This window comes from Brachybacterium netajii (SeqCode) (assembly GCF_054114245.1).
This window is the reverse complement of the sequence record NZ_JBSYXB010000004.1, coordinates 286,366-342,600: the sequence shown is the minus strand read 5'-3', so window position 1 is coordinate 342,600 and position 56,235 is coordinate 286,366. Positions and strand designations below refer to the sequence as shown.

48 protein-coding genes and 5 tRNA genes (2 of these 53 cut by a window edge) are annotated in these 56,235 nt (G+C 73.2%); 16 read left to right on the top strand and 37 right to left on the bottom strand.

What is annotated here, in order from left to right; genetic code table 11:
• The 4 genes from nrdE to ACXET9_RS10645 all read right to left on the bottom strand — a co-directional run.
• Positions 1-519, bottom strand: the 5' end (the start) of a protein-coding gene (nrdE, locus tag ACXET9_RS10660; protein WP_457886561.1) for a class 1b ribonucleoside-diphosphate reductase subunit alpha. The gene continues 1,614 nt to the left of window position 1, outside the view; the window shows 519 of its 2,133 coding nt (coding positions 1-519); the start codon lies at positions 517-519; its stop codon lies beyond the left edge, outside the window.
• A gap of 5 nt (positions 520-524) precedes the next feature.
• Positions 525-923 carry a class Ib ribonucleoside-diphosphate reductase assembly flavoprotein NrdI gene (gene nrdI / locus ACXET9_RS10655; protein WP_457886560.1) on the bottom strand — a complete coding sequence of 133 codons (399 nt, stop codon included), beginning with the start codon at positions 921-923 and terminating at the stop codon, positions 525-527.
• 20 nt (positions 924-943) lie between these two features.
• The gene (nrdH, locus tag ACXET9_RS10650) at positions 944-1,201 is read right to left on the bottom strand and encodes a glutaredoxin-like protein NrdH (protein WP_457886559.1); all 258 of its coding nucleotides are present in this window, start codon (positions 1,199-1,201) and stop codon (positions 944-946) included.
• A 614-nt stretch (positions 1,202-1,815) separates the two neighbouring features.
• On the bottom strand, positions 1,816-3,315 hold the full coding sequence (locus ACXET9_RS10645) for a Gfo/Idh/MocA family oxidoreductase (RefSeq protein WP_457886558.1): 1,500 nt from the start codon (positions 3,313-3,315) through the stop codon (positions 1,816-1,818).
• A 236-nt stretch (positions 3,316-3,551) separates the two neighbouring features.
• Between ACXET9_RS10645 and ACXET9_RS10640 the strand changes: the two genes are divergently transcribed.
• Both ACXET9_RS10640 and ACXET9_RS10635 read left to right on the top strand, forming a co-directional pair.
• Positions 3,552-4,229 carry a lysophospholipid acyltransferase family protein gene (locus ACXET9_RS10640; protein WP_457886557.1) on the top strand — a complete coding sequence of 226 codons (678 nt, stop codon included), beginning with the start codon at positions 3,552-3,554 and terminating at the stop codon, positions 4,227-4,229.
• A gap of 178 nt (positions 4,230-4,407) precedes the next feature.
• Positions 4,408-4,791 carry a universal stress protein gene (locus tag ACXET9_RS10635; RefSeq protein ID WP_457886556.1) on the top strand — a complete coding sequence of 128 codons (384 nt, stop codon included), beginning with the start codon at positions 4,408-4,410 and terminating at the stop codon, positions 4,789-4,791.
• A gap of 145 nt (positions 4,792-4,936) precedes the next feature.
• Here ACXET9_RS10635 and ACXET9_RS10630 read toward each other — a convergent pair whose 3' ends face one another.
• Positions 4,937-6,400: a catalase gene (locus ACXET9_RS10630; protein WP_457886555.1), complete on the bottom strand. Its 1,464-nt coding sequence runs from the start codon at positions 6,398-6,400 to the stop codon at positions 4,937-4,939.
• A gap of 133 nt (positions 6,401-6,533) precedes the next feature.
• Positions 6,534-6,971 carry a Fur family transcriptional regulator gene (locus ACXET9_RS10625; protein WP_457886554.1) on the bottom strand — a complete coding sequence of 146 codons (438 nt, stop codon included), beginning with the start codon at positions 6,969-6,971 and terminating at the stop codon, positions 6,534-6,536.
• A gap of 114 nt (positions 6,972-7,085) precedes the next feature.
• Between ACXET9_RS10625 and ACXET9_RS10620 the strand changes: the two genes are divergently transcribed.
• Both ACXET9_RS10620 and ACXET9_RS10615 read left to right on the top strand, forming a co-directional pair.
• Positions 7,086-8,516 carry a hypothetical protein gene (locus ACXET9_RS10620; RefSeq protein WP_457886553.1) on the top strand — a complete coding sequence of 477 codons (1,431 nt, stop codon included), beginning with the start codon at positions 7,086-7,088 and terminating at the stop codon, positions 8,514-8,516.
• A complete protein-coding gene (locus ACXET9_RS10615) occupies positions 8,513-9,307 on the top strand; it encodes a response regulator transcription factor (RefSeq protein ID WP_457886552.1) in 795 nt (264 codons plus the stop codon). The genes ACXET9_RS10620 and ACXET9_RS10615 overlap by 4 nt, the downstream gene beginning before the upstream one ends.
• A gap of 55 nt (positions 9,308-9,362) precedes the next feature.
• Here ACXET9_RS10615 and ACXET9_RS10610 read toward each other — a convergent pair.
• The 4 genes from ACXET9_RS10610 to ACXET9_RS10595 form a co-directional block, all read right to left on the bottom strand.
• Positions 9,363-9,435: transfer RNA gene (locus tag ACXET9_RS10610), tRNA-Thr, on the bottom strand.
• Between the two features lie 132 nt (positions 9,436-9,567).
• Positions 9,568-11,235, bottom strand: a complete 1,668-nt coding sequence (locus ACXET9_RS10605; protein WP_457886551.1) for an alpha/beta hydrolase — start codon at positions 11,233-11,235, stop codon at positions 9,568-9,570.
• Between the two features lie 154 nt (positions 11,236-11,389).
• Positions 11,390-12,124: an ABC transporter permease gene (locus ACXET9_RS10600; protein WP_457886550.1), complete on the bottom strand. Its 735-nt coding sequence runs from the start codon at positions 12,122-12,124 to the stop codon at positions 11,390-11,392.
• A 9-nt stretch (positions 12,125-12,133) separates the two neighbouring features.
• Positions 12,134-13,150 (bottom strand): ABC transporter ATP-binding protein, encoded by a 1,017-nt coding sequence (locus ACXET9_RS10595; protein WP_457886549.1) that lies wholly within the window; start codon positions 13,148-13,150, stop codon positions 12,134-12,136.
• A gap of 172 nt (positions 13,151-13,322) precedes the next feature.
• Here ACXET9_RS10595 and ACXET9_RS10590 point away from each other — a divergent pair, with 172 nt between their 5' ends.
• Positions 13,323-14,450, top strand: a complete 1,128-nt coding sequence (locus ACXET9_RS10590; protein WP_457886548.1) for a sensor histidine kinase — start codon at positions 13,323-13,325, stop codon at positions 14,448-14,450.
• The gene (locus ACXET9_RS10585; protein ID WP_457886547.1) at positions 14,432-15,124 is read left to right on the top strand and encodes a response regulator; all 693 of its coding nucleotides are present in this window, start codon (positions 14,432-14,434) and stop codon (positions 15,122-15,124) included. Before ACXET9_RS10590 ends, ACXET9_RS10585 begins: the two co-directional genes overlap by 19 nt.
• Positions 15,125-15,194: 70 nt before the next feature.
• On the opposite strand, the gene ACXET9_RS10580 is transcribed toward ACXET9_RS10585, so the two are convergent.
• The 4 genes from ACXET9_RS10580 to ACXET9_RS10565 all read right to left on the bottom strand — a co-directional run bounded on the left by ACXET9_RS10580 (position 15,195) and on the right by ACXET9_RS10565 (position 18,153).
• Complete coding sequence (locus tag ACXET9_RS10580; RefSeq protein ID WP_457886546.1) at positions 15,195-15,557, bottom strand: metallopeptidase family protein; 363 nt, start codon at positions 15,555-15,557, stop codon at positions 15,195-15,197.
• Between the two features lie 12 nt (positions 15,558-15,569).
• Positions 15,570-16,364: an NADPH-dependent F420 reductase gene (locus tag ACXET9_RS10575; RefSeq protein ID WP_457886545.1), complete on the bottom strand. Its 795-nt coding sequence runs from the start codon at positions 16,362-16,364 to the stop codon at positions 15,570-15,572.
• Positions 16,361-17,482, bottom strand: coding sequence for an LLM class flavin-dependent oxidoreductase (locus ACXET9_RS10570; protein WP_457886544.1), 1,122 nt, complete (start codon positions 17,480-17,482; stop codon positions 16,361-16,363). The genes ACXET9_RS10575 and ACXET9_RS10570 overlap by 4 nt, the downstream gene beginning before the upstream one ends.
• Before the next feature lie 65 nt (positions 17,483-17,547).
• The gene (locus tag ACXET9_RS10565; protein WP_457886543.1) at positions 17,548-18,153 is read right to left on the bottom strand and encodes a MarR family winged helix-turn-helix transcriptional regulator; all 606 of its coding nucleotides are present in this window, start codon (positions 18,151-18,153) and stop codon (positions 17,548-17,550) included.
• 90 nt (positions 18,154-18,243) lie between these two features.
• Between ACXET9_RS10565 and ACXET9_RS10560 the strand changes: the two genes are divergently transcribed.
• Positions 18,244-18,612: a DoxX family protein gene (locus tag ACXET9_RS10560; RefSeq protein WP_457886542.1), complete on the top strand. Its 369-nt coding sequence runs from the start codon at positions 18,244-18,246 to the stop codon at positions 18,610-18,612.
• A gap of 430 nt (positions 18,613-19,042) precedes the next feature.
• Here ACXET9_RS10560 and ACXET9_RS10555 read toward each other — a convergent pair.
• Together ACXET9_RS10555 and ACXET9_RS10550 are read right to left on the bottom strand one after the other, a co-directional pair.
• Positions 19,043-19,116 (bottom strand) — tRNA-Asp (locus tag ACXET9_RS10555).
• A 386-nt stretch (positions 19,117-19,502) separates the two neighbouring features.
• Positions 19,503-19,575, bottom strand: a tRNA-Glu gene (locus ACXET9_RS10550).
• A 268-nt stretch (positions 19,576-19,843) separates the two neighbouring features.
• Between ACXET9_RS10550 and ACXET9_RS10545 the strand changes: the two genes are divergently transcribed.
• A tRNA-Phe gene (locus ACXET9_RS10545) sits at positions 19,844-19,919 on the top strand.
• 184 nt (positions 19,920-20,103) lie between these two features.
• Here the strand turns inward: ACXET9_RS10545 and ACXET9_RS10540 are convergent.
• Positions 20,104-22,284: a glycoside-pentoside-hexuronide (GPH):cation symporter gene (locus ACXET9_RS10540; RefSeq protein WP_457886541.1), complete on the bottom strand. Its 2,181-nt coding sequence runs from the start codon at positions 22,282-22,284 to the stop codon at positions 20,104-20,106.
• Between the two features lie 199 nt (positions 22,285-22,483).
• Here ACXET9_RS10540 and ACXET9_RS10535 point away from each other — a divergent pair, with 199 nt between their 5' ends.
• Complete coding sequence (locus tag ACXET9_RS10535) at positions 22,484-24,205, top strand: formate--tetrahydrofolate ligase (protein WP_457886595.1); 1,722 nt, start codon at positions 22,484-22,486, stop codon at positions 24,203-24,205.
• Positions 24,206-24,277: 72 nt separating this feature from the next.
• On the opposite strand, the gene mnhG is transcribed toward ACXET9_RS10535, so the two are convergent.
• The 6 genes from mnhG to ACXET9_RS10505 are packed head-to-tail and all read right to left on the bottom strand — an operon-like array spanning position 24,278 to position 31,157.
• A complete protein-coding gene (gene mnhG, locus ACXET9_RS10530) occupies positions 24,278-24,880 on the bottom strand; it encodes a monovalent cation/H(+) antiporter subunit G (protein ID WP_457886540.1) in 603 nt (200 codons plus the stop codon).
• Entirely contained in the window at positions 24,877-25,479 is a 603-nt protein-coding gene (locus ACXET9_RS10525; RefSeq protein ID WP_457886539.1) for a monovalent cation/H+ antiporter complex subunit F, read from the bottom strand. The genes mnhG and ACXET9_RS10525 overlap by 4 nt, the downstream gene beginning before the upstream one ends.
• Complete coding sequence (locus ACXET9_RS10520) at positions 25,476-26,018, bottom strand: Na+/H+ antiporter subunit E (RefSeq protein WP_457886538.1); 543 nt, start codon at positions 26,016-26,018, stop codon at positions 25,476-25,478. Before ACXET9_RS10520 ends, ACXET9_RS10525 begins: the two co-directional genes overlap by 4 nt.
• Positions 26,015-27,571, bottom strand: coding sequence for a Na+/H+ antiporter subunit D (locus ACXET9_RS10515; protein WP_457886537.1), 1,557 nt, complete (start codon positions 27,569-27,571; stop codon positions 26,015-26,017). The genes ACXET9_RS10520 and ACXET9_RS10515 overlap by 4 nt, the downstream gene beginning before the upstream one ends.
• 3 nt (positions 27,572-27,574) lie before the next feature.
• Positions 27,575-28,243: a Na(+)/H(+) antiporter subunit C gene (locus ACXET9_RS10510; RefSeq protein ID WP_457886536.1), complete on the bottom strand. Its 669-nt coding sequence runs from the start codon at positions 28,241-28,243 to the stop codon at positions 27,575-27,577.
• Positions 28,233-31,157, bottom strand: a complete 2,925-nt coding sequence (locus ACXET9_RS10505; RefSeq protein ID WP_457886594.1) for a Na+/H+ antiporter subunit A — start codon at positions 31,155-31,157, stop codon at positions 28,233-28,235. The genes ACXET9_RS10510 and ACXET9_RS10505 overlap by 11 nt, the downstream gene beginning before the upstream one ends.
• A gap of 98 nt (positions 31,158-31,255) precedes the next feature.
• On the opposite strand from ACXET9_RS10505, the gene ACXET9_RS10500 reads away from it, so the two are divergent.
• Positions 31,256-32,599: an MFS transporter gene (locus ACXET9_RS10500; protein ID WP_457886535.1), complete on the top strand. Its 1,344-nt coding sequence runs from the start codon at positions 31,256-31,258 to the stop codon at positions 32,597-32,599.
• Positions 32,600-32,747: 148 nt separating this feature from the next.
• On the opposite strand, the gene ACXET9_RS10495 is transcribed toward ACXET9_RS10500, so the two are convergent.
• Both ACXET9_RS10495 and dcd read right to left on the bottom strand, forming a co-directional pair.
• Complete coding sequence (locus ACXET9_RS10495) at positions 32,748-33,569, bottom strand: hypothetical protein (RefSeq protein ID WP_457886534.1); 822 nt, start codon at positions 33,567-33,569, stop codon at positions 32,748-32,750.
• A complete protein-coding gene (gene dcd, locus ACXET9_RS10490; protein WP_457886533.1) occupies positions 33,566-34,162 on the bottom strand; it encodes a dCTP deaminase in 597 nt (198 codons plus the stop codon). Before dcd ends, ACXET9_RS10495 begins: the two co-directional genes overlap by 4 nt.
• Before the next feature lie 238 nt (positions 34,163-34,400).
• Here dcd and ACXET9_RS10485 point away from each other — a divergent pair.
• Positions 34,401-34,474: transfer RNA gene (locus ACXET9_RS10485), tRNA-Gly, on the top strand.
• Positions 34,475-34,557: 83 nt separating this feature from the next.
• The gene (locus ACXET9_RS10480; RefSeq protein WP_457886532.1) at positions 34,558-35,151 is read left to right on the top strand and encodes a TetR/AcrR family transcriptional regulator; all 594 of its coding nucleotides are present in this window, start codon (positions 34,558-34,560) and stop codon (positions 35,149-35,151) included.
• A 95-nt stretch (positions 35,152-35,246) separates the two neighbouring features.
• Here ACXET9_RS10480 and ACXET9_RS10475 read toward each other — a convergent pair whose 3' ends face one another.
• The 6 genes from ACXET9_RS10475 to ACXET9_RS10450 all read right to left on the bottom strand — a co-directional run bounded on the left by ACXET9_RS10475 (position 35,247) and on the right by ACXET9_RS10450 (position 44,528).
• A complete protein-coding gene (locus ACXET9_RS10475) occupies positions 35,247-37,688 on the bottom strand; it encodes a pyrophosphatase (protein WP_457886531.1) in 2,442 nt (813 codons plus the stop codon).
• Positions 37,689-37,725: 37 nt separating this feature from the next.
• Entirely contained in the window at positions 37,726-39,645 is a 1,920-nt protein-coding gene (locus ACXET9_RS10470; protein WP_457886530.1) for a thioredoxin-like domain-containing protein, read from the bottom strand.
• A 56-nt stretch (positions 39,646-39,701) separates the two neighbouring features.
• A complete protein-coding gene (locus ACXET9_RS10465) occupies positions 39,702-40,460 on the bottom strand; it encodes an HAD family hydrolase (RefSeq protein ID WP_457886529.1) in 759 nt (252 codons plus the stop codon).
• Positions 40,457-41,161, bottom strand: coding sequence for an HAD family hydrolase (locus ACXET9_RS10460; RefSeq protein ID WP_457886528.1), 705 nt, complete (start codon positions 41,159-41,161; stop codon positions 40,457-40,459). The genes ACXET9_RS10465 and ACXET9_RS10460 overlap by 4 nt, the downstream gene beginning before the upstream one ends.
• 206 nt (positions 41,162-41,367) lie before the next feature.
• Positions 41,368-42,669 (bottom strand): bifunctional o-acetylhomoserine/o-acetylserine sulfhydrylase, encoded by a 1,302-nt coding sequence (locus ACXET9_RS10455; RefSeq protein ID WP_457886527.1) that lies wholly within the window; start codon positions 42,667-42,669, stop codon positions 41,368-41,370.
• Between the two features lie 134 nt (positions 42,670-42,803).
• Complete coding sequence (locus ACXET9_RS10450) at positions 42,804-44,528, bottom strand: ABC-F family ATP-binding cassette domain-containing protein (RefSeq protein ID WP_457886526.1); 1,725 nt, start codon at positions 44,526-44,528, stop codon at positions 42,804-42,806.
• Between the two features lie 149 nt (positions 44,529-44,677).
• Between ACXET9_RS10450 and ACXET9_RS10445 the strand changes: the two genes are divergently transcribed.
• On the top strand, positions 44,678-45,652 hold the full coding sequence (locus ACXET9_RS10445) for an L-lactate dehydrogenase (protein WP_457886525.1): 975 nt from the start codon (positions 44,678-44,680) through the stop codon (positions 45,650-45,652).
• A 33-nt stretch (positions 45,653-45,685) separates the two neighbouring features.
• On the opposite strand, the gene ACXET9_RS10440 is transcribed toward ACXET9_RS10445, so the two are convergent.
• Entirely contained in the window at positions 45,686-47,305 is a 1,620-nt protein-coding gene (locus ACXET9_RS10440) for a glycoside hydrolase family 3 N-terminal domain-containing protein (protein ID WP_457886524.1), read from the bottom strand.
• A 133-nt stretch (positions 47,306-47,438) separates the two neighbouring features.
• Here ACXET9_RS10440 and ACXET9_RS10435 point away from each other — a divergent pair, with 133 nt between their 5' ends.
• The 3 genes from ACXET9_RS10435 to ACXET9_RS10425 all read left to right on the top strand — a co-directional run bounded on the left by ACXET9_RS10435 (position 47,439) and on the right by ACXET9_RS10425 (position 50,991).
• Positions 47,439-48,452 (top strand): N-acetylglucosamine kinase, encoded by a 1,014-nt coding sequence (locus ACXET9_RS10435; RefSeq protein ID WP_457886523.1) that lies wholly within the window; start codon positions 47,439-47,441, stop codon positions 48,450-48,452.
• A gap of 10 nt (positions 48,453-48,462) precedes the next feature.
• Positions 48,463-49,350 (top strand): hypothetical protein, encoded by an 888-nt coding sequence (locus ACXET9_RS10430; RefSeq protein ID WP_457886522.1) that lies wholly within the window; start codon positions 48,463-48,465, stop codon positions 49,348-49,350.
• Between the two features lie 93 nt (positions 49,351-49,443).
• Entirely contained in the window at positions 49,444-50,991 is a 1,548-nt protein-coding gene (locus tag ACXET9_RS10425) for a flavin-containing monooxygenase (protein ID WP_457886521.1), read from the top strand.
• Between the two features lie 146 nt (positions 50,992-51,137).
• Here ACXET9_RS10425 and ACXET9_RS10420 read toward each other — a convergent pair whose 3' ends face one another.
• The 5 genes from ACXET9_RS10420 to ACXET9_RS10400 all read right to left on the bottom strand — a co-directional run.
• The gene (locus ACXET9_RS10420) at positions 51,138-53,171 is read right to left on the bottom strand and encodes a cytochrome c oxidase assembly protein (protein ID WP_457886520.1); all 2,034 of its coding nucleotides are present in this window, start codon (positions 53,169-53,171) and stop codon (positions 51,138-51,140) included.
• The gene (locus ACXET9_RS10415) at positions 53,168-53,584 is read right to left on the bottom strand and encodes a fluoride efflux transporter FluC (protein ID WP_457886519.1); all 417 of its coding nucleotides are present in this window, start codon (positions 53,582-53,584) and stop codon (positions 53,168-53,170) included. The genes ACXET9_RS10420 and ACXET9_RS10415 overlap by 4 nt, the downstream gene beginning before the upstream one ends.
• Positions 53,581-54,228: a FluC/FEX family fluoride channel gene (locus ACXET9_RS10410; protein WP_457886518.1), complete on the bottom strand. Its 648-nt coding sequence runs from the start codon at positions 54,226-54,228 to the stop codon at positions 53,581-53,583. The genes ACXET9_RS10415 and ACXET9_RS10410 overlap by 4 nt, the downstream gene beginning before the upstream one ends.
• Positions 54,229-54,309: 81 nt before the next feature.
• Entirely contained in the window at positions 54,310-55,794 is a 1,485-nt protein-coding gene (locus ACXET9_RS10405) for a dihydrolipoamide acetyltransferase family protein (protein WP_457886517.1), read from the bottom strand.
• 13 nt (positions 55,795-55,807) lie between these two features.
• Positions 55,808-56,235: the 3' end of an alpha-ketoacid dehydrogenase subunit beta gene (locus ACXET9_RS10400; protein WP_457886516.1), read on the bottom strand. 565 nt of this gene lie beyond the right edge of the window; only the last 428 of its 993 coding nucleotides appear in the window; the start codon falls outside the window, past its right edge; the stop codon is at positions 55,808-55,810.

The following is a 56,235-nucleotide window of genomic DNA, read 5'->3' as shown; positions in this document are numbered from 1 at the left end:
GGACACGAGCTCGCCGCGCTGCGCCTTGCCGGCGTTGAGGAAGGTGGGCGTCGCCGGCTGGAAGCGGCCGTCGAGGATCTCCTCGACCAGGTGACGGGCGAGGTTCTCGTCACCGCGGGCGAGAGTGAGGGCGACCATGACGACGCGGTCCTCGAAGCGCTCGAGGTAGCGCTTCCCGTCGAACGTCTTGAGCGTGTACGAGGTGTAGTACTTGAACGCGCCGAGGAAGGTCGGGAAGCGGAACTTCTTCGCGAACGCCTGCTCGGAGAGCGACTCGACGAAGGAGAAGTCGTACTGATCGAGGACGGCCTTCTCGTAGTAGTTGTTCTCGACCAGGTAGTCGATCTTCTCGCGCAGCGAGTGGAAGAACACCGTGTTGGGGTTCACGTGCTGCAGGAAGTACTCGCGGGCGGCCAGACGATCCTTCTCGAACTGGATCTTCCCGTCTGCACCGTAGAGGTTCAGCATCGCGTTGAGCGCGTGATAGTCGAGCTTCTTGTTGTGCTCGACAGAGGGCATCTCCGTCAGTGTCGCCAAAACTCTTCCAATCCATCGTGGACTCGCTGGACATCACGAGGAGTGCCCAGGAGCTCGAACTTGTACATGTGCGGGACGCGGCACTTGGCGGAGATGATGTCCCCCGCCAGGCAGTACGCCTCGCCGAAGTTGGTGTTGCCACCGCTGATGACGCCGCGGATCAGTGTCCGGTTGCGTTCGTCGTTGAGGAACTTGATGACCTGCTTGGGGACGGCGCCGCGGCCGTTGCCGCCGCCGTAGGTCGGGACCATCAGGACGTACTCCTCGTCCATCACGAGGGGTTCGTCCCGGGAGTGCAGAGGGATCCTGCGGGCCGGGATGCCCAGCTTCTCGACGAAGCGATGGGTGTTCCCCGACACCGAGGAGAAGTAGACCAGCGCGGACACGCCGAGCCTCCTCCCTCGCGTCAGACGGCGGCGCTGCGGCGCTGCTCGCCGGAGACCGCCGCGATCGCCTTGATCTTGTCGGGACGGAAGCCGGACCAGTGGTCATCGGAGGTGATGACGACGGGCGCCTGCACATAGCCGAGGGCCTTCACCGCGGCGAGGGCGTCGGCATCCTCGGTGATGTCGACGACGGAGTAGTCCACGCCGGCCTTGGTGAGCGCTCGCTTGGTGGCGTCGCACTGCACGCAGAGGGGCTTCGAGTACACGGTGATGTCCACGGAGAGGGCCTTTCTCGAGCGCCGCGCCGAGGCGGCGCGAAGGAGAGGGTAGAGCGGGGTGTTCCGGTCGGCGGAGGGGACGTCGCGAGACGTCCCGGGCCGTGCCGCCAGTGTCCTGCCGCCCCCTGTCAGACCAGCTCGCGGCGCCTCCGAGGAGGCCTTCCGAGAGCCGCGGATCCGTGGGGAGCAGTGGATCGCTGCGACTCCATCAACACTACACCTAGTGGTGCCCCCGTGCCACGACCACTAGATGTACTGAGTTACAAAGGTGTCATCCACAACGCCCTGTTGACGGGATGTGGATGGATCGGGAGCACTGGGGATGAGCGGGCCGCGACGGGACGAACGCCGAGGATGCACGGCCGATGCCCTTGTGGACGGCGGATGCGCGGGGGTGCACGGACGGTGGACGGGACCGCTGGAGCACCCCTCCGCCGGGCCCGACGTGAGGCTTGTCCCGGGCGTGTCGCGTCACGTCCCCGGCGTGTCGCGCACTCCGCCCGGTATGCGCCACCGGATCACCGATCGGGCACGCAGGAGGGCGGCGGCTCCGCTCCCGCGGTGCCGCCGCCCTCCTGCACGATCCTGCCGTCGGCCGCCCCCGGCCGCGACGCTCAGCTCTTCGCCGGGTCCTCCGGCGCGGCGGCCGGCACGGACGGCTCAGCCTGCTCCACCGGATCCGTCGGCTCCGCCGGCTCGGTCTGCTCGGTCTGCTCCTCGAGGGTCCAGGCGTCGATCGGAGCGGTCGGGTTGGTCGGCTCCGGCAGCGCCTCGGCCGCGTCGACGGGCTCCGACGGCGCACCGGCCTCCGCAGCCTCGTCGGTCGCGTCGGTCGCGTCGGTCGCGTCGGTCGCGTCAGCCTCCGCCGACCCGGCGCCCGTGGCAGCCTCGTCGGCCTCCGCCGACCCGTCGGTCACCGGCGCGGCATCGGACTCCGGCGCGCTCTCCGCGTCGGTCGCAGCGTCGACCTCCGGCTCCGGCTCGGCCTCGAGGGTGCGCCCCTCGCCGACGACGATGCTCTCCAGGACGCCGTGCAGCAGCTCCACCTGCGCCTTCTCCTGGGCCGATCCGAAGACCGGGCCCTTGCCCTTCTCGACGAAGAGGTGGAAGGCCTCCCACATCGCCTCCGCGGAGCCCAGGCCCGCGACCGTCGAGGTCTCGGTGACGGTGCCGGACTTCTTCTCGCGCAGGGACAGGGTGGAGCGGCGATCGCCGTGGGAGGGGGCGTGCAGCTCGAGGAGCATGCGACGGCGGGCCGAGAGGATCTGCACCGTCTCCGAGTACTCGGGGGCGAAGGGCAGGTAATGCCACACCAGGCGGACGCGTCCGCCGGCGGCGAGCTCACCGAGGATCTCGATCGAGCCGGGGATGACGCCCTTGGGCCAGTGCCGCACCGCATGCACGTCGGCGACGGGGCCGTAGGCGCGCTCGATCACGGCCAGCTGGTGGGCGACGCCCGTGAGCAGACCCTTGACGTAGAGGTCGCGGTCGCGCTGGGAGGCGCCGTCGCCCGTGCCGGCGATGACCGCCTCCTGCAGGGCGGTGCGGCGTGCGGTGCGCTTCTCGGAGGGCAGGTCGTAGGCGGAGGTGGTGACGTGCGCGGCGCCGAACAGCGGCTGACTCGCGGGCATCAGCACCTCGTAGTCGATCATCCGCACGTCCTTCGCGGAGATCTGCTCGGCGATGCGGTCGACCGACGGGTCATGCTGCTGGGGATAGGCCATCATCAGCAGGCTGCGGCCGGTCATGCGCTCGAGGTCGGCGACCTTCGCGATCTCCTCGGCGGAGAAGCCCAGCGGGGGCTCCACGAGCACGGGGATGCCGCGGCGCAGGAGCTGGAGGAGGTCCTCGACATGGAGGCCGTCGGTGGAGAGCAGGGCGGCGTCCACGGAGATCGTGCGCGCGCGCACCGCGGCGATGAGATCCGCGACGGTCTCGAACCGCTTCTCCTCGGGCACGCCCCAGACCTCCGAGGACTCCCGGCGACGGCGCGCCGAGTGATCCACCAGCGCGGCGACGGAGAAGCGGTCCCAGCGCCGACGCAGCACCGGCAGATGCACGGCCTGGGCCATGGTTCCGGCGCCGATCACGGCGATGTTCAGGGTCTTGGGCATCGGACGAGCTCCTCGGCTGGACGAAGGGCGGCGGCGGGCGCGTGCGGTTCGTCGCGGGAGCCGGAGGCTCTCCGGCGCCGCACCGCGGCCGGCGCGACGCGCTGGGGCTGTTCTACCACACGGACCCGCGAGCGCTCGCGGGCGCCCGCGCCCCGGTCGGAGCCCGATTCCGGTGCGCACGGACCGGCCGCTCAGCGTTATCGTGGTGCCTCCCCTACCCCTGCTCCCAGGAGGACATGGTGCCCTCGGCCGTCTACATCGGCGCACGCGCCGCAGTGACCCTGCCGGTCAAGCTGGCATGGAACCCGCGTGTGACCGGGCGGGAGAACATCCCCCGCGAGGGCGGGTTCATCCTCGCCTCGAACCACCTCGCGAACGTCGACAGCTTCCTCATCCCGGTGCTCGTCGACCGTCCCGTGCACTTCATCTCCAAGGACGACTTCTGGAAGAAGGGCGGCGTCGCCGGGAAGGTCTCGAAGTGGTTCTTCGAGCAGGTGGGCGCCGTGCCGCTGGACCGCGAGGCCCTCTCCTCCGGCAAGGGCGCCCTGCAGGCCGGCCTCGAGGTGCTGCGCCGCGGCGACGGCTTCGGCATCTACCCCGAGGGCACGCGCTCCAAGGACGGCCTCCTGCACCCCGGGAAGCAGGGCGCCGCCTGGCTCGCCCTCGAGTCCGGCTGCCCGGTGATCCCCGTGGGCCTCAAGGGCACCCAGCACCTGATGGATCCCGCGTCCTTCCCGCATCGCGGTCTGATGACGATGCGCATCGGCCGCCCCGTCGACTTCGACGTCATCGACCCCTCGCTCAGCAAGGGCCGACGTCGGCGGGAGATGACCTCGCTCATCATGGACGAGATCCAGAAGCTCTCCGGGCAGCGGCGCTCCGACGTCGAGCAGCCCGACATGGGCCAGGACTGACGCGGAGCGACCGCGCTCCCGCGGCGATCCGGCCGTCCCGATCCGGCCGCTCCGGAGCGCTCGTCGGGACCGGTGCGCGGCATCGGCCGCGCGCAGACCGTAGGATCGCAGTGGGCGACGGCGAGGTTCCGCCGTCGGCCCCCGAGCAGAACCGCTGAGCGCAACGCAGGAGTGCACCATGGCTGTCGTCGTCGGATTCATCCCGACCGAGGTGGGGTTCAAGGCGCTCGATGCGGCTCGCGTCGAGGCCGAGCGCCGCGGCGGGCCGCTGATCGTCGTCAACGTCGTGCGCGACGGGGTGACGGGCGATCCGCGCCATGCCGATGACCGGCAGCTGGAGATCGCGCGCGACGCCCTGCGCGGCGCCTCCGTGCGCGTCGACCTCCGCCAGGAGCACACGGACGAGGACATCGCCGAGGTGCTGCTGAACCTCGTCGATGCGGAGCAGGCGGAGCTGCTGGTCATCGGCATCCGTCGGCAGAAGGACCTCGGCCGGCACCTCCTGGGGATCACCGTGCAGAAGCTGCTGCTGTCCGCGCGCAGCGAGGTCATGGTGGTCTGAGGCCCCGCAGTCCGAGGCGCCGCGCTCTGACGCGCCGAGCCCCCGCACGACGACGCGGCCCGCTCCCCGAGGGGAGCGGGCCGCGTCGTCGTCGCGCTGAGGCGTCGTGCCGGGGCCGGTCGTCGGACCGGCGCCGGCGGACGGATCAGGCGCCGGCGATCTCGAGGGCCTTCTTCTCGATGGCCTCGCCGACCTCCTGGTCGATGTTCTTCCAGTACTGGAAGGCGCGCGAGCGGACCGGCTCGGCGACCCCGGCGAGACCGCCGGAGACCGTGTCGATCAGGCGGGCGCGGCCGGCGTCGTCCATGACGTCGCGGACCAGGGTGTGGGCCTGGCCGAAGTCGTCGTCCTCGGCGTGGAGGGTGTAGGCGGCGCGGATCATGGCGCCGTCGGCCTCCCAGCCGTTGTCGACCGGACCCTGCTCGTTCTGGTACGCACGACCGAAGGAGTTCGGCGCGTAGACCGGCGCGTCACCGCTGTGGAAGAAGTTCATCGCGCCCTCCTTGTCGTAGGAGTTCGTCGCGACGATCGGACGGTTCACGGGCAGCTGGTTGAAGTTCGTGCCCAGACGGTTGCGCTGCGCATCCGGGTAGGAGAAGACGCGGCCCAGCAGCATCTTGTCCGGGGAGACGCCGGTGCCCGGCACGGTGTTCGAGGGGCTGAAGGCGGCCTGCTCGATCTGCGCGAAGTGGTTCACCGGGTTCTGGTTCAGCGTGAAGCGGCCCAGCGGGATGCGCGGGTAGTCCTTCTTCGGCCACACCTTCGTGAGGTCGAAGGGGTTGAAGCGGTACTCGGCGGCATCGGCGTAGGGCATGATCTGCACCTCGACGCGCCAGGACGGGAAGTCCCCGGCCTTGATGGACTCGAAGAGATCGCGACGGTGGAAGTCGCCGTCGGTCCCGGCCAGCTTGTCGGCCTCCTCGTTGGAGAGGAACTCGAGGCCCTGCTCGGTGAGGAAGTGGTACTTGACCCAGAACTGCTCGCCGGCCTCGTTGACCCACTGGTACGTGTGCGAGGAGTAGCCGTTCATGTGGCGCCAGGACTTCGGCAGACCGCGGTCGCCCATGACGTAGGCGACCTGGTGGGCGCTCTCGGGGACCGACGTCCAGAAGTCCCACTGCATGGTGTTGTCGCGCAGGCCGGAATCGGGGAGGCGCTTCTGCGAGTGGATGAAGTCGGGGAACTTGATGGGATCGCGGAGGAAGAACACCGGGGTGTTGTTCCCGACGATGTCGAAGTTGCCCTCCTGCGTGTAGAACTTCAGCGCGAAGCCGCGCACGTCGCGCCAGGTGTCGGGCGAGCCCAGCTCACCGGCGACGGTCGAGAAGCGCGCCAGCATCGGCGTCTTCACGCCCTTCTGGAAGAGCCCCGCCTTGGTGTACTGCGAGAGGTCCTCGGTGATCTCGAGCTCGCCGAAGGCGCCGGATCCCTTCGCGTGGGGGCTGCGCTCCGGGATGCGCTCGCGGTCGAAGCGGGCGAGCTTCTCGACGAGGGCCACGTCGTGCAGGAGGAGCGGGCCGTTCGCGCCCAGGCTGAGCGAATGCGCATCGCTCTGACGGGGAGCGCCGGACTCCGTGGTGGACGGGAGGGACGGATCGAACTGGGTCATGGTTCTTCTCCTCGGGTTCTTTCTGACAATGTGACAGATTCTGGAACAGATGGATGCCTGGGCGGAAGCACCAGGAAGATTCGGGGACTCCTCGACCGGGGACGGATCCTCGGGCCGACGGTCGGGGTGCGGGTCAGGCGGAGGCCGCGGCCGCCGCCTCCCGACAATCAGAGCACACGCCGCGGAAGACGATCTCGGCGATCTCGATCTCGAAGCCGTGATCATCGCTCGGGGCGAGGCAGGGCGCCTCGCCGATGACGCATGCGATGTCCTCGAGCCGCCCGCACTGCGTGCAGACGAGGTGGTGATGGTTGTCGTGACGATGGATCTCGTACCGCATGCTGCGGCCGCCGACGGCGACCCGCCGCACGATCTCCGCATCGGTCACGGCGTTGAGGATGTCGTACACCGCCTGCCGGGAGACCGCACCGAGCTTGTCCCGGACGGCCTGCGCGACGGCGTCGGCATCGGCATGAGGAAGCTCCTCGATCGCCTCGAGGACGGCGAGGCGGGGCGCGGTGACCCGCAGGCTCGCATCGCGCAGTGCCGCGGAGTGGTCGAAGCTCGTCATGGGAGACACCGTACCACCGTTTCTGGACTCGTTCCATAAAGCGGTGCGATCCAGACATGTCATGTTGCGAGAACCTCTCCCTTTCCGGCGAGCGCCGCCATTACCCTGGGCTCCGTGATCGCGTCCCCCGGCACCGCGGCCACGGTCCGAGGGCGGGCCGTGGTCCGCGCGCCGCGCCCGGACAGCCTGCCGGCGATCGCCGTGGTCACCGGTCTGCTGGCGCTCGCGACGGTCCCGACCGCCCTCGCAGAGGGGCTCTTCTCCGTCGTCGTCGCCGTGCTCCTGAGCATCGCGGCCGGGCTCTCGCTGCGGCATCCGCTGCCGGCCTGCGCCCTGATCGCCGCGGTGCTCCTGGCGACCCTGGGACACGCGCCCGGGCATCTGGGCCTGTCGATCCTCGCGAGCCCCATCGCGGTCGCCTCCGCCGCCGCCCATGGCCGGGTCCTGCTCGGCACTCTCGCCGCCGGCGCCCATCTGGCGATCGACTGCACCTCCCTGCTCCTCACCGACCTCCCCGGCGCCGACGTCGTGACCATGCTCTCCGCCGGTCTGCTGGTCGAGATCGCCGCGGTCCTCGGCGGCGCCTGGGTGCGTCAGCTCGTCCGGCAGGCCGGGCACGAGCGCGCCCGGCGCCTCACGGATCTCGCCGAGCAGCGCCGTGCGATCGCCCGCGAGCTGCACGACGCCGGCGCCCGGGCCATGACCCGCGTCGCGCTCCTCGCCGACGAGCGCACGCGCCTGGACCCCCTGGATCCCGACGACGCCCTCGCGCTGCGCCGCATCTCCGAGACCGCCCGCGAGGGTGCCGCGCAGATGCGCATCCTGCTCGACGCGCTGCGCCTCGAGGCGGAGCACGGCGGGGAGGGCGAGGACGACTGGGCCGGCACGGTCTGCGGCCTCGGCGACGACACGGCTCGCGCCGAGGTCACCACGACCGGGACGGCCGGCGGCCCCACCGCGGGCGAGCTCCTCGAGAGCATGCGCCTGCAGCTGGTCTCCGACGGCTTCTGCGCGGAGGTCTCGAACGAGGTCCGGCGCGGTGGTCGGGGCCTCCCCCTCGATCTGCTGCGCCGCTGCCTCGACGAGATCGAGGAGAACATCCGCCGCCACGGCGACCGCGGCGCTCCCGTCGCCGTGCTCCTGGACCTGCACGAGGACGACGGGCCCGCGCTCCGCGGCGCCGCCGTCGGAGCCGCCGTCGGAGCCGGAACCGGAGCGGGAGCCGGAGCCGGAGCCGTCCTCGAGCTGGCCGTGCTCAACGGCATCGCGGAGGATCCTCTCCTCCGGCTGCGCGGTCCCGTCCCGCCGCACGGGGCCGACGGCGCGGACGCCCCGCGCCGATCGCGCTGGGGTCTCGTCGGCCTGAGCGAGCGCCTCGCGCCCGTCGGCGGAGGTCTCGTCGCCGACGGCGACGGACGGACCTTCCTGACCCGGGTGAGCATCCCCGTGGCGGTCGGCCCAGCGGTCTCCGCCGCATCGAGCAGCGCCGCTTCGATCTCCGCCGCATCGAGCAGCGCGGCGCCGGCCCCCGCGGAGGCGCGATGATCTCGGTGCTGGTGTGCGACGACGATGCCTTCGTCCGCGGCGGTCTCGCCGGCTGCATCGCCGAGACCGACGACCTGGAGGTCGCCGCGAGCGTCGGCACCGCCGAGGAGGCGCTCGAGGTCCTCGCGCGTCGAGCGATCGACGTGGTGCTGATGGACCTGAACCTGCCCGGCATGGACGGCATCGAGGCCGTGCGTCGCCTGCGGGCCCGGGCGGCCGCCGACGAGGACCATGGCGACACCGACGGAACGGAGGTGCGCTCCCCCGCCGTGCTGATGCTGACCGCCTTCGGGTCCGACGACCAGGTGCGCGAGGCCCTCGCCGCCGGCGCCTGCGGATTCCTGCTGAAGACCGCCGGGCACGACGCCCTCACCGCCTCGATCCGTGCCGCGTCGCAGCGGTCCGTCACGCTGCTGAGCCCGGAGCTCGTCGGACCCGCCGTCGGCCCCTCCGTCGGGTCCTCCGTCGGGCCCGGCGCGATCTCGGGACCCGGAGGAGCGGCGTCCGGCGGGGCCGACGCCACGGGCGACGGCGCCCCCGAGGACCTCCTCGCGCGCCGTGCGGCGCTGGGCCTGAGCCGACGGGAGACGCAGGTGCTGTCGCTGGTGTGCACGGGCCTGAGCAATGCGGGGGTCGCCGCCGCGCTCGAGATCACCGATTCGACCGTGAAGACCCACGTCTCCTCGCTGCTCACGAAGCTCGACGCGGACTCGCGCCTCGATCTGGCGCTGCGGGCGTTCGGCCTCGGATTGGCGGCGCCTCCGCGGTCGGGGCGCTCGAGCGGGATGTGAGAAGCCCCCACCCGATCCAGCGGTGCTGGTGCAGGGTGGGGGCTTCGTCTCGCGGAGCCGCCTGCCGGAATCGAACCGGCGACCTATTCATTACGAGTGAATCGCTCTACCGACTGAGCTAAGGCGGCGTGCCCGTCGCGCGCGGCGGACTCGACCACTCTACGAGAGTCCAGGCCGTGGGCGCAAAGCAGGACGACGAGCGTCACGTCACACTCCGGGGTCGAGCATGAGGACGGGACGAGGACGCAGACCGGTCCGGGTCAGCAGGTGAGCCCCTCCTCCGGGGCGGTGCGGTCGACCAGATAGGCGTCGACGGCGTTCTCGACGCAGCCGCCGTTGCGGCCGTAGGCGGTGTGGCCGTAGCCGTCGGCCGTGATCAGGGTCGAGTTCTCCAGCTGCTCGTCGAGCGAGACGGACCAGGCGTACGGGGTCGCCGGATCATGCGTGGTGCCGACGACGACGATGAGGTCGCTGCCGCTCGCGGTCACCGGTGCGGGATCCCGCACGGGCTGGAAGGGGAACTGGTCGCACAGGGCCTGCGCGTAGGCGCTGAAGCCGGCGTCGGGGTACTCCTCCAACAGGCGCTGCGTCTCCTCGAGCTGCCAGTCGCGGTCGGCGACGCCGGGATGGTCGAGGCAGTTGATCGCGTTGACGGCGTACAGGGCGTTGTTCGCGTAGGTGCCGTCGTCGTTCCGGCCGTCGGCCGCATCGGCGTAGCGCAGGAGCGTGGAGCCGTCGCCGGCGACCGCGGCGTTCAGAGCGTCGAGGGCGTAGGGCCAGTTCTCGTCGGCGTACATGAAGAAGCGCATGCCGGTGACGGCGAGGGAGCCGGTCAGGGGGCGGTCCGGGTCGCCGGTGGGCAGGGGGTCCTCGGCGATGCCGTCGAGGAAGGCGGTCAGCTGCGCGGCGGCGTCCTCGCCGGTGGGGCCGTCGAAGGGGCAGCTGTCCTGCGCGAGGCAGTACTCGCCGAAGGCGACGGCGGTCTCCTGGAAGCCGGCGGCCTGCCCGGCGCCGAACTCGTTGAGGTCGATCGAGGGGTCGAGGACCCCGTCGAGGACCATGCGGCCCACCCGCTCCGGATAGGTGTCGGCGTAGAGGGAGCCGAGATAGGTGCCGTAGGAGAAGCCGAGGTAGTGCAGGGCGTCGTCGCCGAGGGCGGCCCGCAGCACATCCATGTCGCGCGCCGCGGAGAGGGAGTCGAGATACGGCAGGACGTCCCCGGAGTTCTCCTCGCAGGCATCGGCGATCCGCGCCATCCAGTCGATCGAGGTCTGCATGCCCTCGGCGGTGGTCGCGTCGTAGGTGTCGGCGCGGTACTCGTCGGTCTCCGCGTCGGAGAGGCAGCGGATGCCCGCGGAGCGCGAGACGCCGCGGGGGTCGAAGCCGATGATGTCGTAGCTGCTGCGGACGTCGGCCCCGAAGTAGAGGGCCCCGACCTGGGCGACGAAGTCGACGCCGGAGACGCCGGGCCCGCCGGGGTTCACCAGCAGCGAGCCCTCGGAGGCGCCGCCGCTCGCGGCGACCCGGAGGATCGCGATGTCCATGTCCCCCGCCGTCGGATCGTCCCACTGCACGGGGACGGTGATGCTCGCGCACTGCACGGAGGTCGTGGCGAGGGCCTGGGCCTCCTCGTCGCAGCCCGTCCACACGATGTCCTGGTCGTAGTAGGCGGCGTAGGCGGCGTCCTCGGCGGGGTCGACGTCGAGCACGGCCGCGGAGACGCCGGTCTCGGCGAGCGCCCGCTCGTCGGCCGTGCCGTCGCCGGTGCCGTCGCCGGACCCGCCGTCGGAGGCCGCGCTGTCCGAGGAGGCGGAGCCGCCGTCGGACCCGCCCTCGGAGCCGGCGATGCAGCCGGACAGCAGCAGGGCGGCGAGCGCGATCCCCGCGAGGGTTCGGTGCAGCGGACGGGATGGACGGGCGCGGCGCATGGAAGCTCCTGGGACGGCGAGAAGGCGGGCCGCGCTGTGCGCGGCCCGCCCATCCTAGGAGGCGACCGGGGAGGCGCCGGGTTCAGCCGGCGGGTCGGCCGACGGGTCGGCTGACAGGTCGGCTGACAGGTCGGCTGAGAGGTCGGCCGACGGGTCAGCCGACCTCGCGCACCGCCCAGCGGCGAGCGCCCAGCAGGCCGGGGGCGATCACCAGGATCAGCAGCGGCAGCAGCTCGAAGGCACCGGCGTCACCGGTGCCCAGCTGGGAGGCGGCGGTCTGCAGATCCAGTGCGCGCAGGATGTCGGAGACCAGGTCGGAGCCGAGCAGCATGGCGATCCCGCCGGCCGTGGAGACCACGAAGGGGATGCCGATCGCAGCGATCAGGCCGATCACCGTCGACTGGGTCAGCAGGCCCATCGCGATCGAGAACAGCACGACCGCGCCGAGGACGGCGAGCTGCGTGGTCATGACGTCGTCGAAGGTGCTGAACACGGCGCCCTCGCCCAGCAGCTCGCCGCCGATCAGCGTGGTCAGGGACGCGAGGCCGATGGACAGGGCGATCAGCACGGCGCTCATGATCAGCGCCGCGATCGCCTTCGAGGCCATGACCGCGAGGCGCGAGGGCCGCTGCTGGAGGGTGACCTGGACGGAGCGGTCGGACCACTCCCCCGCCGTGATCACCACGGCGACGACGGGGATGATCAGGGACAGGGGAAGGCTCATCAGCGCCATGGTCAGGGACACGTCCGAGAGGCCGGTGTCCAGCGCGACGGGCTGGATCAGCCCGGCCAGCACGGCGGTGCCGGCGAGCGCGAGCACGCTGATGGCGAGGGTGATGGCGGTGCCGCGGGTGTCGAGATATCCGCGGAGGTCGATGTCGGGTCGCATGATCTCTCCTCAGGCGGGGACGGAATGGGTCGGACGGGGCGCGGCAGCGGGGGCACCGGGGCCGGCGGCACCCGGGGCGGAGCCGGGAGCGCTGTCACCGCCGCTGGCGCGGTCGGCGCCGGCGGTGAGGGCGAAGAAGACCTCCTCGAGGCCGCCGCGGTCGGAGGCGCCGAGGGAGGTCAGCACGATCTGCTCGCGCAGGGCCAGGCGGCCGACGTCCTCGGGGGCGAGGCCGACCTCGACGATCCCGCCGTCGCGGACCTCATGGGCGATGCCGTCGCGGTCGAGGGCGCGCAGCAGGGCGGCGGGCTCGAGGGCGCCGACGAGGGTGCCGCCGTCGCCGGCGGAGAGCTCGTCGAGGGTGCCCTCGTGGACGAGGCGTCCGCGGGCGATGACGACCGCGCGGTCGACGGTCGCCTGCACCTCGCGCAGCTGGTGGCTCGACAGCAGCACGGTGCCGCCGGCGGCGGCGAAGTCCCGCAGCAGGCCGCGCATCCAGCGGATGCCCTCGGGGTCCAGGCCGTTGGCGGGCTCGTCGAGCACGAGCACGGCGGGGTCGCCCATGAGGGCGACGCCGATGCCGAGGCGCTGGCGCATGCCGTAGGAGTAGCCGCCGACGCGCTTGCGGGCGGCGTCGGCGAGGCCGACGGTCTCGAGGATCTCGTCGGCGCGGGCGGCGGGGACGCCGATCGCGCGGGCGGTCAGGCGGAGTGTCTCGCGGCCGGTGCGGCCCTTGGCGAGGGCGGTTGCGTCGAGCATGACGCCGATCCGTCGGGCGGGGGCGTCGAGGGCGGTGAAGGGGGTGCCGCCGACGAGCGCCTCGCCGGCGTCGGCGCGGGCGAGGCCGGTGAGGATCCGCAGGGTCGTGGACTTGCCGGCGCCGTTGGGGCCGAGGAAGCCGGTGACGGTGCCGGGCTCGCAGGTGAAGGAGAGATCCTCGACGGCGGCGCGGTCTCCGTAGCGCTTGGTCAGTCCGCGCACCTCGAGGGCGGCCGGGCTGCGGGTGGGGGTGGTCGTCGTGTCCATGCCTCCAGGCTCCTCGCAGCGCGGAGCCGTCGCATCGTCCGCGGGGGTCGCGCGGCGCCGACGATCGTCGTGCATCGCGCCTCCGCGGCCTCGCCCTGCGGCGGGGGCGGGCGGGCCGGGCGTCCCCCTTCCGACGCGGAGCGGAGGTCGTCCGGTCGATAGGCTGGCGTGCATGGAGACCCTGGGACAGCCGGTCCGTCGGACCTGGCAGGAGGCGCTCCTCGTCGTGCTCGTCGTCGGCGAGGCGGTCGCCGTCGTCCTGCTCGATCCCGGACCCCTGCTCATCCCCCGCGCGGTCCTGATCGTGCTGCTCGGCGCGACCCTCCTGCTGCGCTTCCGGTACTGGCCGTGGCTGCTGCCGCTCGTGCTCGCGCTCGACGCCGCCGCCGGGTCGCTGACGGTGCTGGTGATCGGCACCTACTGCTATGCCACCCGCTCCTCCTCCCGCATCCGGACCCTGCTGGTCGCCGCCCTCGCCGTCACCGCCGGCGCGGTCCCGCTGCTGCTGATCTCGAACACCGAGGTCACGGTGTCGGGACTGATCCTCATGGTGCTGCTGGTCGCCGCCGCGGTCGCCACCGGCATGTACTCCTCGACCCGGCGCCTGCTGCTGGCCGAGCTGCAGCAGCGCGCCGAGCAGGCCGAGTCCGGTCGCGCCTCCGCCGAGGAGCAGGCGCGCCGGGCCGAGCGCACGCGCATCGCCCGCGAGATGCATGACATCGTCGCCCACAAGATCTCGCTGGTGGCCCTGCATGCCGGGGCCCTCGAGGTGAATCCGACGCTGGAGCGCGAGCAGGTCGAGCAGTCGGCCGCGCTGATCCGGCAGACCGCGACGACGGCGCTGTCGGAGCTGCGGGAGGTGCTCGGCGTGCTGCGCGGGGACGACGAGGCGGCGCCCCTGGCCCCGCAGCCGACCTGGGAGGACGTGCGCGCCCTCGTCGCCGGGTCGAAGAGCGCGGGGATCGGCGTGGAGCTGTTCGACTTCATCGACGACCCCGTGCCCGACGCCCTCGCCCGCACCGCCTACCGGGTGGTCCAGGAGGGGCTGACGAACATCCACAAGCATGCCCGGCACACCCGGGCCCGGGTCGCCCTCATCGGCGAACCCGGAACCGACCTCGTGATCGAGGTCAGCAATGTCCTGCCCAAGGGCTTCACGACGGACCTGCCGGGCGCCCGCATGGGCCTGTCCGGCATCGAGACGCGCGTGCTGCATGCTGGGGGGACGATCTCGTCGGGACCCACCGACGATGGACGCTTCGAGGTGAAGGCGGTGATCCCGTGGCCGATGGCGAGCTGACGCGGGTCGGACTGATCGACGACGACTCCCTGGTCCGCGCCGGGCTGGCGATGATCCTGGGGGCGGACCCGGGGATCGAGATCGTGGGCGAGGGCAAGGACGGCACCGAGGCGGTGCCGCTGGTGCACAAGCATCGGCCCGACGTGCTGCTGATGGATGTGCGCATGCCGCAGATGGACGGCATCGCGGCGACCCGCGCGGTCTCCGCCCTCCCGGACGCCCCGCGGATCATCATGCTGACGACCTTCGACATGGACGAGTACGTCTTCCAGGCGCTGCAGGCCGGGGCCAGCGGCTTCCTGCTCAAGGACACCCCGCCGCAGGAGCTGGCGCGGGCGGTGCACGTGGTCGCCCACGGCGAGGCGATGCTCTCCCCCACGGTCACGCGGCGGATGCTCACGCACTTCTCCGACGCCAACCCGGGCTCCCGCAGCGACCGCCATCCGGGCCTCGAGCAGCTCACCGAGCGCGAGACGGAGGTGCTGGGCGCCGTCGGCGCGGGTCTGTCGAACGCGCAGATCGGGATGCGGCTGTTCATGAGCGAGGCGACCGTGAAGGCGCACGTCTCGAAGATCTTCGCGAAGCTCGACTGCAGCAACCGCGTGCAGATCGCGATCATCGCCCATGAGGCCGGGCTGTCGGACCTGGACTCCGACCTCGTCGACGGCGAGTGAACCGGGGCGCCGTCGACGCGTGAGCCGGGGCGCCGTCAGCGAGTGAGCCGTGACGCCGACGGCCGGGCGCTCAGCCCCAGCCGAGCTCGTGCAGGCGCGCGTCGCTGAGCCCGAACAGGTGCCCGAGCTCGTGCTTCACGGTGACGGCGATCTGCTGCACCAGGTGCTCGCGGCTGCGGCACACGCGCTGCAGCGGCCCGCGGTAGATGAAGATCCGGTCGGGCTCGGCATAGCCGGTGAACACGCTGCGCCGGTCCAGCGGGATCCCGACGTACAGGCCCAGCAGCTCATGGCCGACCTGGTGCTCCTCGGGCTCCTCCTCGACGAGGATCGCGACGTTCGAGCGGGCGATCAGCTCGGCGATCTCCTCGGGCAGGGAGTCCAGGGCGTCGTCGACGGCCTCCTCGAAGTCCTCGCGGCTGATGCGGATCATGAGCTCATCGAATCACGGGCGCCCGTGATCTCCATGGACGCCCGAGGAGGCGGAGCTCGCCTCGAGGATCCGGCGGCCGCGGTCCGTGGTCGGGAAGGCGTCGACGATCGCGCGGAGGGTCCGCCGATCGGTCGCGGCGCCGAAGGCCTCCGTGTACGGCTGCAGGCGGATGCCCTCGCGCAGGCCACCGATGACGAGGGGGTCGAAGCCCAGCTCGTCGACCAGGCGCGCGACCTCGGCGATCGGATCCGTCCCGTCGGCCGCAGTCGTCGCGTCGGCCGGAGCCGGGTCGCCGGCGATCGCGATCGCGAGGCGCTCCGGGGAGCCGGCGGGCCGGCCGCGCTCGTCGAGGTCGTGGTAGCCGATGTGGTTCAGGGCCTTGACGATGCGCGCGCCGGGAAGCGTCTCCTGGACGATCTCGCTGGTCGAGGCGGACTCGTCGGAGTACTCCGGGAGGTCCCCGTCGGTCTCGCGCCAGTAGTTCATCGTGTCGACGACGGTCTTCCCGACCAGCAGATCGGCCGGGAGCTCCCGGTGCCGCGAGAGCGGAAGGGCGAGGATCACGAGGTCGGCGGAGGCCGCCGCGGTGCGGGCGTCGACGGGCTCCGCCCCGGGGGCGAGGACGCTGACGATCAGCGCGATCCGGGACGGGTCGCCGGAGCCCGCGATGAGGACGCGGTGCCCCGCGGCCAGCGCGAGCCGCGCCAGGACAGTGCCGACCTTGCCGGCCCCGAGGATGCCGATCGTGCGCGGCGTCCGCTCGCCGTTCCCCCTGCTCTCCGCGCTTCCCACGCTCGCCGCGCTCATGCCGGGACCCCTGCTCCGGCCGTCGCCGAGGCGACGAAGGCGCTGTCGGCGAGGAGCTCCCGGACCATCGGGATCACCTGCGTGCCGTAGAGCTCGAGGGCGCTGAGGCGTACCTCGGGCCGGTTGGCGCCGGCCGCGTAGATGAAGTCGAAGCGCGAGACGCCGAGGGCGGCGATGTTGCGCGCCATCTTCTCGGCGACGGTGCGCGGGGAGCCGACGTACAGCGCGCCGTCGCGCACCTCGGCGAGGTACTCCTGCTTGCGCAGGGGCCCCCAGCCGCGCTCGCGGCCGATGGCGTCGCGGTTCGCGGCGAAGGGACCGTAGTGCTCCTCGAGCGCCTGCTCGTCGGTCGCGGCGATGTGCCCGTGGGAGTGCATGCCGACGGCCTGCGCCGTCGTCCCCAGCTGCGCGGCCGCGCGATGGTAGAGGTCGACGTAGGGGCGGAAGCGGATCGGCTCGCCGCCGATGATCGCGAGCATGAGCGGCAGCGAGTGCTGGGCCGTGCGGACGACGGACTGCGGGGAGCCGCCGACGCCGATCCACGTGGGGATGCCGTGCTCATGGGCGGTGCGGGGGAAGACCTGCGCGTCCTGCAGCGCCGGACGTCGGGTCCCGGACCAGGTCACGGGCTTCTCGTCGAGGAGCTTCACGAACAGGTCGAGCTTCTCCTCGAAGAGGACCTCGTAGTCGGCCAGGTCGTAGCCGAACAGGGGGAAGGACTCGGTGAAGGAGCCGCGGCCGAGGATCACCTCGGCGCGTCCGTTCGAGAGCGCGTCGACGGTCGCGAAGCGCTGGTAGACGCGCACCGGATCGTCGGAGCTGAGGACGGTCACCGCCGAGGACAGGCGGATCCGGTCGGTGCGGGTGGCGAGCCCGGCCAGGAGGGTCTCCGGCGAGGAGATCGAGTACTCCTTGCGGTGGTGCTCGCCGACGGCGAAGACGTCGACGCCGACCTGGTCGGCGAGGACGCCCTCCTCGAAGACGGCGCGGAGGGCCTCGGCGTCGGAGAGCCGGTGGCCCTCGGCGTCGGCGGGGACGTCGCCGAAGGTGTCCACCCCGAGGACGAGGTCCTCGGGGGCGATGGCGGGGATGCTCTGGGGTGCGGGAACCGCGGTCATGGGGTGCCTCCTCGGGCGCGTCGAGAGATGCCTCGACTATCCGCCCCGAATGATTTATCTGTCAATCACTTGTGATCCGCAGGCCCCGACGGACCCGCCGGACCGGCGGACGACGCGGCATCGGACGCGGGGACGAAGGCGGCGATGGCGCAGGCGAGGTCCGCGTCGATGGCACCGATCACCGTCTGGCCGATGGCGCGCAGCGCGGCGACCTGCTCGCCCTGCAGTCGATCCATCAGCAGCTCCCGCACATCGCCGGCATGGCCGGGGGCGGCCGCGACCACCACGGCAAACCCCGCGTCGGTGAGCGTCGCCATCGTGCGCCGCCCGACGCCCGGACTCCGCCGACGCTCCAGCAGCCCCCGCTTCTCGAGTCGCCCGGCCACATGGGACAGGCGGGAGAGGGACGAGGAGGACAGGCGCGCGAGCTCGCTCATCTGCATCGTCCGCTCGACCTGCTCGGAGAGGACCGAGAGCACCATGTACTCGAAGAACGTGAGGTCCGAGCGCGCGCGCAGTCGAGCGTCGAGCTCGGCAGGGAGCAGTGTGATCAGCGCGGTCGTCGCCATCCAGGCCCGCCTCTCCTCCTCGGAGAGCCAGCGCGGCTCCGCGGGCGGCTCGGACGTCGAGGCGGCGGTCGGGTCGGTCTGCGGGGAGTCCATGGTCGCCATCCCGCCACCCTACCTTTTCTACTTGACACTTCAAGTGAGGGGCTCTATCTTCTTGAATCGTCAAGTAGACCGGACTCGAAGGAGGATCCCATGGGGATCGCACTGTGGATCATCGCCGGACTGCTCGCCCTCGGATTCCTCGGGGCCGGCGGCATGAAGGCCAGCTCGTCGAAGGAGAAGCTCGCCGAGAACGGCATGGGGTGGGTCGAGGGCTTCCAGCCCTGGCAGGTCCGGGCCATCGGCATCCTCGAGGTGCTCGGCGCCGTCGGCCTGATCGTGCCCGGCTTCCTCTCGGGGCTCGGCTGGCTGGTGCCGACCGCCGCGACGGGCCTGCTGATCCTGATGATCGGCGCCGTCGTCGTGCACGCCCGTCGGAAGGAGGCCTTCACCCCTGCGCTGGTGCTGGGGATCCTCTCGCTGGTGATCGTCGTCGGACGCTTCGCGATCCAGCCGTTCTGATCCGCGCAGCCGACGACACCCCTCCCCCGAGGGGGGACCCTCGCCGGACGGCCATGCAGCACAGCGGCCCCGGCTTCTCGATGAGGTCGGGGCCGCTGTGCGTCGCGGGTCGTGGGCCGCCAGCGGGAATGCGTGTGCGGATCCGGGACTGATGAATGGTCAGGTCACGCCGACACCCGATCGCGCATCAACCCCAAGCTCTGTCAGCAGAGGGTGTGCGCTCGGACCGGGAACCGCGCAGGCGGGTCCAGGATGCTCGCCGACGGCGATGCGGGCAACGCCCCCGGGATCCTCAAGGAGCCCGAAGCCCAGGCCGCCATCCTCGACCACTCCCGCGGCGAGCCCCCACGATCAGCCTCGTCGCCGCGCAGAGCGGGCGCAGAACGAAGAAGCCCCCGAAGCTTTCGCTTCGGGGGCTTCTCCTGCGGGGCGACCCTGACCGGGCTTGAACCGGCGACCTCCGCCGTGACAGGGCGGCACTCTAACCAACTGAGCTACAGGGCCTTGCTTTGTCGTCCGGTCTCCCTTTCGACATGGATAACTCTACCGGACGTTCTGGGGACTCCCGACCACTTTTCGTGTGAGCCGCCTCGCACTGCTGGTGAGGGCCGTTCGAGCGCCCGCGCCGCCCCCCCCTGGAGGAGCGGGGCTGATGCGCGGGGCCGCAGGCAACGAGGAGTCCTCGGGACGAGACGAGAGGAGGGGACTGCGGAACGACCGGGGCACGGGTCGGCGTCGGAGACGCCAGGGGCGGAGGCGCCGGACCGCCGCGTGTCCGGGGCGCAGCACCGGAACGGAAGAAGGGCCCCGGCGCGATGCCGGAGCCCTTCTGTGTGGACCGCGTCCCCGCGGCATCGACAGGCGATGCCCCGGGTGCCGCACCCGCGCAGTACCCCCAACGGGATTCGAACCCGTGTCGCCGGCGTGAAAGGCCAGTGTCCTAGGCCGCTAGACGATGGGGGCAGAGCAGTGAACCGCCCGCAGGCGAGCATACCCATCCCGACGCGGTCCCCGCGATGGATTCCCGCCGAGGTGCGGCGCACGTGACACCCGTCGCGCCGACGAGCAGGCTCCCGCACCGCACTCGGCATCGCCTCTCCCCTGCCCGATGCCACCTCGAACGCGACCCGGCGTAGCACCTCGGCGTGGCCTGCCTCTCATCGGCCCTTCTCGGTTAGCGCCGCCCCGAACCTCCTGCTAGTCTTGACCCCGGTCACCGACAGGTGATCACGGCTCTGTAGCTCAGTTGGTAGAGCGTTCGACTGAAAATCGAAAGGTCACCGGATCGACGCCGGTCGGAGCCACCACCAGAGAGGCGATCTTCGGATCGCCTCTCTTTTTTCATGCATCTTTCATGCATCGAGCGCTGAGGCGGCGAGGGACCGGCCCCGAGCTCACCGGCTCGCGGCCGCCCCCGCTGACCGGTGCACGATCTCCAGCCGTCCGAGCAGGACATGACGTGTCGGACGCGGCGACGCTCCACGTGTCAGGTCACCTGCCAGCACCGCCACCGCCGTGCGCGTCATGGACGGCTGCGACGATCTCCTCGACCGCCTCATCGGCGCCCATCAGGCTGGTGTCGATGATCAGGTGGTAGCGCGTCGGCTCGGACGGGTCCCAGCCCATGAGCGTGCCCGACATGCGCGGGCGCATGCGGTCCTCGCGCACCTGCCGCTGGGCGGCGACCTCGGGGGCGAGGCCCTCGGCGGCGGCCGCCCGGGCGACGCGGTCCTCGACCTCGCCCTCGAGGCGGATGTGGACCGCTCCGATGACGTCGCCGAGGATCATCGTCGCGTCGCGGCCGACGACGACGCCTCCCTCGTCCCGGACCAGGCGCATCACCTCGTCGATGTTCTGGCGGACCATCTGCGTGGAGATCTGCGCGTCGCCCGAGGCGGCGGCGACGTTCACGTCGAGGGTCTGCCAGGAGAAGGCGTGCAGCCAGCGCAGCGTGCGGCCGGTGCGGTCGTCGGCGAGGACCCGCGGGTTCGGCGACGAGGCCCGTTCGAGGTCCTCCGAGCTGAAGCGGGTGCCGGCGAAGGGCACGCCGAGGGCCTCGGCGACGCGGCGGCCGATCTCGTCGGCGCCGGCGCCGTAGGTCTCGGTGATCGTCACCAGGGGACGGTCGGCGATCAGGCGGTGCCCGTCGTCGGCGAGGCGGAGGCAGCGCGGCGATCCGGCGGCGCCGCCATCAGAGCCACCGGAGCCGCCGGATCCGTCGGAGCCGCCGGAGCCCTCGGTGCCGGAGGCGCCTGCGCCTGCGGCGGGCCCGACGGCATCGACGGCGCTCGCGGCGCGGGCGCGACGTCGGCGCAGATCCTGGACGATGTCGCGATGCTGATCCATCGTCAGCGGGTAGGCCAGCATGATGGCCGCGGCGATCAGGCACATCACCGCCGGTGCCCAGCCGGCGGCGATCTCGATCCCCCGCAGCGCGCTCTCGGACTGGACCGCCGCGCCGGAGACGTAGCCGAAGGCGCCGATGATCGCGCCGCCGAGGGCGCCGCCGACGCCCTGGCCGGTCTTGCGCACGAAGGAGAGGACCGAATAGGCGCCGCCCTCGGCGCGGGTCCCCGTGCGCCACTCGCCGTAGTCGACGGTGTCGGCCTGCATCGAGAACATGAGCGCGTTCGACCCGCCGAAGCCGATCCCGTACAGGACGTAGCCGAGCAGCGCGATCGGGAGCCCGCCCACCGGGGTCGCGCCGACGACGACCAGGCCCGCCACCGCCACGATCGCGAGGCCGACATACCCCATGCGCTTGCCGAGCCGCTCGGTGAGCGCCGGGACGGCGGAGGCCGCGGCGATCGTGCCGACGGTCTGCGCGAGGAACAGCAGCGTGAAGAACCCGGCGCCGCCGACGACGTCGCGGGCGAAGTACATCATCACCGCGTTCATCGTGAAGCCGCCGCCGAGGAAGAACAGCGCCCCGAGGCACAGCACCAGCAGCGGAGGATTGCGCACCACCATCGCGAGGGTCGTGCGGAGGTTCAGCGCGCCGCTGCCGGCGGGGACGACCTCCCGGGTGCCGCGGAAGCACAGCCAGTACAGGACCATCGCCACGGCCGCCAGCACGATCGTCGCGATCGTGAACTTCAGGCGGATGCCGTCGGCCGCGGTGTCCTCGAACTGCGGGGACAGGATCAGCGAGAGGACCACGCCGGTGACCGAGGAGGCGATCGAGCGGGCGCCCGAGAGCCGCGAGCGGTCCGTCGCGTTCTCCGTCATCGCCGCCGACAGCGAGCCGTAGGGGATGTTCACGAACGAGTAGGCCAGCTGGAAGATCGCGTCGAACAGCAGGATCCAGGCGACCGTCGCCGTGCCCGACAGCCCCGCGGGCGTGCTGAACAGCATCACCAGGGCGACCACGAGGAAGGGGCTCGCCCACAGCAACCAGGGCCGCAGGCGTCCGTGCCGCGTCGCCCGGCGGCCGACGGTGTTGCCGGCGACCAGGTCGGTCACGCCCGCCCACACCTTCGTGACGCCGTAGATCGTGCCGGCGATCGCGGCGGGGACCCCGGCGATGTCCGTCATGTACACCATGAGGAACAGCGAGGTCATCTGGAAGGCGACGTTGTTGGCGGCGTCGCCGAGCGCGTAGCCGACGATCCTCTTCCGGGGCAGCAGATCCGTGGTGCTCGCCGGGGCGCCTGCGCCCGCCGTGTCCGTCATGCGTCGGTCCTCCTCGTCCGTCCGCTGCGCCCTCGGCCTGGACGGCGCCGCCGCGTTGATCCCCCCAATCTGGCACGGGCCGCCGCCCGGGCCCAGAAGTCTCCGGGACTTGCCATGCCGCGGTCGCCGCCGTCCGTAGAGTGGGTGCGGGCCCGGGCGCCGCCCGTCGGGCCCGACGACGACCCCGTGGAGGCCGATGATGCCGCTGGACAATCCCGATCTCGCGATCGCCCGCGCGGCGACGCCGCTGCCGATCGCCGAGATCGCCGCGCGCGCCGGCATCCCCGACGCCGCGCTCATCCCCTACGGGCGCCAGATCGCGAAGGTCGACGTGCGCGCGATGCCGGCCCCCGGGCCCGACGGTCGCCTCGTGCTGGTCTCCGCCATGTCGCCGACGCCCGCGGGCGAGGGCAAGTCCACCACCACCGTCGGCCTCGCCGACGCGCTCACCCTGCGCGGGCGCCGCACCGTCGTCGCCCTGCGCGAGCCGGCGATGGGCCCTGTCATGGGCATCAAGGGCGGGGCGACCGGCGGCGGGCACGCGCAGGTGATCCCCATGGAGGACATCAACCTGCACTTCACCGGCGACTTCCATGCCGTGCAGATCGCCAACAACACCCTCGCCGCGCTCCTGGACAACCACCTCCAGCGCGGGAACGCCCTGGACATCGATCCGCGCCGGATCCAGTGGAAGCGGGTGCTCGACGTCAACGACCGCGCCCTGCGCAGCATCGTCATCGGCCTCGGCGGCCCCGCCCAGGGGGTCCCCCGCGAGGACGGCTTCGACATCGTCGTCGCCTCCGAGATCATGGCGATCCTGTGCCTGGCCTCCGACGTCGACGACCTCGAACGACGGATCGGCGACATCGTCCTCGCCCTCACCCGCGAGCGCGAGCCCGTGACCGTCCGCGACCTCGGCGTCCAGGGCGCGATCACCATGCTGCTCAAGGACGCGATCCGCCCCAACCTCGTGCAGACCCTCGGCGGCACTCCCGCCCTCGTCCACGGCGGTCCCTTCGCGAACATCGCCCACGGCTGCAACTCCCTCGCCGCGACCCGCCTCGCCCTCTCCCTCGCCGAGATCACCGTGACCGAGGCCGGCTTCGGCTCCGACCTCGGCGCCGAGAAGTTCCTCGACTTCAAGGCCCGTCTCGGCGGCCTCCGCCCCGACGCCGCGGTCGTCGTCGCGACCGTCCGGGCGCTCAAGCTCCACGGCGGGGTCGCCCTCGCCGACGTCGAGTCCGAGGACGTCGGCGCGATGCTGGAGGGCACCGCGAACCTCGCCCGCCATGTCGAGAACCTGGGCCGCTTCGGCCTCGAGCCGGTGATCGCGCTGAACCGCTTCCCCTCCGACACCGACGCCGAGATCGCCGCGCTGCTGGACTGGGCACGGACGCACGGGCATCGCGCGGCCCTCTCCGACGTCTGGGCCGCGGGCGGCGAGGGCGGGCTCGCCCTCGCCGACCAGGTGCTCGAGGTGATCGACGGGCAGGGGCCGGATGGTCGGCGGCCGGATGGGCCGGGGCCGGATGGCTCGGGGCATCGGGGATATCGCCCGCTCTACGATCCGGCCGACGGCGTCGAGAACGCGCTGCGGACGATCGCCCGGGAGATCTACGGGGCCGAGGACGTGGTCCTCGTGGATCGGGCTCCTACCCAGCTGCGGCTGCTGCAGCGCCACGGCTGGGACACGCTGCCCGTGTGCGTCGCGAAGACCCCGTACTCGTTCTCCGACGATCCCACGTTGCTGGGCGCCCCCACCGGGCACATCCTGCACGTGCGGGACCTCGTGCCGCGGACCGGCGCGGGCTTCGTCGTCGCCCTCACCGGCGCGATCATGACGATGCCGGGGCTCCCGCAGGAGCCTGCGGCGCTGCGGATGGGGCTGGACGCGAACGGCGACCCCGTCGGCCTCTTCTGAGCCGCCCCGTCCTCGGAACCGGGGCCGCCTCGCAGCCGGACCGCCTCAGGGGCGGGGTCCGCCGGGGCCGCCTCAGGGACGGGGGTCGCGCTCGGCGACCTCCTCGGCCTCGAGCTCGGTCTCGTCGTCGAGGTCGACGTCGATCGAGTCCTCTTCGTCGTCGCCGTCGTCGCTGCCCGCCTCGGGCTCGTCCCAGTTGCGATCGGTGACCGCGTCGGCGGTGTCGGCGCTGGTGACGACGTTCTCCGGGAAGCGGTCCTCGTCGTGGTGCGTGAGGCCCTCGAAGTCGTCGTCGGACTCGTCGACGAAGCCGTCCTCGTCATCGTCGTCGTCGCCGCCGTCCTCGGCCAGGCGCGGGCTGAGCTCGTCGACCGCATACTCGCCGCCGCGCACGAAGCCGCGACGGAAGGAGGCGCGGCCGACCATCGTGCTCGCCACCGGCACCGTCAGCATCTGCGCGAGCAGCACCACCAGGAGCAGGCCCGCGAGCGACCACGATCCCACCGCCAGCGAGACCCCGGCGAAGACCAGCAGAAGGCCGAGGGTCTGCGGCTTCGACGTCGCATGCATGCGCATGAGGACGTTGTCGAAGCGGTTCAGCCCGATCGCGGCGACCACCGCGAGGATCATGCCCATCCCGATCAGGACCGACGCGACGATCTCGACGGCGCTCATCGGAAGTCCTCCTGCTCATCGGACCCGGGCTCGTCGGACCCGGGCTCATGGGGCGAGGCCGGGCTGAAGCCGCGACCGACGGACGGATCCGCACCGAAGCCGGACTCGTCGGAATCATCGGACTCGTCGGACCAGCCAGCCCCGTCGGACCCGTCGGCCCCATCGGATCCGTCGGATCCGTCGGCGGGCTCGCCCTGCGGATCCTCCGCGGCCCAGAGCACCGGGTCGTCCACGTGCTGCGGCCCCGCGGTGTGGTCGTAGCGGTCGGGGTCGATCGCGACGAACGCGCCGGTCGCGGTGCTCTCGCCGCCGCGCCGCGCGGTGCGGGCGCCGATGTCCTCGCGGGCGACGAAGCGGGCGAAGGCGACGGTGCCGATGAACGCGAGCCCTGTCAGGCCGAGCATCGACGGTCCCGCCCAGGCCGCCTTCGCGCTCGCGGTGTAGAGGGCCATGCCGATCACCACGAGCACGACGAGCATGTCCGTGGAGATGGCGCGGTCGAGGATCGTCGGTCCGACGATCATCCGGAAGACGACGATGAGCGCCGTCGCCGACAGCACGCCGCCGTAGATCACCAGCATGATCTCGAAGGGCGTCATCGCAGCCCCGCCTCCTCCAGCACCTCGCGGCGGCCGACGGCCCACAGCAGCCGCTTCTCCTGCTCGCGCACCCGATGCCGCGCCTTCTCGACCTCCGCCTCCGTGCCTGCACCGATGACGTGCAGGAACAGGGTGCCGGTCGCGCGCTGCGCCTCCACCACCACGGATCCGGGGATCAGCGTGGACAGCACGCCCGTGAAGGTCAGGAAGAAGTCGGAGCGGGAGGCCATCTGCACGGCGATCACCGAGCTCGGCGGCTGCGGCGCCGGGCGGATCGCGTACCAGCCGACCTGCAGGGCCGAGGCGATGAGGTCGGCGATGAAGCGCAGCACGAACAGCGTGAAGCGCACCGGCCGCACCGTCAGCTCGTGGCCCATCGGCGGCATCGGGAACAGCACGAACACGAGCACGGTGACGGCGAGGCCGCCGAGCACGTTCTTCAGATCGATGCCGCCCCAGAGCAGGCACCAGAAGGCGACCGATCCGAGCAGCCACACCCAGCTGCTCCGGATGCCGGAGATCCTGCGGCTCAGCCTCACGGGTCCACCACCTTCTCCCCCTCGTCGTCGATCCGGTACACGAGCTGGTCCGCCGCGTCCGGCCCGAGGACGGCGTCGACATAGGGGGTCCGCTCGAGGACCGAGACGGCCGCCTGGTCGGCGTACGACATGAGCGGTCCGGCCGCGAGCGTCAGGACGATCGAGAAGCCGACGAGCGCCGCGGTCGCCCCCGTCATGATCCTCGGGACGGGCTGCTCCCGGGGGAGCTCGCCCTCCGAGGGCCCCTGCCAGAAGGCACGGTTCCAGATCTTCGCGATCGCGTACAGCGTCAGCAGGCTCGTGATGACGCTGATCGCGATGAGGATCCAGCCCCACACGTCGTCGTAGGCGATGCCGGCCTCGATCAGCCCCACCTTCCCGATGAAGCCCGAGAACGGCGGGATGCCCGAGAGGTTCATCGCCGGGACGAAGAACAGGATCGCCACGACCGGCGCGACCTTCGCCAGGCCGCCCAGGCGCGCGAGGTTCGTGGATCCGCCGCGATGCTCGATCAGACCGGCCGCGAGGAACAGCGTGGACTGCACGGTGATGTGGTGGGCGACGTAGTAGATCGTCGCGGCCATGCCGAGGCGGGTGCTCATGCCGATGCCGAACAGCATGAAGCCCATATGGGAGACCAGGGTGAAGGACAGGACCCTCTTGAGGTCCGTCTGCGCGACGGCACCGAAGATGCCGATGATCAGGCTCAGCGCCGCCGCGGCCAGCAGCAGCACGTTCAGCTGCGAGGCCGGGAACAGCAGCGTCTCCAGGCGCAGGATCGCGTAGATGCCGACCTTGGTGAGCAGCCCCGCGAAGACGGCGGTGACGGGCGCGGGCGCCGTCGGGTACGAGTCCGGCAGCCAGGCGCTCAGCGGGAAGATCGCGGCCTTGATCGCGAAGGCCATGAGCAGCAGCAGCTCGATCACCATCCGCGTGCCCTCCTGCACGCCGTCGAGGCGCACGGCGAGCTCGGCCATGTTGACCGTGCCGGTCGCCGAGTACGCCGCGGCGATGCCCGCCAGGAAGATCACCGAGGACAGCAGCGAGACGATGACGTAGGTCGTCGCCGCGCGCACGCGGCTGGCCGAGCCCCCGAGGGTCAGCAGGACGTAGCTCGCCGCCAGCAGCACCTCGAAGCCGACGTACAGGTTGAACAGGTCGCCCGCGAGGAACGCCATCGACACGCCCGCGACCAGCGCCAGGTAGGTCGGATGGTAGATCGCCACCGGGGTGCCCTCGGAATGCTCCGAGACGGTCTGCGCGCTCGAGTAGACGAGCACGGCGAGCGTGACGGTCGCGGAGATCACGAGCATCAGCGCGGTCAGCCGGTCGGCGACCAGCACGATGCCGAGCTGCGGGGTCCAGTTGCCGATCTGCAGCACCAGCACGCCCGCATCGGGCACGCGCAGCCCGAGGGTGACGGCGACCGTCAGGATCGCGACCAGGGTCAGGATCGTCAGCCACAGCTGGACGCGCGGATGGTGGCGCAGCAGCAGCGCGGCGGCGGCGCCCCCGAGCGGGAGCATCACCGGGAGGGCGAGCAGGAGCTCCATCTCTCAGTCCTCCTTCCCCGGGGCGTCGTGATGATCGTGGTCGGCATCCGTCGCGGGGCCGGTGCCGGGGGCGGCGGCGAGACCCGCCGCGTCGCCGCCGTGCCCTTCGGCCCACCAGGTGCCGGACGGGAGCCCGGCCTCGCCCTCGTCGGCCTCGGTCGGGTCCTGGGGGGCGTCCTCGGCGCCGGAGAGGTCCGAGCCCAGCGGGTCGTCGTGGGCGGCGACGCCCTGGGAGCGCATCAGCGCACCGCGCCGGTTCTCCTCCGAGAGCGCCTGCGACCAGGGCACCTGCTCCACGTCCTCGCCCATCCGACGACGGGAGCGACGCAGGACGCGCCGGTCCTCGACGTCGTCGGGCACCTCGTCATGTCCGAACATCTGCCAGGCGCGGTACGCAAGCGCCATGCCGAAGGCGGTCACGCCCAGGGAGATCACGATCGCGGTGAGGACCATCGCGAAGGGCAGCGGGTCGGTCATGTCGGCCACGTCCCCGGTGCCCTCGAAGGGCGGTATCCCGGGCTTCCCGGCGGCGACGATGAACAGCACGTTCACGCCGTTGCCCAGCAGCACGAAGCCCAGCACGACGCGGGTCAGGGTGCGCTCGAGCACGAGGTAGACGCCGCAGGCGATGAGGATCCCCGCGGTGAGCAGGAGGGTCAGGCTAACGGACATCGGACTCCGCCTCCTGCTGCTGGTCGATCTGGGCCCCGAGGGTGCGCAGGAGGTCCAGCACGAGGCCGACGACGACGAGGTAGACGCCGGTGTCGAAGAGCATGGCGCTGGGGAAGTGCAGCTCGCCGAGCAGCGGCACCTCGACCACCGGCGTCGCGGTGGAGAAGACGGTGCCGCCGAACAGCAGCGGCAGCACGCCCGCGCCGACGGCGATGAACAGCCCGGCGCCGAGCACGAGGCCCGCCTGCACCGGCGCCGCCTCGGTCAGCTCGTAGCGGCCGCCGGCCAGGTACCGCAGCGCGAGAGCCAGGCCCGCGACGAGGCCGCCGGCGAAGCCGCCGCCGGGCAGGTTGTGGCCCGCCATCAGCAAGTACACCGAGAACATCATCATCACCGGGAAGGCGATGCGGGTGAGCACCTCGAGGATCACCATGCGGCGCTCGGGCGCGAGGGTCAGCCCGGCGGAGAGCCAGGTGCGCCAGCGGTTCGCGCCCTGCACGTCGTCGTCGCGGACGTCGAAGCTGAGCACGTTCCGCGGGAGGTCGTCGACGTTGCGGCGGCGCCAGATCGGGGTGCGGTGGTCGAGATCGCGGACGCGGGAGATGCCCTGCTCGCGACGGGTCACGAAGATCAGCGAGGCGACGCCGGTGGCGACCACGAGGAGCACCGAGATCTCGCCCATGGTGTCCCAGACGCGGGCGTCGACGAGCGCGACGTTGACGGTGTTGTGCCCGCCGCCGATCTCGTAGGCCGCCTCGATCAGCTCGGGGCCGAGCGGGGCCTCGGTGCGGGCGTCGGCCGCGAACAGCGCCGCCCCGCACAGCGTGACCGCGGTGCCGATCGCGATGCCCCAGCGCACGAGCGCGCCGATCCGCAGCGGGCGCCGGGAGAAGTGGATGGGCAGGCGCCGCAGCACGAGCACCAGCACGACGGTCATCGCGGTCTCGACGAGGACCTGCGTGGTGGCGACGTCGGGCGCGCCCGCGAAGAGGAACAGGAGGGCGACCGCATAGCCGGTCACGCTGATCAGGAACACGGCGCGGAGGCGGCGGCGGGAGCGGGCCGCGCCGATCGCCGCGAGCGCCGCCACGGGCAGGACCAGGAGCTCGACGGGCTGATGGAAGAGCACGAGGTTGTCCGGCAGCGGCGCCATGGTGAGCGCCACGGGGATCGTCAGGCCCATCATCACCACGAGCATCGTGCCCAGGGTGTACGGCAGGGAGCCCCGCTGGAACAGCGGCGTGATCGCCACGGCGACCGTGTCGACGGCGCGCATCGTCCGACGGAACATGCGCTCCGCGTCCCACCACTCCTGGCCGCGATCCCCCGCCCAGGTCTGCGGGGACACGGCCCGCTGCAGGCGCGCGAACGGGCGCGCGAGCACGCACAGCACCGCGCCGGTGCCGAGGGTGACGGCGGAGGCGAGCAGCGGCACGCCCAGGTGCGGGACGACCGCGAGGTGCGCATGCGAGCCGGTGTCCGGGACGGTCGCGGCGAAGCCCGCGAGGAGGTCCTCGAGGGGGCCGGCCGCCGCGGGCAGGACGAGGCAGAGCGCGGCGATCGCCGCGGGCGGGAGCCAGAACAGGAGCGGGATCTCGGGCTTCTCGACCTGCGGGGCGCCCGGGGCGCGACCGAAGGCGCCGTCCACGAAGCGCCACGAGTACGCGACCGTCAGCACGGAGCCGGTGACGAGCGCGATCAGCAGGGACCGGTGCCAGCCGCCCTCGTACCAGAGCGCGGAGTAGATCGCCTCCTTGGCGACGAAGCCCAGCAGCGGGGGCACGGCCGCCATCGAGGCGGCGGCGACGGTGCCGATGATCGCGACGGCGGGCGCGACGCGGGCCACGCCCGAGAGGACCCGCAGGTCGCGGGTGCCGAACTTCTTGTCGATGATGCCGACGACCATGAACAGCGGCGCCTTGAACAGCGAGTGCGCGATGAGCATCGCGAGCGCCGCGAGCATCGCGTCCGTCGTCGCGAGGCCCGCCACGGCGCTGAGGAAGCCCAGCTGGGAGACGGTGCCGTAGGCGAGGAGCAGCTTGATGTCCGTCTGCCGCAGGGCGCGCCAGCCGCCGAGGATCATGGTGGCCGCGCCGAGCACCGCGAGCACGATCGAGATCGCCTCGACGTGCGCGATGCCCGGGGCCAGGCGCAGGATCAGGTAGACGCCGGCCTTCACCATCGCCGCCGCGTGCAGGTACGCGGAGACGGGCGTCGGCGCGGCCATCGCTCCCGGCAGCCAGAAGTGCGAGGGCACCAGCGCCGACTTCGTGACGGCGCCCGCGAGCACGAGCAGCGCCGCGGTGATCGTCACCGGAGAGGCCTCGACCCAGATCGGGGAGGTCACGATCTCCGACAGCCGCATGGAGCCGGCGCCGTGGGCGAGCATCAGCAGGCCGACGAGCATCGCCAGGCCGCCCGCGGTCGTCGAGATCAGCGCGTTCATCGCCGCTCGGCGGGAGGACTGCTTGTCCGGGTAATGGCCGATCAGGAGGTAGGAGAAGACGGTGGTGAGCTCCCAGAAGGTGTAGAGCATCATCACGTCGTCGGACATCACGAGGCCGACCATCGCGCCGGCGAAGGCCGTCAGCACCGCGGCGAAGCGGCCGAGACCGGGCTCGGTGTCCTTGAAGTAGCGGGCGCAGTAGGCGAGCACGACGGCCCCGATCGCGGTCGCGATCAGCGCCATCACCCAGCCGAGGGTGTCCAGGCGGAAGGCGAGCTCGATGCCGAACTCGGGGATCCAGGGGACGGAGCGCTCCATCGGCGCCTCGGCGAGGCCCACGGGGCCCTGCAGGGCCAGCCACACGGCCGACGCTCCCGGGACGGCCGCCAGCGGGTAGAACGCGTTCCTGCCGAGCTTCCTCACCAGCACCGGCGCCACGAGGGCGGCGACGAGATGGGCGAGGAGCATCGAATACACGCGGTCTCCGTCCAACACCGGGGGAAAGGGGCCTCGACCATTCTATGGGCCGAACGGGCCGAAAGGACGCCGATGCATAGAGTGTGCTCATGGCCTCTTCTGCGGACCTCCGGGAATCCCGCCCGCGGCGCGCCGTCCGTGCGTTCGCCCTCTGGGACGGCGGAATGTCCGCCTTCAGCTCCGTCATCCTCACCTTCGTCTTCGCGACCTATGTCGCGAGCGCCGTCGCCGCCGAGGGCGCCGTCGGCGACGAGGCGATCAAGGCCGCGCAGGACCACGGCTCCCAGGTGCTCACGACCTGGCAGTCCGTCGGCGCGGTGATCATCGCCCTGACCGCTCCCCTGCTCGGCAACCTCGCCGACCGCGGCGGCGCCCGCAACGCCCTGCTGCGGATATTCACCCTCGCGACCGTCGCCGCGATCGCCCTCATGCCCGCCGTCCGCCTCGACTCCGACTACCTGCAGCTCGGCGCGATCCTCATCGCGGTCGCCCTCGTCTGCTCCGAGCTCGCCGGGGTCTTCGTCAACTCCGTGCTCCCGGAGATCTCCACCCCCGAGGACCGCGGCCGCGTCTCGGGCACCGCCTGGGCCGTCGGCTACTGGGGCTCCATCGTGTGCCTCGGCCTCGTGCTGGTCCTGTTCGTCATGCCCGGCACCGGCCTCCTCGGCATCACCGGCGACGACGGCTGGAACTACCGCGCGATCCCGCTGTTCGTCGCCCTGTGGATCCTCGTGGGCACCCTCCCGCTCATGCTCCGCGCCCCGCAGCATCCCGCCTCCGCCCCCGCGGAGCGCTGGAACCCCTGGCAGGGGTACGCGCAGATCGTCCGCCGCGTGGTGAGGGCGGTGCGCGAGGAGCCCGTCATGCTGCAGTACCTCGTGGCCTCCGCGATCTACCGCGACGGCCTCGGCGCGGTCTTCTCGATCGCCGGCGTGCTCGCCGCCAACGCCTACGGGTTCTCCACCGTGGAGATCATCGTCTTCGGCATCGCGGCGAACCTCGTGGCGGGCTTCGGCGTCTTCGCCGGCGGCCGCTTCGACGACCGCTTCGGGCCCCGGCCCGTGATCATCGTCGGATGCCTGGGGATCGTCGTGCTCGGGCTCGTGGTCCTGGCGTTCTCGTCGGTCGCCGTGTTCTGGGTCGCGGGACTGGCGATCTGCCTGTTCGTCGGCCCCGTGCAGTCCGCCTCGAGGAACCTCCTCACGCGGCTGTCGCAGCCGGGCCGCGAGACCGAGAACTTCGGCCTCTACGCGACCACCGGACGCGCCCTCGGATTCCTCGGCACCGCGGCCTTCGCCCTCACGGTGTGGCTGTTCTCCGACACCCGCACCGGCATCCTCGGGATCGTCCTGGTGATCGGCCTCGGCCTGCTGGCCTTCCTGCCCATCAAGCTGGGCGCCGCCGGCCGCAGCTCGCGCCCCGTCGGCGCCTGAGGCGCGCCGCCCCTCGTCCCCGCATCCCCCGCATCCGCCCCTGCATCCGCCCCTGCTCCGCTCCGGCGAGAGAGACGACGACGCCCCGAGCATGAGCTCGGGGCGTCGTCGTCTCCGCGGGGCCGAGGCGCGGGGCGCGGCCGACGGGTCAGACGAGGTCGGCCGGGTCCACGAGATAGCCCTCGAGGTCGATGACGTAGCCGCCGACGGCCTCCACCAGGAGCCCGGCGAGGAGGCCGACGCGACGGTAGGCGTTCGCCCAGCGCTCGGAGGTGTCCGTGTCGGGCCGCTCCATCTCGTCCTCCTCCTCGTCGAGCGGGAAGTGGGCGAGGTCGTAGTCGACCGCCGTGTCCACCCACGGCAGGGCCGTGAGCGCCGGATGGTGTCCGGCACGGCTCACCCGCAGCGAGATCTCGCTGCCGTCCTCGAGCGGGATCGTCACGCTGTAGCCGGAGCGCGCGACCTCCGACGGGGCCTCGTCGAGCGTCGCCTCCGGCTCGAGCGGGGCGATCAGCTCGGCGAGGGACTCCGGGGCCAGCGCATAGGGGCTCACGACCGTGAGGTCCCGGACGTGGAAGGGATGCGGCTCGAGGCGCACGCCCGAGTCGGTCACGACGGCGCCGTTGAGGCGGCGGGCGAGCGACCAGGCGAGGTCGAGCACGAGGCGCTCATCGCCGAAGGGCAGGCCGTCGGGGAAGGCGCGGGCGTAGCCGTGGGAGTCGTCGGACCCCGGGGGCGCCGGGTCCTCGCGCTCGCGCACGACCTCGATCGACCAGCGGCCGGAGCCGCGCGGCGTCGCGTCGGGGACGAGGCGGGCGCCGTCGCCCAGGGCGATGGCGCCGTCGGCGTCGGTCTCGGCCTGCGGCAGCACGTTGCGCAGCATCGTCAGCACATCGGAGCGCTGGGTGTCGCGGGGAAGCTGCAGCCGGTGGACGGCGATCTCGCCCGAGTGTCCGTTCTGGATGCTCAATGGTCCACGTCCTCCACAGGAATGAGGGTGCGATGGAAGTTCAGATGGGAGCGGGAGGCCGTGGGGCCCCGCTGACCACGGTAGCGGTTGAGGTTGCCCTCGCTCCCGTAGGGCGCCTCCGCCGGGGAGGACAGTCGGAAGAAGCACAGCTGGCCGATCTTCATGCCGGGCCAGAGCGCGACCGGAAGGGTCGCCATGTTCGACAGCTCGAGGGTGATGTGGCCCTCGAAGCCCGGGTCGATGAAGCCCGCCGTCGAATGCGTCAGCAGACCCAGCCGCCCCAGGGAGCTCTTGCCCTCGAGGCGCGCGGCGACGTCGTCCGGCAGAGTGACCTGCTCGTAGGTCGACGCGAGCACGAACTCGCCCGGATGCAGCATGTACGGCTCCCCCGGATCGACCTCGACCAGGCGGGTCAGATCGGCCTGCTCCTGCGAGGGGTCGATCATGGCGTACTTGTGGTTGTCGAACAGCCGGAAGAAGCGGTCGATGCGCACATCCACCGAGGCAGGCTGGATCATCTGCTCGTCGAAGGGCTCCAGGCGCACACGCCCGGCCTCGAGCTCGGTCCGGATATCACGATCGCTCAGCAGCACCAGTCCAGCCTATCGTCCGAAGCCTGTGCCGACGCCCGGGAACCGGTTCCGCGGACGCCTGCGCCGCCGTCCGGGATCGCGCGCGCAGGCGTGCGCGAGGCATCCCCTCCGGCGGCGGGATGCGGTCGCAGGACGTGGGCCGTGACACCCGATTCGCTCCCCGGCCTGGGACGCGGTATGCTTCCCGTCGTCCATCCCGACGCCCGCGGATCCCCGCGGAGCCGACCGGACGGCACGCGCGGGTGTAGTTCAATGGTAGAACTTCAGCTTCCCAAGCTGACAGCGCGGGTTCGATTCCCGTCACCCGCTCCACCGGGAACCGCAGGTCTATGACCTGCGGTTCCTTGCACACTCGGGCAGTTCCGCCCGGACAGGACCGACGCCGGAGCCCGCACATGCCCAAGATCATCGGAGGGTCGCTCGAAGAGCATCGCGAACGCACTCGCGACAAGATCTTCGGGGCCCTCACCGAGCTGCTCGAGTCCAAGGACTTCGACGCGGTCACGTTCTCGGCGATCGCCGTCGCCGCGGGCGTGGGCCGCACCGCGATGTACAACCACTTCCCCGACAAGGACACGCTCCTGGTCGAGTACGCGATGCACGAGACCGCGAGCTACATCTCGCAGCTCACCGCCGGCATCGGCGACGCCCCCTCGCCGCGCGAGGGCGTGCTGCAGTACATCCGCACGCAGCTCGAGCTCAGCGTCTCCTTCCACATGCCGCAGGCCTCCACGTCCGGGCCGCTCTCCCCCGAGAACGCCGCCCGCATGCGCGAGCACGTCATGATCATCGAGGACGTCCTGCGCACGATCCTGCGCGACGGCGTCGCCTCCGGCGACTTCACGGCCGATCTCGACGTCGACGCGACGGTCCGCGTGATCAACGGCCTCGTCGTCGGCCCCACGGCCCGCCGCTACTCGCAGACGGCGCTCGAGGCCTTCGTGCTGCGCGGCCTCGGCGCCCTGCCGGGCCCCTCCGAGCCCGCCTGAGGGACCGCTCCCGCATCGACGAGGGGGCCCGACCGCTGCTGCGGTCGGGCCCCCTCGCGCATGCGCCCGTCGGCCGACGACGGGCTCATGCCCGCTCAGCGCCTGCCGTCGGACTCCCAGTTCATCGCGTCGATGGTGGTGCGCTCGGACTCGTCGTCCTTCGCGAACAGCGGGCGGGAGGTCTCCTCGACGCCGTCCTCGAGGTCGACCTCGGGGGCGGTCGTCGCGCTCACCCAGCACACGAGCATGAGGATCAGGGCGAGCAGGGCGACGCCCCAGCGCAGGTAGAAGGTCACCCCGCCGGTGACCACCGAGGTCGCCGAGGACACCGCGAGGGCCGAGACCAGCGCCGTGACCAGGATCGTCGGCAGCGCGAGCGAGCCGAGGACCGAGCGCAGCACGCCCGTGAGGACCGCTCCGCCGAGGGCGCCGGAGTGGCCCCAGGAGCCGGGGCCGCCGTAGCGGCCGTCGCCGATCGCATCGGAGGACGACTTCATCAGCACCGCCGAGGCGATCGTCCACAGGCCCCAGCCGGCCGCGGGGACCAGCAGCCCCAGCACATAGCCGGGCAGCGCCGAGGGGCCGAGGCCGAAGCCCGCGACCAGCGGCATCAGGACCACGATCACGAGAGCGGGCAGGGCGGCGCGGCGGATGCCGTCGCGCACCTCGTCGAGGATCGCCGTGGAGCGCTTCTCGAGGAGCGCCGCGCGCGTCTCGACGACCGCGAGCGCCCCGGCCCGGCGGGACGCCTCGAGCAGCGAGGCCGTCACCAGCAGCAGCGTCACCGCGCCGAGGCCGGCGCCCGCGATCAGCGTGACCGACTGCGAGGTCAGCGCGTGCAGCGCGCGCTCCTCCCACACGGTCGCGGCGCGGTCCGCGACCTGCATCGCGGTGACGATCGGCCCGAGGGCGGCGAGGCCCGCGAGGAGTGCGGCCAGCAGCATCGCGACCTGCGGTCCGACGGCCGAGCCGGCCCCGGCCGCACGGTCCTCGGGGTCGACGCCGGGGCGCTCGAGCAGCGCCGGCGCCAGCAGCGAGGCCGAGAAGGACACGACCACGACGAGCGCGCCGAGGCCCGCATAGGCGAGCAGGGCGAGGGCGAGCGCGGGGACGCCGGCGCTGAGCACGCCGATCACGCCCGCGATCAGCACGACGAGGCCGATGCCGCCCGCGGCGATCAGCGCGCCCGAGCCGAGCGCGGAGGCCGTGCCGAGGGCGCCGCCGGTGCGGCTCGTGCGCGCGGCGCGCAGGACCGCGGTGCCGCGGCGGTCGCCCGTGCGGCCCAGCAGCAGCACCGCCGCGAGGGCGGCGAGGACGCCGAGCCCGAGGGCGGAGGACGCGACCGTCGCCGGGGACACCGAGTACAGCGCGAGCACGTCGAGGAAGGCGCCGGCGTCGCGCGAGTCGTCGGTGACGGTCGTCCACTGCGACATGTCGGTGATGGCGCTGAGGATCTGCTCCTCGAGGTCCGCGCGGGCGGTCGGCGTGTCGCCGACGATCGCGGTGTCGGTGAAGGTGTCCATGCCGACCTGCGCGAAGCGGAGGTCCTGGTACGCGGAGGGCAGCCAGAGGGCGGCCGCGACGATCATGCCGATGCCGCCGAGCACGGCCGGCACGAGGCCGCCGAGGGTCAGGCGCAGGGGCGAGCCGACGGGGTCCATGCCGTCGAGGTCGTCCTCGTCGTCCTCCCCCGGGGCGGGCGCCCGGCGCGCATGCGGCACGAGCGCCACGACCGCGGCGGCGAGCATCGCCACGCCGAGGCCCAGCAGCACCACGAGGATGCCCTCGCCGGCGAGCACGGCGACGCCCAGCAGGATGCCGACGCCCGCGAGCGCGAGCACGAGGGCGGTGAGCTCGGCGGCCTGCACGGCGCCGCGGCGGAAGACGCGGGCGGCGCGCAGGTGCTCGGCGCCGAGGTTCTTCTCGGCGTCGACCTCGAGCTCGTTCTCGTCGGCTCCCACGAGCACCGCGGAGGCCGCGGCGGCGGCATCCATCGGCACGGCGCAGGCGCGCAGCGCGAGCGCGGAGATCGCCGCGCCCGCGGCGAGGCCGATCAGGGGCGAGGCCGCGCCCTCCTGCAGGAACCACAGCGCGAGCGCGACCGGCAGGATGCCGAGGGCGAGCGCCCCCGTCGTCAGCATCGCGCCGAGCCGCGGCACGAGCGCGAGCCGGCGCTCCGCCGGCACCGCGAGCGCGGCGAGCTGGGCGGCGAGGCCGCGCCAGCCGGCGACCAGGCCGAGCAGCAGGCCGGTGAGCATGAAGGCCGACCGCAGGATGCGGGTGTCGGTGCTCCCCGGCACCAGGTACAGCAGGGCGAGCGCGGGGATGCCGATCCACAGCGCGAGCGATCCCGCGGAGGCGAGCTGCCTCCCCAGGGCCCGGCCGAGGTCGGCGTCGAGCTCCGGGCTGTCCTGGTCGCGGCGCAGCCGGACCGGCACGATCGCGCCCACGACGAGCGCGGCGATCGACAGCGCGGCCAGGACCAGGAGGGTGACGGCGATGTCGTCGCCGAGAGGGAAGTCGGTGATCAGATCCACGGATCAGCTTTCGTCGGGAACGGTCGGACGGCGGCGCTCAGGCGAGCAGCGAGAGGTCGAGCTCGGTCGGACCGCCCTCGACGATCCGGAAGGGCACGCCCCAGTCCTGCTGGTGCATGTGGCAGGCGGGGAACTCGATCGCCGGGTCGGCGTCGCAGGAGGCGGCGCGGGCGCTGACGTGCAGCACGCCCTCCTCGTAGGCGGGGTCCAGCTCGATCGTGCGCTCGAGCGCGGTGCCGACGCCCTCCCCCGCGGTGATCATCGTCTGCGGGGTGGTGGAGACGGTCACCTGCGTGGACGGGCCGAGGGTGTCGTCGAGCTTGTGGCCCTCCGGCGGGGTGAACAGCACGCGCAGGGTCAGCGGGCCGGGGCCGATCTCGGTGACGGGCCGCTCGGAGCGCTGGGCGCCGTGGTCGATGGCCCGCTCGGCCGCCTTCGCGACCGGCACCCAGGTGACCCGGTGGCGCCCGGACTCGATGACGACCAGCTGGCCGATCCCGTCGATCGGGGGGCCGACGACGGCCGCGGAGGGCTCGTCGAGGTCGGTCGCGACGGTGACGACGCTCGCGGTGCCGTCGGCGGCGCCGTGCTCGTCGAGGAGGCGGATGGCGCCGTTGTAGGTGTCGGCGACGGCGATCCGGCCGTCGGGCAGGGCGGTCACGCCGAGCGGGTGCTGGAGGCGGGCGACCTCGGCCGGTCCGTCCACGTGCCCGAAGTCGAACAGCCCCTGGCCGACGAGCGTCGAGACCTGCATGGTCTGCGGGTCGATCACGCGCACCGCGGAGCTCTCGGAGTCGGCGACGACGATGCGGCCGTCGGCCAGCTCGTCGACACCCGAGGGCTGCGCCCACCAGGAGGTGACGACGGGCCCGTCGACGAGGCCCTCCTGGGTGGTGCCCGCGAGGACCATCAGCGCCCCGGTGGCGGGATCGAAGGTCCAGATCTGGTGGATGCCGGCCATGGTGATCACGGCCCGGTCCAGCGCATGCGACCAGGTCAGGTCCCACGGGGTCGACAGGGAGAAGGAGAGCGGGTCGCCCTCCCCTCGGGGCAGCGGCTCGCCCTGCATCCACTGGGCGCCCGTGCCCGCGACCGTCGTGACGGTGCTCGCGCTGCGGGAGCGCAGCAGGCGGTCGCGGCCGACGACGACACCGCGCAGGAGGTGGTTGGCGGTGTCGGCGACCAGCAGGTCGTAGCCGACCTTCTCGGCGACCTCGGCGGGCAGCGCGAGCACGCCGTTGGGCTCGGCGAAGGTCGCCTCCTGCCCCTCGCCGTCGCCGTGGCCGCGACGACCCTCGCCGATGACCTCGTCGACCGTCGTGCCGTCGGCCTCGAAGACGACCAGGCGGTGCTGGCCGGCGTCGGAGACGACGAGGCGGCCGTCGTCGAGGGTCGTGAGCTTCGAGGGGAAGCGGAGGGTCTGGGGCACCTTCTCGGCGAGCACCGTCGGGGCGGGCCCGCGGCGCAGGGAGCCGTCGGCCTCGGCCTCGGCGACGAGGCGGCCGATCAGGGCGTCGAGGTTCGCCGCATGCCCCTCGCCGGAGAGGTTCCCGGCGATGCGGCCGTGGCTGTCCAGCACCATCAGCGTCGGCCAGGCGCGGGCGCCGTACTCGCTCCAGGTCTGCAGCTCGGGATCGTCGATCACCGGATGCTCGACCTCGTAGCGGGCGATGTTCGCGGCGAGCGCCTCGGGGTCCTTCTCGAACTCGAACTTCGGGGAGTGGACGCCGATGACGACGAGCTCATCGGCCCACTTCGCCTCGAGGGGCCGCAGCTCGTCGAGGACGTGCAGGCAGTTGACGCAGCAGAAGGTCCAGAAGTCCAGCAGGACGATCTTGCCGCGGAGGTCCTCGAGGGCGAGGTCCACGCCTCCGGTGTTCAGCCAGCCGCGTCCGCGGAGCGCGGATCCGTGGGCGCGGGCGGGCAAGGGCTGCGAGGCGTCGGCCGAAGTGGTCATGGGGTCCAGTGAACACCGCGAACCTGTGTCATGCCACTTGTCGGCCTCACGCCGTCTCACCAGGTGGCGATCCACTCCAGCAGATCGGGGTCCTCGAGGCTGCCGAGCACGAGGTCCCCCTCGGGCGCCGGACCAGCGGCCCCGGGCGCCGGGACCACCAGCAGCCGCAGGCCCGCGGAGCGCGCCGCCTGCGCCCCGGTGCCGGAGTCCTCGAGGGCCAGCGCGTCACCGGGCTCGGCGCCGAGCGCCCGGGCCGCCGCCGCGTACATGTCCGGGGCCGGCTTCGGGCGCGCGACGGTGTCGGAGGCCTCGAGCACCGTGAAGTGCTCGCGCAGCCCGCCGGCGACGAGCTTCTCGTCGAGGGACTCGAGCCACGAGTTCGAGGCGCAGCCGATCGGGCGCCGGGCGGCGGCGGCGCGCACCACGGCGAGGGCGCCGGGCATCGTGCGCATGCCGTCGCCGAGCTCCGCGTCGAAGGCCGTGCGCAGGTCGGCGAGGACCCGCTCCTCGAGGGAGCCCGCGCTGTCATCCGCCGCGTCCGCCGTATCCGATGCGGCCGGGGCGTCGGGGACGCGGGCGGCGATGATGCGGGCGGCGTCCTCGATCGTGGCGCCGTGGAGGAGGGCGTCGTCCGACTCCTCCAGCTGCGCGCCGACGCGGCCGACGACGGCGTCCTGCGCCCGCTGCCAGACGCTCTCGGTGTCGAGCAGCAGACCGTCGCAGTCGAAGACGACCGCGGTGGGGGTCCAGTCCCCGAAGACCGCGGCGAAGCGCGCGGGGACGACCGGGGCCGTCGCGCGGGTCCCGCCGGTCATCGGGTGCTCTCCCAGCCGGCGATCCAGGCGGCGAGCTGCGGGTCCTCGAGGGAGGCCAGCACCCGCGGCGCGCGGGGCGACTGCCCGGGCACCGAGGGCACGACGATCAGCTGCAGGCCCGCCCCGAGCGCCGCCTGGGCGCCGGTCTCGGAGTCCTCGAAGCCGAGGCAGTCCGCCGGGTCCGCGCCGAGGGCGCGGGCACCGGCGAGGTACATGTCCGGCGCGGGCTTCGGGGCGAGGACGTCCTCGACCGCGATCGTCGCGTCGACGAGGTCGGCGACGCCGAGGGTCGCGAGCTTCTCGTCGAGCATCTCGCGCGGGGAGTTGGAGGCGACCGCGACGGGGCGCTTCGCGGCGATCGCGCGCAGCGTCTCCACGGCGCCGGGCATCGGCACCGGATCCTCCTCGTAGCCCTCGCGGAAGGCGGCCAGCAGATCATCGCGCACGGTCAGCGGATGCTTGCCGACGGCCTCGCCGATGACCTCCACGACGACCTCGGCCGCACGGCCGGTGATCGAGCGGCGGGTGGCCTCGTCCAGGCGAGCGCCATGGCGCTCCAGGTAGGCGTCCTGCAGCTCGACCCAGCGCGCCTCGGTGTCCACCAGCAGGCCGTCGCAGTCGAAGACGACCGCCGACGGGGTCCATGCCGGCGGCCACAGATCGAGGGGGGACGGGGGCAGGGGCGAGATCTCGATGCTCATGGTCGCCCCAGCGTATCCAGTGCCGCGGCGGAGCGGGAGCCACCGGCGGCGCCGCGGGTCGGCGGCGCCCGACGGTCCGCCGTCCGGCAGCACGACGCCGCCCTGCCGCGAGGGAGCAGCAGGGCGGCGTCGGACCAGCCGAGCGGTCGACCGGCGCGTCAGCTGGGCAGTCGATCGGCGCGTCAGCCGGGCAGTCGACCGGCGGGTCAGCCGGCGACGGCGGCGAAGCCGCGGTCGAGGTCGGCGAGGATGTCGTCGATGTGCTCGAGGCCCACGGAGAGGCGCACGAAGCCGGGCTCGACGCCCGCGACGCGCTGCTCCTCCTCGGAGAGCTGCGAGTGGGTGGTCGAGGCCGGGTGGATGACGAGGCTGCGCACGTCGCCCACGTTCGCCACGTTCGAGTGCAGCTCGAGCGCGTCGACGAAGGCGATGCCGGCCTCGCGGCCGCCCTCGAGGACGAAGCCGAGGACCGAGCCCGCACCGCGCGGCAGGTACTTCTGCACGCGGTCGTAGTACGGCGAGGACTCCAGGCCCGCGTAGGACACCGTCGTCACGCCCGGCTTGCCCTCGAGGTACGCGGCGACCTTCGCCGTGTTCTCGATGTGGCGCTCCATGCGCAGGTGGAGGGTCTCGATGCCCTGCGCGATGAGGAAGGCGTTCAGCGGGGAGATCGCCGGGCCGAGGTCGCGCAGCAGGGCAACGCGGGCGCGGATCGCGTACGGCGGAAGCGCCGGGGCGATCTGGCTGTAGACGAGACCGTGGTACGAGGGGTCGGGCTCGTTGAACAGGGGGAACTTCTCGGGGTCGGCCCCGAAGTCGAAGCGGCCGCCGTCGACGATGACGCCGCCGATGGAGGTGCCGTGGCCGCCGAGGAACTTGGTGGCGGAGTGCACGACGACGTCGGCCCCGTGCTCGAGCGGGCGCAGCAGGTACGGGGAGGCGATCGTGTTGTCGACGATCAGCGGGACGCCGGCCTCGTGGGCGACCGCGGAGACGCCCTCGATGTCGAGCACGTCCTGGCGGGGGTTGGGGATGGTCTCCGCGAAGAAGGCCTTGGTGTTGGGCTTCACGGCCGCTCGCCAGGAGTCCAGCGAGTCGGGGTCCTCGACCCACAGCGGCTCGATGCCCAACTTAGACAGGGTGTTCTTGAACAGGTTGTAGCTGCCGCCGTAGAGCGAGGGCGACAGGACGATCGAGTCTCCGGCCTGCGCGACGTTGAGGATCGACAGCGTGATCGCGCTCTGGCCGGAGGCGACCATGAGGGCCGCGACGCCGCCCTCGAGGGCCGCGATCCGGTTCTCGACGACCTCGGTGGTCGGGTTGTTCAGGCGCGTGTAGATCGGGCCGAGCTCGGCGAGCGCGAAGCGGTCCGCGGCGGACTGGGCGTTCGGGAACACGAAGCTGGTCGTCTGGTGGATCGGCAGCGCGCGCGATCCGGTGGTCGGGTCGGGCTCCTGGCCGGCGTGGATGGCGAGGGTCTCGAAATGCAGGGGAGCAGTGTCTGACATGACCTCACTGTGAGCCAGAAGGGGCTGGTCGGCAAGCGGATGCCGAAGGATGAACAGCCGCCGACCGTCGCCGGCGGCCCCGCCCCATCCCCAAGCGCTGCTCATGGCGACCCCAAGCAGGACTCATGGCAGGCTCAGGCCGGACCGGGCAGATCGAGCCGTCGGCCGCTCCAGCGACGGCGCAGCCAGCGGTCATGGGAGGCGATCACGACGGTCCCCTCCCACTCCTCGAGGGCGCGCTCGAGGCGGGTCGCGAGGTCGAGGCTGAGATGGTTCGTCGGCTCGTCCAGCAGGAGCAGCGCGGGCGGCCGACGCAGCAGGGCGGCGAGCGCGACGCGCCGCTGCTGCCCGCGGGAGAGCTCCCCGACCCGGCGGTCCAGCTCGCGCGGGTGGATGAGGCCCATGAGGTCGGGCGCGGGACCATCGCCGATGCCAATGCCGCTGCCGCCGAGGGTCGCGCGGAGCGTCTGCTCGGGGTCGATCTCCTCGTCCTGGGCGAGCAGGCCGCGGTCGCGGGCGACGGACACGGATCCGCCGTCGGGCGCGAGCAGGCCGGCCGCGAGAGCCAGCAGCGTCGACTTCCCCGCCCCGTTCGGACCGGTGATCAGCACCTTCTCCCCGGCGGCGACGATCAGGGAGGTCGGTCCGAGGCGGTCGTCGACGGAGGCGTCGGCGATCGCGACGAGCACGTCGCCGCGGGAGGGCGCACGGCCGGCGGGCATGCCGGTGAAGTGCAGCTCCGCCGGGGGCCTGCGGATCTGCGCGGCCCGCAGGTCCTCGAGGCGGCGCTCGGCGTCGCGGACCCGGCGCGAGACCACGACGGCGTTGCGGTCCGCGTAGAACTTCTTCGACGCACGGGCCTCGGTGCGGGGGCCTCGGCCCTCATGGCCGACGCTTCGGCTCTCGCGCACCTGCGTCTCGAGCCGCTTCAGCTCCTCCTGCTCATCGCGGAAGCGCCGCTCCCAGCGCTCGCGGGCGTCGAGCCGCGCATGCAGGTAGTCGGTGAAGGTGCCGGAATAGGCGGCGAGGCCGCCGGGCTCCCGGTCCAGCGGGGTGGGGACGGGGTCGAGGTCGAGCTGCGCACGGGTCGCCTCATCGAGGAAGGCACGGTCATGGCTGGCCACGAGCACGGGCCCCGGATGCTCGCCCAGCAGCCGGGCGAGGAAGTCCGCGGCGGCGTCGTCGAGATGGTTGGTGGGCTCGTCGAGCAGCAGCGTCGTCGGACGCGCGATCAGCAGGTGCGCGAGGGCGAGGCGCCCGCGCTGGCCGCCGGAGACCTCGCCGAGGCGCCGCTCGCGCGGCACGTCGGCGAGGCCGAGGCCCGCGAGGACCTCCTCGGCGCGGGTCGCCGCGTTCCAGACGTCGGCGAGGGTCGCCTCCGCGAGCAGCGCGTCGAAGCGGACGGCCGCCTGCGCGGGGGTGAGCGGTGCGGCGCCGGCGGGCGCCTCCCCCTCCCCGGCGAGGGCCTCCCCCTCCTCAGCGAGGGCCTCCCCCTCCTCAGCGAGGGCCTCCCCCGCTTCGGCGAGCGCGCGCTCGAGCCGGCGCGAGCGCTCCAGCGCGTCGTCGACGACGTCGGCGAGGCGCGCCGTGGGTGCGAAGGGCAGCTCCTGGCGGAGCAGGCCGACGGGACCGGGGACCTCGAGCGTCCCGGCGTCGGGCGCGAGTCGGCCGGCGAGGATCCGCAGGAGCGTGGACTTCCCCGAGCCGTTCTCGCCGAGCAGGCCGGTGGGGCGGCCGCCGGGGACGACGAGGCCGATGTCGGTGAGGACCCGACGGTCGGGGTAGGAGAAGGAGATCCCGTCGGCCCGGAGGTGGACGGATCCGTCCACGGCGGACGGGGACGAGGGTGATGAGGGCATGGAGCAGCTCCTGGAGCACGGGGACGGCATGGTGCGCGGCGGGCTGGTCACAGGAGCATGGGAAGGACCGTACGCCCTCGCGTCCCAGGGGTCGAGCGATTTGCCGACGAGGGGTGCATTCGTGCCGGTCGTGCAGGACACTGAGCCGCATGAGCTCACAGAACACCGTGCCGTCCCACCCGTCCCCGAAGCTCTCCGTGATCGGCGCCGGCGCCGTCGGCGCCTCCGTCGCCTACGCCGCCCTGCTGCGCGGCAGCGCCCGCACGATCGCCCTCTACGACATCAAGAAGGAGAAGGTGCGCGCCGAGGTGCTCGACCTCGCGCACGGCTCCCCGCTCGCCGGCGAGGCCGAGATCATCGGCGGCGACGACATCTCCTGCGTCGCGGGATCCGACGTCGTCGTGGTCACCGCGGGCGCCGCCCAGAAGCCCGGCCAGACCCGCCTCGACCTCGCGGGCACGAACGTGAACATCCTGCGCTCGCTGCTCCCGCAGCTGCTCGAGCAGGCGCCCGACGCCGTCTACGTGCTGGTCACGAACCCGTGCGATGTCCTCACCGTCGCCGCCCAGCAGATCTCGGGCCTCCCCCACGGCCAGGTGTTCTCCTCCGGCACGGTGCTGGACTCCTCGCGCCTGCGCTGGCGCCTCGCGCAGAGGCTCGGCGTGGCCCCGCAGTCGATCCATGCGTCGATCGTCGGCGAGCACGGCGACAGCGAGTTCGGCCTGTGGTCCTCGGCCAACATCGGGCAGGTCCCGATCCTCGAGTGGCCGGACGAGGACGGCTCCCCCGCACTGACCCTCGAGGACCTCCACCAGCTCGGCCACGAGGTCTCGCGCGCCGCCTACGAGGTCATCGAGGGCAAGGGTGCGACGAACCTCGCCATCGGCGTCTCCGCCGCGCGCATCGCCGAGGCGGTCCTGCGCGACGAGCGCGCCGTGCTGCCGGTGTCGGCGCCCCTGACGGACTACCACGGCGTGGGCGGGGTCGCCATGAGCGTCCCCTCGGTCGTCGGCCGCGGCGGCGTGCAGCGCACCCTGAACGTCCACATGGACGACGACGAGCACGCCCGTCTGCACGCCTCCGCCGACGCGCTCCACGCGGTCCAGCGGGACCTCGGGATCTGAGTCCCTCACCGGGGCCCGCCCAGCGGGACTCGCCTAGCGGGACTCGCGCAGCGCCGCGACGACCGCTCGCATCGCCGCCGCGCCGGAGCCGCGCGCCAGCACCAGGCGCTCGGCCTCCGGTGCGGTCGATGCCGTCCCCGTGTGCACGAGGATCCCGTCGCGGCGGCTGCGGCCGATCTCCTGCAGCCGGGCCGTCTCGAGCGCCGAGGCGCGGCCCCGCCGGGTGATCAGCAGCAGCTGCTCGGCGCGGAGGGCGTCGTGCGCGTAGCCGTGGGAGTCGGTGCGGATCCCCTGCTCGCGCAGCGCCCCGGCGAGCGCGGCGATCGCGTCGCGGCCCTCGTCGCCGTCGCGGAGGTCGAGGATCGCCGTCGGCCGCAGATCCAGCGCCGCCTGCCGGGGACGCACCGCCCGCCGCGCGAGGATCGCCCCGCGGTGGGCGAGGACCGTGAGCGCCGGTGCCGCCTCCGGCGTCGGCAGCCAGCGCCGACGGGCTCGCAGCGCCTCGATCCGCCCTCGCGTCTCCTCGGCGCGCTCGTGCACGAGGGCGCCGTCGAGCCGCCCGGCGTCGATCTCCGCGACGATCGCGTTGTGCACGGCGACCAGCGATGATGCCCCGCCGACGGCGATCAGGTGGGCGCCCGCGCGGATCGCCCGCGCCGCCGCCGCGCCGAGCGCCGCGGGCGGCGGGGGCCCGCCGGCGAGCAGGGCCGCCGAGCGGGCGAGGTCCCCGGAGATCACGAGGCCCCGGTAGGCGCCGTGCCCGAGTTCGTCCAGCAGCTCCGCGGACCACGGCTCGAGCGAGGCCAGCCCCTCGCCGAGCGCGGGCGCCGCGACCGGCGCGGTCATGACGGCGTCGAGCCAGGGCGTGAGCTCCCACGGCACCAGCGCCGAGGCCTCGAGCAGGTCGCGGCGCAGCCCGATCGCGGGGACCGGGGAGTCGGGACGCTCCGGGAGCGCGCCGATCCCCGGCAGGTGCAGTCCGCAGACCGCGACGCCCGCGTCGCGGATGCCGCCGGCGAGGGCCCGCGCATGGCGGGCGACGAGGTCGGGGTCCTCGCCGAAGGAGCGGACCGACACCGCCGGCTCGGGTCCGGCGGCCACGTCGAGGACGGGTCCCAGCAGCAGCTCGACGCCCGCTGCGGCGAGGACGTCGCCGAGGGCGTCCCCCAGGGCGCGGGTCGCGTCGACGTCGTCGACCGCGCCGATCGCGGCCGCGCTCGGGGCGCAGCCCCCGTCGAGGACCTCCGCGGCATCGGCTCCGCCGTCGGCCGGGGCGACGACGAGCACGTCGGGCGCCAGCGCGCGGATCTCCGCGACCGTCGGACCCGCCCCGTCCCGGTCCGCCCCCGGTCCTGCACCGGAGCCTGTCCCCGGGCCGACGGACGGAGCCAGCAGCACGGCCCCGGGACCGGCCAGCAGCGCATCCTCCTCGGCGCGGGTGAGGCCGACGGGCCGCGCGGGCGCGAGCGGTGCCGTGAGCGGCGACGTCGCGGACGGCGCGAGCGGCGCGGGGGCCGGGCGCGCTCCGAGCTCGAGCAGCAGCAGGGCGAGGACGTCGGGGTCCGGGCCCTCGGTCTCCGGGCCCTCGGTCAGGGGCGCGGGGCTCTCCGGCAGGGGCGACGGCGGGAGTCCCGGGGTCGGGCTGGCGGTCATGCAGGCACCTCCGTCGGCGTCCGGGGACGAGGATCCGGCGCCGGCCGGACCGTGCCGTCGGAGCGCGTCCCCTCGGGCGGGATCCCCGTCAGAATAGGCTCAGCGCATCCGAGTCGGAGGGATCAGGAGAACCATGGGACCCGCAGCCACCATCCCCGCGGAGCCGCTCGTGCTCGCGGCCATCATGGGCACCACCCGCAGCCGCATCCAGCTGGCGCGGCGCGACGGCGATCCGACGCCGGTGCTCGACGCGCACGGGCCCGGCGCCCCCGCCGGATCCCATGGGCTGCGGTCCCTGGAGACCCTGCTCGCCGCGGCCCGGTCCGCCGTCCTCGACGCCGGCGCCCGCCCCGAGGCGCCGGTGAGGATCGCCGCCGTCTCCCTCGACGTCCACGGCCTGGCCCGCACCGAGCTCGAGGACGCCCTCGAGATCGCCCGCCGGGAGCTCGCCTGCTTCGGTCCCCACGGCGAGGTCGTCGTCGACCTCGAGCACGTCCATGTGGGCGACGACCTGCTGCCGGCCTTCCTCGCCGGCGGCGTCGGCGACAGCGGCATCCTGCTGCGGGCCGGATCGGGCACCGTCGCCGTGCGCTTCGAGGAGCGTCGCCCGCGCGAGCGCCGCGACGGGATGGGCTGGCTGCTCGGCGACATCGGCTCGGCCGTCTGGATCGGGCGCCGCACGATCCAGGCCGTCGCCGCCGACCTCGACGGCCGCGGCCGTCGCACCCGCCTCACCGAGAGCGTCGGCGATCTCCTCGGCCTGGACCTGCGCGACGGCGTGCTGCCGCCCTCCCCCACCGGGGAGGTGCGCGACGACCTCGTGCGCGCGATCGCCGCCCTCGATCCCGGCCGCGATCCGTCGGTGCTGGGGCGCTTCGCCCCGCTGCCCGGCGAGGTCCCCGAGGACCCGGCCGCCCGCGCCATCCTCGACAAGGTGATGCGGCACTTCGCCGACACCGTCCGCTCCATGGATCCGCAGTGCGGTCTGCCTGTCGTGCTCGCGGGCTCGGTGCTGGCGACGCCCGGACCGATCCACGACGAGCTGATCACCGGACTCGACGCCGACGGGCGCGAGCATCGCGAGGTCCTCACGGGCCTGCCCGGCGCTGTCCGGCTCGCCCGCGAGCGCGCCGCGTCCGCCGGCTGAGGCGGTCGTCGTGCTCCGGATCTCCGACGCCCGGGATCTCCTCCGCCGTCTTGCCGGACTCCTGCGCCGCCTGCGCGCATCCGGTCGGGGCCTCGCCGTCCGTCTGCGGCGGGCCGTGTCGCGCCTGCCCGCGGCATCCTCCCGCGCGGCCGCCGCCCTCGCCGACCGGCGCACGCGACTGCGGGAGCGCTCGCGCGAGAGGCTGCTGTCGGCGAACCTCCGCCTGGGCCTCGCGCTGGTCCTCGCACTCGTGCTGGGCTCGGCCGCGACCGAGCTGCTCGCCCCCGGGCTCGGCGTCCGGGACGACCGCGACGCCCGCCTGTTCCGCGGCGTGCTGCTGCTGATCTGCGTGATCTCCCTGCACACCCTCGTCCACGCCGGGCTGACGGGGCTCGCGATGGACGGCCAGCCGAGGGCCCGGCTCGTCGCCGCGGCCCGCCTCAGCCGGGTGCGGCGGACGGTCCCCCTCTACGGGATGCTGCAGGGCCGCACCGGCGCCTTCGGCGAGGCCCTCCAGCTCGTGTTCGTCGCCGGGCTCGCGATCTTCCTGCTGCTGCGGCGCCCCGAGGAGCTCGGCGTGCTCCCGCTGCTCATCGTCACGGTCGCGGCGATCGCGACCGCCTGGATCGGATCCGCCATGGGGTTCGCCGTCGAGAGCCTCGCCGAGGACGCCCGCGGCGACGCCTTCGACCTGCCCGGCACGCCCGGGCCCGAGCGGGACTTCTCCGACTACCTCTCGGCCGCCGTGGTCGTGCAGGCGTCCAGCGGGGCCTCCGCGCTCGCGCCCGTCTCCCGCGGCGCCCGCCGGATCGTCCGCGACCAGATCGTCCTGGCGCACGTCACCAGCACCATCCTCATCACTCTCGGCGTCTCCGTGGTGCTGACCGCCCTCGGATGAGGCGGCCCGAGCACTAGGATGACCTGCGTCAGCCCGTCGCGCCGGGGCTCCCCGCAGCGGCCCGGCGCCGCACCCGATCCGGAAGGCATCTCGATGTCCGTGCAGCACGACCAGGTCCCCACCCGCGAGAAGGTGCTGGTCATCGGCGCAGGTCCCGCCGGCCTCGCGGCCGCCGCCGCCCTCAAGGCCCTCGACGTCCCCTTCGACCTCGTCGACCGGGCCCCGCACGTCGGCGGCATCTGGGATCCCGAGCGCGAGGACGGCCCGCTGTGGCCGACTCTCGAGATGGTCTCCTCCCGCTCCTTCACGCAGTACGAGGACATGATCCAGCCGGTCTCCTTCCCGGAGTTCCTGCAGGGCGCCCACATGGCCAAGTACCTGCGCGCCTACGCCGCCCGGCATCGGATCACCGAGCACTTCCGGCCCCGCACCGCGGTCCGCTCCGCCCGCCCCTACGGCGAGGGCGTGTGGCAGGTCGAGTTCTCCACCGGCGAGATCACGGTCTACGGGGCGGTCGTCTCCGCGCACGGCATCGCCGAGCGCCCGCACCTGCCCGAGTGGGCCGCCGACGTCTCCCGCGGCATCCGTGTGATCCACTCCCACGACTGGGACGGCGCCGACGGCCTCGAGGGGCAGCGCGTGCTCGTCGTCGGCTCCGGCCAGTCCGCGGCCGACATCGCCGTCGATGCCGCCCGTCGCGCGCTCGACGTGCGCTGGGCGGCCCGCACCGGGCACTGGATCGTCCCCCGTCGCATCGCCGGCATCCCCGGCGACGTCGCCGCCTCCCGCGAGCCGGCCCTCCTGGGCAAGCTCAACGAGCGGATCGCCGAGGCGGTCGTCTCCCGCACCGCCGGCGACCCCTCCGAGGTCGGCCTCCCGAAGCCCGCCGCGCACCTCCTCGACGACGCCGTGATCGTCTCCGACGACGTCCTCGACCGCATCCGCGAGGGCCGCATCACGCCGATCGCCGAGGTCACCGGCGTCGACGCCGAGGGCCTGCCCGTCCACGCCGACGGCAGCTCCTTCGTCCCCGACCTGATCGTCCTGGCCACCGGCTACGAGACCGGTGCCGACCACCTCCCCGAGGGCGTCGTCCCCCGCACCGCCGACGGCGACCTCGACCTGTTCCTCGGCGCCTTCCCCCGCGGCCGCGACGACCTCGTCCTGCTCGGCCAGACGCGCGTCGGCGGCGGCATCCTCCCGGTCCTCGTCGAGCAGGCCGACATCGCCGCCTACGTCCTGCAGGCCCGCCTCGCGGCGAACGCCGCCGTGGCCCGCGGCACCGCGCATTCCGCCGGCGCCGCGGACCCGTCGGCCGAGGATCGCATCGCCGCCCTCGAGAGCTTCCGGCGCCTCCGCGCCGGCTCGGACCGCGCGGTCCCGGTCGCCTCCGAGGCCCCCGCCCCGTCCTTCGCCTCCGCCTCCCGCTCGGGTCTGCTCGGCACGCTCGGTGCCGCGGCGGGCGCCGTCGCGGGCGCGGCCGCAGGAGCCGTCGCCAGCGCCTCCCAGCGCGCCGGCCAGGGCTCCTCGCGCGGCGCCGCGGCGGCGCCCACGGGACGCCCGGGAGAGCGGATCGTCCCCTTCACCGACCGCGAGACCCTCCTCGCACGCCTCGCGACCGTGCGCGCGCTGTTCGACTGAACCGCTGATCTGCTGAACCGCTGAACCGACCGCGGGGTCCTCGAGCACGAGGGCCCCGCGGTCCGCGTCCAGGGCCTCGCGGCCACCGGCTCGCGGCCACCGGCTCGCGCCCGACGACCATCGGCCGACGACGGTCGGCCGTCGTCTCAGGCGGTGCGGCGCGCGTCGCGTCCCACGGTGCCCGCGGCGGTGATCCCGGCGACGATGCTGGCGAGGATGCCGAGCACGGCGAGCACGATCACCGCGATGCCGCCGCGCTGCTGGTCGACGAGCGCGTCGGCCCACCAGGTGCGTCCGGTGGCGCCGAACCAGCTGGGCAGCAGCACCGCATCGCCGACCGCGAGCACGATGCCCGCCGCGAGCAGCACGAGCGCCGGGGCGAGCAGCGGCAGCATCGCCGTGAGCGCCGCCCACCGGCCCGCGGGGCGCGCGGCGACGACGGTCGCGGACACCAGCACGGGGACGACGCCGGCGGCGAGCGCGAGCAGCATGAGCGCGAGGTGCGCGACATGGGAGTCGAGCGCCAGGCGCAGCGCCGTCGGCGACAGATAGGCGCCGACGAGCAGCAGCGCCGGCAGCGCGGAGGCGATCGCCGCCGCCCACCAGCGGCCGCCCAGCAGCGCCGGCAGCCGCGAGCCCGCGGTGCCCGCCGCGGCCCGGCCGCGCAGGATGCCCGTCGCCCAGGCGCTCCCGATGAGCGCGCCGGGGATCAGCGCGAGCAGCACATGCAGCACCAGATGCGCGGACACCAGCACCTTCGCGTAGACCGCGAGGGGGCCGCTGGTCAGGACGATCATCGCGGCCGCCCCGACGAGCAGCCGCAGCGTCGCGCCGCGAGGACGGGACGGAGCGGCGGGCCGCCACCAGATCAGTGCGAGCACACAGGTCAGCGCCATGTAGAAGGGATCGGGCCGCCACTGGCCGAGGAGATCGGGGAGGACCGGAGCAGGAGGCAGAGGATAGGTGGTGAGGATCCCCGCCGGGCCGGTCGCCGCCTCCGTCTCGCTCGCCGGGGGCGGGGAGGAGCTCATCGCCGCGGCGAGCGCGATCGCGAGCCCCATCAGCACCAGCTCGAGGAGGGCGAGGCGCCGGTAGGCGGCGGCTCCCGGGAACGCAGACGACGCAGACGACGCAGACGACGCAGCGGATGCGGCCGCGCCGCCCCGGGCGGCCCCGTCGGCCCCGGCGGTCCCGTCGACGGCATCGGCGAGCTGGCGGCGCTGGAGGTAGCCGAGGGCGCCGAGGGCCAGCAGCAGGACCGCCTTGGTCAGGCCGATCTGGACATAGGCGCTGGTGAGGATGTCGCCGGGGCCGTTCATGCGGACGGCGAGCGCCCAGATCCCGCTCACGGCGAGTGCGATCCAGCAGATCAGCGCGAGATGCGAGTAGCCGCGCACGATGCGGGCATCGTCGCGGGAGCTCGCCGGCAGCAGCTGCAGGACGGCGAGGCCGCCCGCCCAGACGCCGACGGCGAGGAGGTGCACGAGCATCGTCGAGGCCGCCGTCTCATGGCTCGACCCGCCGGAGGCATGACCGGTCATCGCCGCGGCGAGGGTCATGATGCCGGCGGTGACCGCGACAGCGCGGGCGAGCCCGCGAGAGGCGCCGGCGACGGCGAGGGTGGTGGCCGCGGCGGCGACCAGCAGCGCCGTCAGCAGCCAGACGCCGAGGTCGGTGCGGACGTAGACGCCCAGGTCGGAGCCGAAGCGCTCGGAGCCGACCGCCTGACCGGTCGCGATCGCATAGGAGAACAGCAGTCCGAGGCCGCGGGCGAGGGCGGTCACCCCGGCGGCGATCGCGACCAGGCCCATCGCCCGGCTGCGGTCGTCGTCGTCGCGGAGCAGCCAGCCGGCGACGACGGAGCCGCCGAGCAGGACGGCGGCGGCGAGGTCGCCGACGGTCGCGGCGATCGGAGCGCCGCGCCGGGCGATCACCCCGGCGTCGCGGAGCACGAGGGCGCCGCCGCTCGCCGCGTCGGCGGCGACGACCGCGAGGGCGGAGAGGCCGAGGACGGCGGCGACCAGGGCGATGATCGTCGTCGGGCGGAGCTCCGGGCGCGCCGTCGAGCTGGACGACGGGGCGGCCGACGGTCGGGTCGCCGGCGGGTTCGTCGGGCGGCGCGAGGCGGTGTCGCGGCGCGGGGCGGTGTCGCGGCGCGGGGCGGTGTCGCGGCCGGTCATGAGGCGACCCACAGGCCGAGCCAGAGCATCCCCATGCTCACGCCGATGGTCAGCATGAGATAGGCGAGGGAGATCGCGGCGGTGCCGCGGCGGACGAGCTCGATGACGTCGGCGGCGGCGTGGGCGAGCGTGGAGAGGCCCCCGAGGACCCCGAGGGACAGTGCCAGGTAGAGGACCTGCCCGCCTCCCGTCGCGGAGCCGAGCGCCGCGACCACCAGACCGGAGCCGAAGCAGGCCGCGGCGTTGACGAGGAAGGTCGTCCACGGCCGCATCTCGACCTCGGTCGCGGGCCGGGCGAAGCGCACGAGCAGCGACGGGAGGTACTCCCCCGCGGCCCAGCGCACGACGGAGCCGATGGCGCCGCCGACGCCGATCAGCAGGACCGCCAGCACGGCGAGCAGAGTCCCGTTCATGCGTCGGCCCCCGTCCCGGAGGTCCCCAACGCCGCACTCCCCGACGCCGCGGTCCCCGGCCGAGCGGCCCGGCGGCCGCGGCCGGCGTCGCGCCCCGGGCCGCGGCCGAGGCGTCGGCCCAGCCGCCGCCCGGCGAGCATCCCCAGCACGATCGCCGCGAGGCACAGCACGATCGTCAGCATCGCGTAGATGAAAGCGAGGATCGGGAAGTCGGCGCCGATCATCGCCGACCCCTCGAGCACGACGCCCGAGACCGTCGTGAAGCCGCCGCACAGGCCCGTGCCCAGCAGCGGCACCGTCCATGCGGGGCAGCGGCGCACGTCGAGCACGCCGTTGAGCCCGCCGAGGATCAGGCAGCCCAGCACGCTCACCAGGAGGGAGGCATGGGGCAGCTGGACCAGGGTGGGCGTCTGCACGGCGGGCAGCGCGATCGCGATGAGGCCGCGCAGCATCGCGCCGATCCCGCCGCCGAGGGCGACCAGCAGGGCCGTCCGCCGCGCCGTGAGGGAGGGCTGGGCGGGGCCGGAGCCGAGGATGCCCGCGTCGTCGAGATCGGAGAACCGCAGCGCGGCCATCTCGACCGTGTGCATGCGCGGATCGTCGCGGCGGCGCGGGTCGGCGCCGGGGGGAGGGCTCGGGGTCACCGGTTCAGGGTACCGATCATGCCTGGACCGGGCCGACCGCCGGCGGCCGAGCTCGTCCCGACCGCCCGCGGCGCAGCCCCGTCAGCCCCAGACCAGTCCGAGGGACGGATCCTCGAGCACGGCCGAGATGTCGCGCAGCAGCACGGCGCCGAGGGCGCCGTCGATGAGGCGATGGTCGAAGCTCAGGGCCAGCTGCGCGATCTGGCGCGGGACGATCTGCCCGTCGACCGCCCAGGGCTTCTCCTTGATCGTGCCGACGCCCAGGATCACGGACTCGCCGGGGTTGAGGATCGGGGTGCCCGAGTCGATGCCGAAGACGCCGAAGTTCGTGATCGTGATGGTGCCCTCGCGGGTCGCCGACAGCGGGGTGCGGCCGGCGCGGGCGGTCTTGGCGAGGTCGTCGATGCCGTCGGCGAGCTCGCGCAACGTCATCAGGTGCGCGTCCTTGAGGTTCGGGACGATGAGGCCGCGGGGAGTCGCGGCCGCGATCCCGAGGTTCACGAAGTGCTTGTAGACGATCTCCCCGGCGGCCTCGTCCCAGGAGGCGTTGACCTCGGGGTTGCGGCGGATCGCGACGAGCAGCGCCTTGGCGATCACCACGAGCGGGCTGATCTTCACGCCCTGCCACTCGCGGGACCTCTTGAGGTCGTCGATGATCTGCACGGTGCGGGTCATGTCGATCTCGTTGAAGACCGTCACGTGCGGGGCCGTGAAGGCGGAGGCCACCATCGCCTCGGCGGTCCGCTTGCGCACGGAGCGGATCGGCACGCGGGTGGTGCGCTCATCGCTCGTGACGCCCGCGAAGGGCTGGTCGCGCACGGACTTCATGGCGCCGCCGAGGCCCTCGGGGACCTGCGGGGACTCCTCGGGGAAGTAGGCGCCGTCGGCCGCGCCGGCAGCCGGCGCGCCGGCGCCGACCTGGTCGCCGGAGATCGCGCGCTGCTGCGCGGCGATGACGTCCTCGCGGGTGACGGTGCCGCCGGGGCCGGTGGCGAGCACGTCGGCGAGGGCGATGCCGAGGTCGCGGGCGAGCTTGCGCACGGGCGGCTTGGCGAGGATGCGCTCGATCGGCACCTGCGGCTCGTCGTCCTGGATCGTCGGCCGACGGCGGCGCCGCTGCGGGGCGCCGGGGGCGGCCTTCGCGCCGTAGCCGACGAGGTTCTTGGGCTCGTCGTCGGCCGGCGCGGCGGCGTCGACGACCGGCTCCGGGGCCGGGGCCGGGGCCGACGGGGTGGGCGCGGCCGGGGCAGGCGCAGCCGACGCCGGAGCCTCCGCGGGCGCCGGGGCGGCGGGCGCGGGTCCGCCGGCGGTGTCGACCTCGATCAGCGGGGCGCCGACGGCGACCTCGTCGCCGACGGCCACGAGGACCGCGACGACGGTGCCGGCGACATGGCTCGGCAGCTCGACGGCGCTCTTGGCGGTCTCGACCTCGATCACGGGATCGTTGATGGCGACGGTGTCGCCGACGGCGACCTTGATCTCGAGGATCTCGGCCTCGGTCAGGCCCTCACCGGGGTCGGTGAGGAGGATCTGCACGATCGACGAGGAGGAGGGGGTCGGGCTCATGACGAGGATCCTTTCAGTGCGCGAGGACGCGGTCCACCGCGTCGAGCACCCGGTCGAGGTCGGGCAGGTAGGCGTGCTCCATCCGGGCCGGCGGGTAGGGCGTGTGGTAGCCGCCGACGCGGGCGACGGGCGCCTCGAGATGATAGAAGCACTCCTCGCCGACCTTCGCGGCGATCTCCGCGCCGAGGCCGCCGACGACGGGCGCCTCGTGGACGATCACGAGCCGGCCGGTGCGCCGCACCGAGGCGACGATCGTCGGCATGTCCAGCGGGGACAGGGAGCGGGCGTCGATCACCTCGAGGTCGATGCCCTCGGCCGCGGCGGCCTCGGCGCTCTCGAGCGCGAGCGGCATGCACGGCCCCCAGGCCAGGAGCGTCGCGTCGGTGCCGGGGCGGCGCACGGCCGCCTGCCAGGGCGAGAGCTCGGGGCGATGGTCGGGGT

Coding starts and splice junctions, on each gene's coding strand:
- ACXET9_RS10645 (WP_457886558.1), bottom strand. CDS start 3,315: ATGCCCAAGACCCTGAACATCGCCGTGATCGGCGCCGGAACCATGGCC.
- ACXET9_RS10640 (WP_457886557.1), top strand. CDS start 3,552: ATGGTGCCCTCGGCCGTCTACATCGGCGCACGCGCCGCAGTGACCCTG.
- ACXET9_RS10635 (WP_457886556.1), top strand. CDS start 4,408: ATGGCTGTCGTCGTCGGATTCATCCCGACCGAGGTGGGGTTCAAGGCG.
- ACXET9_RS10630 (WP_457886555.1), bottom strand. CDS start 6,400: ATGACCCAGTTCGATCCGTCCCTCCCGTCCACCACGGAGTCCGGCGCT.
- ACXET9_RS10625 (WP_457886554.1), bottom strand. CDS start 6,971: ATGACGAGCTTCGACCACTCCGCGGCACTGCGCGATGCGAGCCTGCGG.
- ACXET9_RS10615 (WP_457886552.1), top strand. CDS start 8,513: ATGATCTCGGTGCTGGTGTGCGACGACGATGCCTTCGTCCGCGGCGGT.
- ACXET9_RS10605 (WP_457886551.1), bottom strand. CDS start 11,235: ATGCGCCGCGCCCGTCCATCCCGTCCGCTGCACCGAACCCTCGCGGGG.
- ACXET9_RS10600 (WP_457886550.1), bottom strand. CDS start 12,124: ATGCGACCCGACATCGACCTCCGCGGATATCTCGACACCCGCGGCACC.
- ACXET9_RS10595 (WP_457886549.1), bottom strand. CDS start 13,150: ATGGACACGACGACCACCCCCACCCGCAGCCCGGCCGCCCTCGAGGTG.
- ACXET9_RS10590 (WP_457886548.1), top strand. CDS start 13,323: ATGGAGACCCTGGGACAGCCGGTCCGTCGGACCTGGCAGGAGGCGCTC.
- ACXET9_RS10580 (WP_457886546.1), bottom strand. CDS start 15,557: ATGATCCGCATCAGCCGCGAGGACTTCGAGGAGGCCGTCGACGACGCC.
- ACXET9_RS10575 (WP_457886545.1), bottom strand. CDS start 16,364: ATGAGCGCGGCGAGCGTGGGAAGCGCGGAGAGCAGGGGGAACGGCGAG.
- ACXET9_RS10570 (WP_457886544.1), bottom strand. CDS start 17,482: ATGACCGCGGTTCCCGCACCCCAGAGCATCCCCGCCATCGCCCCCGAG.
- ACXET9_RS10565 (WP_457886543.1), bottom strand. CDS start 18,153: ATGGCGACCATGGACTCCCCGCAGACCGACCCGACCGCCGCCTCGACG.
- ACXET9_RS10560 (WP_457886542.1), top strand. CDS start 18,244: ATGGGGATCGCACTGTGGATCATCGCCGGACTGCTCGCCCTCGGATTC.
- ACXET9_RS10540 (WP_457886541.1), bottom strand. CDS start 22,284: ATGACGGACACGGCGGGCGCAGGCGCCCCGGCGAGCACCACGGATCTG.
- ACXET9_RS10535 (WP_457886595.1), top strand. CDS start 22,484: ATGCCGCTGGACAATCCCGATCTCGCGATCGCCCGCGCGGCGACGCCG.
- mnhG (WP_457886540.1), bottom strand. CDS start 24,880: ATGAGCGCCGTCGAGATCGTCGCGTCGGTCCTGATCGGGATGGGCATG.
- ACXET9_RS10525 (WP_457886539.1), bottom strand. CDS start 25,479: ATGACGCCCTTCGAGATCATGCTGGTGATCTACGGCGGCGTGCTGTCG.
- ACXET9_RS10515 (WP_457886537.1), bottom strand. CDS start 27,571: ATGGAGCTCCTGCTCGCCCTCCCGGTGATGCTCCCGCTCGGGGGCGCC.
- ACXET9_RS10510 (WP_457886536.1), bottom strand. CDS start 28,243: ATGTCCGTTAGCCTGACCCTCCTGCTCACCGCGGGGATCCTCATCGCC.
- ACXET9_RS10505 (WP_457886594.1), bottom strand. CDS start 31,157: ATGCTCCTCGCCCATCTCGTCGCCGCCCTCGTGGCGCCGGTGCTGGTG.
- ACXET9_RS10500 (WP_457886535.1), top strand. CDS start 31,256: ATGGCCTCTTCTGCGGACCTCCGGGAATCCCGCCCGCGGCGCGCCGTC.
- ACXET9_RS10480 (WP_457886532.1), top strand. CDS start 34,558: ATGCCCAAGATCATCGGAGGGTCGCTCGAAGAGCATCGCGAACGCACT.
- ACXET9_RS10470 (WP_457886530.1), bottom strand. CDS start 39,645: ATGACCACTTCGGCCGACGCCTCGCAGCCCTTGCCCGCCCGCGCCCAC.
- ACXET9_RS10465 (WP_457886529.1), bottom strand. CDS start 40,460: ATGACCGGCGGGACCCGCGCGACGGCCCCGGTCGTCCCCGCGCGCTTC.
- ACXET9_RS10460 (WP_457886528.1), bottom strand. CDS start 41,161: ATGAGCATCGAGATCTCGCCCCTGCCCCCGTCCCCCCTCGATCTGTGG.
- ACXET9_RS10455 (WP_457886527.1), bottom strand. CDS start 42,669: ATGTCAGACACTGCTCCCCTGCATTTCGAGACCCTCGCCATCCACGCC.
- ACXET9_RS10450 (WP_457886526.1), bottom strand. CDS start 44,528: ATGCCCTCATCACCCTCGTCCCCGTCCGCCGTGGACGGATCCGTCCAC.
- ACXET9_RS10445 (WP_457886525.1), top strand. CDS start 44,678: ATGAGCTCACAGAACACCGTGCCGTCCCACCCGTCCCCGAAGCTCTCC.
- ACXET9_RS10440 (WP_457886524.1), bottom strand. CDS start 47,305: ATGACCGCCAGCCCGACCCCGGGACTCCCGCCGTCGCCCCTGCCGGAG.
- ACXET9_RS10435 (WP_457886523.1), top strand. CDS start 47,439: ATGGGACCCGCAGCCACCATCCCCGCGGAGCCGCTCGTGCTCGCGGCC.
- ACXET9_RS10425 (WP_457886521.1), top strand. CDS start 49,444: ATGTCCGTGCAGCACGACCAGGTCCCCACCCGCGAGAAGGTGCTGGTC.
- ACXET9_RS10420 (WP_457886520.1), bottom strand. CDS start 53,171: ATGACCGGCCGCGACACCGCCCCGCGCCGCGACACCGCCCCGCGCCGC.
- ACXET9_RS10415 (WP_457886519.1), bottom strand. CDS start 53,584: ATGAACGGGACTCTGCTCGCCGTGCTGGCGGTCCTGCTGATCGGCGTC.
- ACXET9_RS10405 (WP_457886517.1), bottom strand. CDS start 55,794: ATGAGCCCGACCCCCTCCTCCTCGTCGATCGTGCAGATCCTCCTCACC.